The sequence below is a fragment of the Microbulbifer variabilis genome (assembly GCF_052467165.1).
Genome location: NZ_CP174301.1, coordinates 925,244 through 982,914, shown reverse-complemented (window position 1 = coordinate 982,914; position 57,671 = coordinate 925,244). Strand labels below are relative to the sequence as shown.

Sequence of the window (57,671 nt, the reverse complement as noted above, 5' to 3'; positions counted from 1 at the left end):
GCTACCTGAAACCCATAGCCACCAACTTTGAGGAAAGGGGAGTCATTTTTTATATTGGCGATAGCATTCATACGAGAAGGTCTCCCCATTTCCACCCCCTGAGTGATCTTTATTTCTGCACCGAACTTTACCAATCCATAACGCGAAAGATGCAGTGCCAATGGCCCCGCTGCAGAACCTGTAGCCGCATCCTCTGCAACACCATAGGCTGGAGAAAACATACGAAGTCGCCAGCTGTCTCCTATATCCGGGCTAAAACAGAGCGCTGCCATATTGTGGAAATCTGATAGTCTCCTCAGGTCAGGACTGATTTGGGCAAGCTCATCCTTATTATCCACCCCGACAAAGACGTGTCTGGGCCCCACATCATACATATCTACCGGCAATGTACTTCGCCTCACTCCAAGCGCCTCAAGTAATGCCTCTTGATAATCAAAGGATGAAATTACCGGGCAGGGCTGCTCCATTTGTATGTAAGCCGAGAAAGGATTTTCTTTAACGGGTTGCACTGCAAAGTTAAAAAGGCCTTTTTTGGTTTCGATCTTTAATTCCGTAAGATCAGTTGCTTTCGATAAAGCCAATGCGGTGCCCAACAGCGGGTGCCCCGCAAAATCCAGTTCATTGACAGGCGTAAAAATCCTGACATTGACATCGCCACCTTTGCTCGGGGTTCCAATAAATGTTGTTTCTGAAAGGTTAAGTTCAGCCGAAATTCTCTGCATACTATTGCTGTCCAGGTCATCGCAATCAAAGAAAACGGCTACGGGATTACCAGTAAATGGTTCTCTACCAAAGGCGTTTACAACAGTGTATCTATGCATTTTATTATTCCATTAATCGAATACTGAAAACTCTAACCAAATTAAGGAGCCTCTGAACAACTCCGTGATGCCTCTGGCTTGCAGAGTGGTTTAAAATTAAGGCGCGGCTTCGCAGGAATATCTAGACCTTTCAAGAAGTCGCAATGCGGGGTGTGAATCGCTCCGCAAGCCCCGAAGGGTGGGCCTTAAAGATCACGGTTACTGCGTTGCAGCTCCTGCAAAGGGCTAATGCCATTCTTTGATGCTATGCCTTATGAATTTCTATCCAGCTGGTTTGCTTTCAAAGCACACATCAAAGGCTATTCGATGATCAGGCGGTCTGTTAATAATTTCCGCTGAGATATTAGGTGGCATATCAGAGAGATTAGGTTTATCTCCACACCAGATCATTAAAGCACCCCAGCGGGGGGTGTCCTCTGAGACAAGCCAAAGCTTCGTTATCATATTAGGCACAAGCTCCCATTCCTTGAGAACTTCATCGGTTAAACAGCCCTTAAGCTCATCGGGCGCGGGATCATTATCATCAAGATCCCACCAGGCTAGTTCAATACGCATTCAACCCTCATTGATAAAACGGCATCCCTCAGAATTCTGAAGCCATCCATTGTCAATACTGATTCAGGATGGAATTGCATCGAGCAAAAGTTTGGCCCTTGTAACCCGTGAACCTGGTTTGACCCCGGATCACGATAAATACGTACTTTACCTACCGGACTTTCGATATAATCCGTGTCAGATATCGCAGTAAATGTGTTGTAAAAGCCGACTGTCTCTGTTTTTCCAAAGATAGAAATCTGCTTCTGCAGCCCCTGATTAGGCTGTTCAAGTGGCTTTATCGGTAAACCTAGAAGCGAGCATAAAATCTGGTGACCAAAACAGATAGAAACAAAAGGTTGATTATTTTCCCAAGCTTCAGTCATCACACGTCGACTGGCAACAACCCGTGGATCGTTGTGATTACATGGATCACCAGGACCTGGCCCTACAATAATAAGTTCGGAATCTGTAACTGAATTAATTAAGGTGTGGGGCACGACCTTAACCTTTAAACCTGCAGCGCGCAGTTGGTACTCCATCATTGAAGTGAATGCATCTTCATTATCAAGAATCGCAACTGTAAGTCTCTCATCCTGCTCCAAAGTAGGATCGTTCATACCTGAAGTCCCACTCAACCAAAAACTGGATAGGCGTTTATTTCTATTAAGTAGAGACTGGCCAATACACTCCTTCTTTGCCAGGGAATCCATTGCACTGACACCCATGGCAGCTTGAAGTGCAGCAGCTTTCGCCGCTGTTTCTTTAGTTTCCGAGTGAGGGTCAGAATCGCGTACCAAAGTAGCACCTACTCCTACTCTCATATCTCCACTCTTTAATATCTCAGCGGTACGGATAAGAATTGCCGAGTCTAGCAAAGTCCCACAATCATTATTTTCGATCATCGCTGCAAAACCACTGTAGTAGGAACGCCCACTGGTTTCATAGCGGGCTATCACCCTGGTAGCATTTTCAAGAGGACTGCCAGTTACCGTTGGTGCAAACATCGATCGCTTCAATATTTCAGAAAGTGGCAAATCCGTGGAACCTTCAATTCGGTAACCAACATGAGCTAATTGGGACATCTGAATAAGATAGGGACCCTTTGCAATGACTTCGGAAGAACATATATGAGTCATCATTTTCAGTTCTTCATCAAGAACCATTGATAACTCATCTTCCTCCTTGCCATTATTCAGAAATTCCAAAAGTCCTTCCTGGGTCGGACCCAAGGAAGGAAATCGGTAGGTACCACTGATAGGCGTCATGGAAAGCGATTTCGAATTAAGTTTTATATGCATTTCCGGGGAGGCGCCTACTAAAGTAAGATCGCCCATTCTGATAAAAAATAGCCAGTAAGCTCCCTTTTCCTGCTTTAACAAGTTGCGGAAAATCGTCAACCCAACGTGATCCTTGTAATCAGCTAGCTCTCCAGTAAAAGTACGCTTGATTACAAAATTTGCTCCTTCTCCCGTTCCAATTTCCTGTTCGATCACTGCCCTTACTATATTTTCATAACTTGCATCATCGGGTATAAAGTGAGCATCTCTGAGATTGACGGGGACATCCGGTAATTCAGACAGGCCTGTTTCGAGCGGTATTGTTCTATATTGATCAACGTCAAGTGCCCGAAAAGGCACTTGATCATCGATAACTGTAAAACCACGTTCTTCAATCTGACGATATGGGGTAACAACAAGTGTTCCCCAACGACATGTATTTTTCTGCTCTTCCTGAATGAGTTCCAGTTCAGCCAGATTTTCCAGTATGCGCTCGGTTCCCGTCAAAACCTCAAGTGTCGGTTGTTTATATCGCTCGGGTCGGTAAACCAATGCATAGGCATCATAATGACCATCAATAACATTTTGTAAAACATTCGATGCATTGGCGGCGCCATCAAAGGTCATTGGCATACTTCCTCTGTTGGCAATACTTTAGCGCAACATTCCGCCGCATAATTTAATGTTTGCAAATGGTCCTGCTTGGAAAAGTCAGCAATAGAATCCTGAACGAGAAAGACCTCTATATCTCTTGAATAAGCATCGACAGCACTAGCGAGAACCCCAATATGAGCGAAAACACCACAAATAATAATTTGATCACGGTGTGTATTATGGAAAATATCATCAAGGGAAGTGGCATGGAACGCGCTATAACGCCACTTGGCCAGCACCGAGTCTTCTTCCCTAGGTGCAATTTCCTCAGTAATAGCGGTATGCTCAGGACTATTGCTCATCCCCTTTCCCCAAATATCAAAAAGAAGCCCCCGCTGTTTCTCCGACATATCTCCGCATTGCGCCGTATAAACCACTGGTATGTTATGTTTTCTTGCGTACAAAACCAGCGTCTGACAATTTTCAATCAGTGCTCTACGTAGAGGGTTCGGAAACATCTTCAGAAAATATTGCTGCATGTCATGAACCAGCAAAATACTGCGACTATTTACTTTGCTCCAATTAACAATATTGTCTGCACTTAAATCCGACGCTTGAAGTGTGTAATTCTCGATTCTTGGAATGCTCATGCCCCGCCCCAAATTGCCGTAATCTCTTAATTATATATTTTCAAGAAGAAAATAATTCTGGCTTAGCTGCAAAATAAGCTGCTCGCCCTTGAAACAATCTAAATCAAGCCGGTATGCCTGCCCTAACAATCTGAGGTACCGCAATACCCAATGCCTCGAACTGCTTGCAGGGGTTCATAAATTCACGTTGAATTTTTATTTTACCGTTCTCAAATTCAAAGCTATGGATAAAATGATTTTCATAGAAACCTTCTGGATACCCTTCGAAACAGATACGGCCTTTGCCATCACACTCTACCCAAAAGAAATCCGGGTTCTGGCCATCAAATATTTTAATGTTGAACCAAAGCCAGTCAGGAAAGCACTTGAGAGACCATACAGCATGCTCCGCTAAAAGTTTTTTGCTGCGTATCATAATGGGCTCACCAGTATCGGTGGTCCAAAGACCTCCGCAGCCATCTTCAGTAAACAGTTCATGGCGCTTTAATCGATCTTGTCCCTGGGTATTCATATACTTTTCAACAATACGACGATTGTGTTGTCTTTGCTCATCTTGAGTCATGTAGTCATCTCCTATGAAGTAGAACAAATTTACGAAGGGAACACCGTTGATGCTCTATCAGTAAAAAGTAACGTTTTTTCCTACCAGTCGCTGGCAAGCTACTCCTTTATCGCTGCATAGCTTAATCATCTTGTCAGATTCAATAATTTGCTCTGAATTATCTTTATAATCCAGACCCATAAAATATTTGTACCAGGGTTCTAATCCCATGGCATAAAGAAAAACCTGCCGGGCGTTGAAGGTTTCAACCATATGATATGCCTGCTCAGCATTTGAGCCGTTTAAGCGGCGTGAATGACTGATATCTTTACTCACAGGCTTAGTGTTAAGCGCACCATAAATCCATGTATAAGGCGCCCCAACACATTCCATGCCAATAGCCAGAACATCAACATCCCCAACCAACTTATGAACATGGCGATACATTACTGGATCGCTATTAGTGGCATCGGCGCCAAATAAGAATTTCTTACCCATAAGCTCAATATACCAAACGGTTTTTGAACGTATATTAAGATCGCCGTGCTCTCCCAAAAAAGGTATCGCCTTTATTTTTCCATCAGGAACTTCAACTTCTTCAATGTCGCCCACCTCTATCACCTTAAAGCCTAGCTGTTGGGCGATTAGTTTCATGGAGGGGTCAATTATTGTTCCACCATTATTAACGGGTAGAATCAATTTATCTGTTTTATGGCGTAACTGTAGTAAAGTTTCCAGATTGAAATGATCGTGATGATTATGGGTAATACAGATATAGTTAATTGTCTCAGGTAGCTCAGAGTAACTGATAACATCATCGGCATAATGTTCACCTCTAACAGGAATTACCGGATCTATTAAAATATTGATCGAACGGGTTTCCAGCATAAATGAGGCATGACCGAGAAAAGTTAATTTTACTCCGACATCAGATATTGGCTTATGACGTCTTGTCGGCGGTTGCGAGGTAAACAATTCATTGTAATGTAGTCCGCCACGCACTTCGGTTCTTGAAAATATAGCTTCAACTACTTCCCGCACTATTCCTTCTGTACGTGATTTAACAATTAAGTCTACTTCTGGCGTGCAGAAATCGACCATCCATTGCATATGATTCTCATCGGCCAGACGGGGGGTAGAGAAACAGAATGGTCTTTCCCCCACCCTGGAAAGCAAACCAAAGTAAACGCTTTGTAGTGATTTTCGATAGTGATTTGAATGATAGAGTAAAGGTTCTATTAAACGATAACCTGGATTGTGGTTGATGTCCTGTACAATCTCAATGAACCCCCTAAGAGGCTCTGGAATTTTTTTATACAGGTATTCAATCGATTTTCCGTCACTATGGGCACGGGTTAATTTATCCAGTTCTTCAACCGCTTCAGAAAGTTCTAGTACATCGGTAAGTTGATTTTCCAGTTCAAGCAACAGTGATTTAATATCTTCCAACTGGTCAGCTCGGGCATTAAGAAATTCTCCACCCGTAAGAGCAGGCACCTGTGCTGCCATAATGTGAACTCTGGCATTTTCAACAAAAGAAGACATAATCCTTTTGTGCGTAATGGCCATGTAACGTGCGGCCTGAACCGGCGGAATTAAATAAGACCATGCAAACCAGTGATTAACTAAAGGTTCGAAATAGGCTTCTTCTTTCAGGTATATCAAGTCACTAGACATCCAACATCCCTATTTTGATCTAGTCAGATTTTTATTTATTGGGGGTTTCACATTCCAGTAAAAAACATCCCCACTTCATGCCACTTGAAATTGCGCTCAGCACAATCCGATCACCTGGGTGGATCTTTCCCTGCTTCCGCTTGATATCGAGAGAAATTAATTGCTCAGCGCTGCCCATATGGCCGATTTCCGCCACTAGATCTGCGTTGGTTTTATCCAATGGTATCCCTAGCCTTGATGCCAGACTCTCCATACTTTGCCGACCTTCTAATGTATGTAAGAGGGTAAATTCAGATTTTAAACTCCACCCCGCTTCAGCCATACAGGATTCAATCATTTGAAGAGTATTGTCAGCACGTAGTTTCAGAAAACCTTCGAGATCACTACCGGAAAAACGATAGAGATCCATTACCCTTTCACGACCGAGTTGGTCCTCGCGACTGTCATGATTGGGCAGTAGTACCGGATTTAGACCTCCACCCCGCTCGATTCGCATCATATCCACGAAGCGGGTTTCAGAGATATCACGACCTCCCCTATAGTAAAAACTACACCCTTTCGTCGGCGAATCAGATTTGCTCACAATGGCAGCCACAGCACCATCTGTGAGAATCGCATTCATTAATCCGAACCGGTCAAGGTGAGGCTCACTAACGCGTTGGGCATGCACAATCACACCCACTTGCCCCACTTCCAAACTGTCTATCAGGGCGCTAGCACTAATCCAGGCACTGATACTGGAGCCACAGCCTTCCACCAGGTTTAGGGTTTTTACTTGTAGGCCTCCCAACTCAGCACCAATCTGGCATGCGAAGTCGATACCAATGAAATCTGGTACATTGGATTGGCCACCAACTATAAAACCAATATCATCGACGCTATATCCTGACTCATCTAAAGCTTTGACGACAGCCTGAGCGCCGAACTCTCGGACACTGCCATTGTGCACCCAATATTTGTCATATCCGGCGTGTCGAATTGCCCTCAGATGCATTTCATTAGGATGGTCCAAATCCTCCAATCGATGAGGTTTAGCCAGGACATGGCCAAGTCCAATCATTCTCATTCCACGACCTCCACAGTAGTTTCTCCACAGATCGTTTGAATAGATTGAGTTTTGTCACGTTCTACATCAGTCGTTATCAAAACGCATTCCAGGGTATTACCTAACAGCCGAGCCACATCAACCTCAATATTGTCCCTGTCCTTCAAATTGATCGCGAGCTGAAGTGCCAGGAATGAGTTCCCACCCAGTTCAATAAAATTATCAGTTGGCCGAACGTCCGTTTCATTTAGGAGCTGCTCTACCTCGCGAATTAGCGCTTTTTGATCAGTACTCTTCCTGTTCATACATACTCCTCCTTAACGACATTCTGTCGGTTTTTCCTCTTTCGTTAATCGGCCATTGTTTATCATCAAACAATCTATATCGACTGGGCCTTAAGTAAGGCGGTAGCTTTGAGCAGGCCAGTCGTAGCTCCCGCGTTGATAGTTCAACATCTCTGCATCCCCTAACACAGGCCAATAACAGATCTCCTTGATTGCTGGTATTCTCGACCCAAACCACAGCCTCATCTACTTTCTCATGGGACTGTAAATACTCCTCAATTTCGTATGGCTCTACACGAAAACCGTTAATTTTTTGGTAACCACTGGATCGGCCGATAAAAACAAATCTGCCCTGTTCGTCGAGCCGGCATATATCCCCAGATTGATATCCATCGGTTAGAGGCTCTCCACCTTCATAGCCCGCAAATACTTGTGCACCACAAATTTTAAGCTCGCCGAATTCCAAATCCTGAACGTCAGCTCCATTAAGCTCCAAATTTTCGGCTTCCAGATCATTAGAATTCAGCAATTCAAATTTAATGCCGGGAAAAGGCTTGCCGATAGGTATCGACTCCAGAGCCAGGTCACCTTTGGTGACAACATGAGTTGCGCAAAACACCGTTGTCTCCGAAGGTCCGTAGGCGTTAATTAGCCTCACCTTCGCTTTGTCTAACTGGTTAAAGAAGGGTGAAAAAGTACTGGTTGAGAGCTTCTCTCCTGCAAATAGGATTTCCGTTAAAGGGTAGTCCTCCCAATTTACAGATCCTGCTTCACTGGAGAACAGGTAGCGGAATTCAGAGGGCGTCACCGACAATACATTTATTCCCGCTTTAGCCATCAACCTTTGTGTAGATCTGGCGTCACGCTTTTTATTTTCATCCAGAACTACCAGACACCCGCAATGCACCAAGCACCCAAAGGTTTCCCATATCGCGTAGTCAAAAGAGAGATCGTGAGTCCACAACCATTTAGCATACAGGTCAATTTTCAATGCTTTTTGGGAATTTTCCAAAAAGGAGGAGAGCTGGCCACGCATAATAGGTACAATTTTGGGTTCACCTGTTGTACCAGAGGTTCTCACGCAATAGACTTCATCACCGGCGATATCACTTCTTACCAGACCCCGGTTTGATTCGGGTAACTTCCAGAAGGTCCCAATTCCTCTTAATGAAAGGCCACCATTAAGTGGTAATTCAGTATCTGTCAGGATACCCACACAATTTGCTCTTTTAGCTTCCTGAATCTGTTCGGATTTATCGAAGCCCCGGGGTAATGACATAAAGGATACGCCCGCGATCAAACAGCCAAGCATCAACTCATATAGCGCTATGGATCGAGGTATATCCAAAGCCAGGCGCTCACCCGGTAAGATAGCCATCTCTGTTAATTGGGTAGCAATATTTTGTGCGGACTCACAGAGTTGGCGATATGATCTCACCTTATCGTTATGTATTACAGCAGGAGCCTCCGGGTTCTCCTCCAGGGCTTTATTTAATGCCTCAACTACAGGTTGTAGCCCAAAACCCAGCTTCATCACCGTTTCTCTATACGCTTCCATACTCTTTCTTCTGCTTAAACAGTTGTACTGTCACGGCTAGGCTCTACAGAACAGGACGACCTCTGACCTAAACAGTATTCCCAAGTACCCACTTAAATACGCGATATTCGTAGGACGGATTTTTAACTAAAGTTAATGAATAAACGGGTTAAAACATTCGCGTAAGCTCTTTAGGATCACGCTCAACTCTTGATAGACCAATGGCTTCTTCTGGTACAAATTTGGAAAATCCACCATGGCGGGCTCCCACATTAACGTCCCTCCAGATTCGTTCCAGAGGGCTACCTATATCCAGTCCCGAAGCTCCATATATCCAAAGCAGGTCTTGAACAATCGACAAACAACCACGCATGATCTGTGTCGCACGTCCACGAATAGCAAGCCGATCTTCAGTCGTTAATGTTATTTCTGGCTTTCGCGCAGCATGGTCAATGGTGTCAGCATTAAATTCCGCTGCCCGCTGGTAGATATCAAAACTGCTCCAAAGTCGCCCTATTTCAGACCTGATAGCCCCCGAATCGCTCATTGATGTATAGGTACTACCAAGAACAGGGTGTTTTCCGGCAGCGGCTGCAACATACTCCAAACCTGCTTCTGTCGCGCCGAGCATAGAACCCACCAGGCAATTCATCAGTACACCAGTGAAAAGACCTGCGTAGGATGCATGTTCTTCCCTGCCAGCTAATGCATTTAACCTACGATTCTCACCGGAGAGAATATGAGAATAGTTCTCCACATTACTATTGGGGATCTCAATATCCCTAGCCCGCACTGTGAGACTTTGCGTACCTCGCAAGCCAGCTGAGTTCCAACTTGCAGCTACATCCAGCTGCTCTGCGGGAACAGCGACCACTTGAATATCTTGGGTATCCGCACCTTCAACGGTCGCCAGACAGAAAAAATAACTGGCATAGGTAGATCCTGATGCGTATCGCCATTCACCATTTAGAAGCCATTGATTCGATGTGGGATTTTTTTTCAGCGACCCTGGTCGTCCAAGTACCATGGCCAGAATTTTATTCCGCTCCATGGAGTAGGGCTGTGCCTCTAGCGAATGAAAACAACCACGCATAGTCCACGCTGAATTGGATACACCGGCAATCCATGCTAGAGATGCATCGGTCTTCCCGAGAATTCGGCAAACACGAAGAACTTCACGTAATGACCCCGGGCCAGAATCTCTGTTTTCATCCAGGATTTTTACGATGTCAGAGGAACCAAGCACTTCTATCAAACCACTCGACAGCTCTTCCCGATCCCCCTCAGAAAAAGTACTAACTACTCTCTCAATTTCAATATCGTTGTCAGTACTTGACAGTGGTAAAGCATTCAATTTAATCGACATGCGCGGATCTCCAATCTCTAATTTTTTCCTGTGCCTCTTTTATGGCAAAATCAACAAACTCAGGCGATGTCGCCATACGTTTAGGCATCACTGACGAATCAAACATTTTCCAAAAGAAGGGCAGACTCGCTGCCGGATCATTAATGGTGTAACCACATGAGGATCGACTGACAAGATCTTGTTTATTATATTCGGACCGGGTTTCCTGGCGGCGGGCGTAAGTCGTCGCCCACCCGGTTTTATGGGGTCCGGGTTCAATACAACCCACTTGAATTCCAAAATCCTGTAGTTCAAGACGCAAGGTATCGGCTATAGCTTCAATAGCATATTTACTAATTTGATATGCACCTAGAAGAGGCCAGCAGGCCACACCACTCATACTCGAAACCAGTAATATTCGTGATGCTTCGCCCTCACGCATCATTGGTATTAGTGGCCGAATTACATTAAGCGTACCCTCAACATTCGTTTTAAACTGCTCCCTGATTTGCTCGCTGGACAAGTCCTCCAGTGTTCCAAATTGTGCGAAACCGGCAGCAGTGACTACCCGCGTTGGTTTTCCAACTTCCTTAACCGCTTCATGTAATTTTTCGCTTAGCGTGAATGAATCTCTGACATCTGCAATACACGGCACAAAGAGATCTTTGTATTCCTCCAACATTGCTATAGCAGCATTATCAGAGCGAGTAATACCAATAACCGGTTCACCACGATCCCTAATGATCGAATCTGTCCAGCAACGACCCAGCCCACTTGAACATCCACTTAGCACCCAAATATTCATGTATTTAGAACCTCCCTTTGTACTGAATCCTGCCTACTGCTTCGAGACAGATAGGCCGCAACTGATAAGCCCAGAGCAATCAATAGGAAGCACACCAACGTTGCTAATCCCGTGATACCCGGAGACTCCCGGAGATTGGTAGCAGTTATCTCGAGATCAATTCCTAATTTCAGCCGTACAATCCAGTCAAAAAGAATTGCCACTATAACTGCCCCCATAGCACTCAACGCCTGACGTATAGAGTTAAAAAATGCTGCGGCCCGCCCCAGAGCCTCAAAGCTAACCCTGCTAAGTGCCAAGTTGGCGAGCGGTGCAAAGGCCAGGCCGGTACCCGCCCCTCCGATCATCATGACCAGGAAAAGCGCTATAAAAGTGACTGTTCCTCCCGGCATAAGAACACCAATAAAACCCAGTAACCCATTGGCAAGAGCAAATAGCATCAAACCACTTCTAACTATTCCTTCAGGTTTTATACGATCGGATAGATGGCCAGCGTAGGGGCCCACCAGGGCGTTGGACAGGGCGATTGTCATCATTAGTACACTGATAGCCACTGGACCAAAGTTCATGCATATATCCAGGAGGAAAGCTAATGGTAAATAGAAGCTAGCGACCCCTAATCCCAGTAATCCCGAAATAAAACAGATCCTGAAAAAAGTACCGTCAAACCACAACTCAGGGGATAAAATGTAAGCACTTTTATTCTTCACTTCTTTGCGAATCAAAATAGCAATGACTGCAGCTCCGATTAATATCAAAGCTATACCTACTCCCCGTAATATCCCCGCGACACTGATATAGTGAATACCTATAATTACACCAGCCAGACAGAGCCCATAAACTGCACTGGCAAAGGTTTCCGTTAGTCGGATACCACTACCGGGATCACCGGGCAAACACCGCAGGGCGATAACTAAAGCGGCCAGCACAAAAGGAATATTAATCCACATTACCCAACGCCAATCCGCAGTCGTTAATAGTAATTGTGTAATCACCGGACCGGTAGCAGTGGCAATTCCTGCAACTGCACCCCAAATCCCTAACGCTGTCCCCCGTCCCCCTTTAGCAAAGAGGATAGAAATGTAGGCCATGCTTTGAGATGTCAAAAAGCCAGCGCCAATTCCCATCAATGCACGCCCAACAATAACCTCTACAAAGGTTTGTCCTGCCCCACTAATCGCAGCCCCCAAGCCCAAAACCAGAAGTGCACCTATTAATACAATTTTTCTATCTGTCGAATCTCCGAGCCGCCCCCCCAAAAGAAGAGATGCAGCATAAGTGATAAGATAAATATTATTGACCCAGGCAACCCTGGCTGGACTGACCGTGAATTCATCCATCAGAGTTGTGTACATCAATGGCACAGTGGTCATATCCATCATGACAATAAAAAAACCAAGGCATAGCCCAACAAAAGAAATGTGCTTATATTTCACTCTTCTTTTTCCTTGTTGGTGAATTTCTATACGGAAGCTTGAAGGGTTAAATGCCATGCGGGTAGTCTTGTCCTGCCATGACTATCCTTTTCAATCCTTAACCCTTTCTTTCTCTGGAAGTCTTCAATAGCGGCAGCATTCCCTTTGTATTCAACTCTGTCCACACACTTTATGCTCCAGCCACTGGCCTCAACACTAGCTGCAATCTCAGATAGTTCGTTAGCCAGGGGCTTGGGCATTCCTAGTCTCGAGGGTGCGAAAGTAATCAAATGAAAAACCGTTTCTTTTGTGGCCAGTCGGCGCATTTCCTCTAAATAGGCGATGCGCTTATCTGCAGGTATCGCATGATAAACTGCCGAATCCAAAATGAAGTTGAACCCCGACTGCAAACCCGTATTGCAAGCATCACGTACCTCAAACGATATGCCGGAATCAGGATATACTTCCCGGCATTTCTCAATCGCTGTAGAAGAAGTATCTATTGCTATCACTTGATAACCTCGATCAGCAGCTGCTTTTGCGTTTCGACCAAGACCACAGCCGATATCCAACAGGCGACCGGGATGAGCTCTATCAAGAATTTCGCAAACCGCGGGTTGCGGTACTCCGATTTCCCAGGGAACGCTCGTTATTTCTGCACTCCCGATTAATGATTTGCCTTCATACACACCATTGAAATCAGCATGATCATATTCGCTCATAAAATATCCTTAAATTCTATTTGGCCCGATATATTTTGAATAGAATATTTAATCTATATCGAAATATTCCTGTCCTGGCATTCATTTAACTTCAACCGAACCAACCTCGTATAGAACATCCAAACTTTAAGGCCAAATGGATATCAGCCCAACAGGTTAGCTCCAAATACCGGCTAGAGTTCAACTTGAGATAAATGGAAATATTTTTTACTGGCGCTGGATAAAAACGTCATTAACCTGGGAAATGATATCTATTGTCTCATCCCAACCAATACAGCCGTCGGTGACTGAAACACCGTATTTCATTATATCCTTTGGTAAATGAATGGCTTGCTTACCTTCATTAAGGTTACTTTCCAACATTAATCCGACAATTGAGCTATTACTGTGTTTTAGTTGTTGAATAAGGTTATCGACAACCACCCTCTGCTGCCTGAAATCGTAATTGGAATTTGCATGGCTGCAGTCAATTACCAAATTACTGGGCAGCCTTGCTTCGGATAGAGTGCGAGCTACCTCTTCGACTGCTCGTTTCTCGTAGTTGGGATTCTCCCCACCTCTTAAAACAATATGAGTATTCAGGTTTCCCAGGCTGTTGATCACTGAAATTCTTCCATCTGAGTCGATTCCAAGAAAACTGTGTTTTCCAGACGCAGACTTCATGGCATTCATGGCTACCTGAATATTTCCATCGGTATTATTCTTAAATCCAACCGGCATAGATAACCCACTAACCATTTCACGATGGGTCTGTGACTCAGTGGTTCTGGCACCGATGGCCGCCCAGCTTATTAAATCTCCCAGATACTGAGGTGTTACCGGGTCCAATACTTCCGTTGCTACGGGAATTTCAAGCTCCGCCAGGTTGATCAATAGTTTTCTGGCGGCGGTTAGACCAGCTTCCACATCAAAGGAGCTATCTAACTTAGGATCATTGATAAATCCTTTCCAGCCAACTGTCGTCCTTGGTTTTTCAAAATAGACCCGCATAACAATTAGTAGATTTTCACTGTAATTGTCACTCAGGGACTTGAGGCGACTCGCATATTCCTTGGCGGCATCGATATCATGAATTGAACAAGGCCCCACAATTACTAAAAATCGCGGGTCTTTCCCATGTAAAATCTCGGTTATTGATTGCCTGGAGCGCTGAATAAAATCAGCCACATCAACGCTAACAGGATAGGCGGACCAGAGTTTTCTCGGGCTTACGATGCGATTAGCTGAAACAAAATTCAGGTTATTGGTTTGACTTGGCACAAGAACATCGAGCATATCAACAATCCTTATTCAACAATAGAAACCAACTTTACAATCTATTAAATACCTTTAACCACTATGTGAAATTTAAAATACAAAGGAATCCCTACCAGAATGAAAATTCCAGATCAACAAAAAAGGAATCCTGTCAGTACAAAAAATTAAATCTTACATAATGTACTCTTGATTTAAATCAATTCACAACTAGAGTGTTTTCTGCACGAGAGTCACAGACAAGCGACTAGTTCTTCTTTATAAGAAAACTATCAGTTTTCACAATAAGAATATGCATTACACTCTTCCGTTTTATAAAAATAATTTTATATGGCCGACACTTAAAGCCATATTGACATTATTACTATATACCAACTCAGGCTTGGTAAATTGCAACACTTTAATATTTCACAGCATCCTGCAATGAATCGATAATAACCTTATTACTTTATAAAGAAACTATGCTCTAGCTAACTCAGATGAAATTATCATTCAAAATATACAGTTTCATTACAAAACACCGTCATATACTTTTTTTTCTGTGGAGAAATTTCACCCTTAACTATAAAAAGCAGGCACACATAACTCACTTAACGGTTATCATTTTGAGCAACTGCTTCACCTTTCTAGATATTCATAGAATTAAATCTTATAACGAAACATTGGTGCGAATTTCAAATTCCACCATGGCAAATACCTCCACCTGGCAAATAACGTCTTGATCTTTCAGCCATCCCCTTCACTGAGCACCCTCAGATGAACAACAAATATAGCATTCCCTCTACAGTTAAAATCTCAACTCTCGGCACTCATGCTTTATTTAATTGAATTTATTAACCGATCATCTGCAAGGTGATGGAAACTCTTTACACCTACAATTTTACATCTTTGGACTTCAGAATTTTTTCAAGCAAACATAGCAGTCAACTTAAAAACAGAGATTACAGAGGTGAAAAAAAAATAAAAGCCGCCAATGCAAAAATAAAACTTTCACGGCCAAAATAGATGACCATGTCACATTTTTTCTCATATAATTTTAAATTTCAAATTTGGTATAACCAATCAACATCGCATTAAAGTATTAAATGCTTGTTATTTTTTACAAAAAATCAAACTTAAGTTTACAAAGCCCTTACAGGAATCATATTTCTAAAATTTTCACGCGGCCAATTTTTAGTTGGAGTTTTATCCCTCATAGATCATTAGAGGTTGCCTTAAGCTTTACCTACTTAAAACGATGGTGTCACTTATTTTTAATTTGACCAAAAAATATCGATAGCAATACTTTTAAAGCGCTCTTGAAGTAATTTATTCATCGAACATTACAATGCATATTGTTTTACCAACCAGAGATATGAATTGATAAAAATCAATTTTTATCCCCACTTACCAAACAGCGGCGAGCTTTTATTTACCATCCGTGACAATTGGCTAGTGCAGAGATCTCTTATAAGAGTTTAAAAATAATAGAAAACTGTGATTGGTAAAAATAAATTTCATGAAGTGCAATGGCTCGTATAAGTAAAAATAGCTGCCAACTTATGCCTGACTTGGCAATAATTTTGGTCTTATGCCGAATTTTAATCGACCAACTTCACAGCGTGTAACAGTGATGCCTACAAAAAAAGACAGTATTTATTTCCACTGAAAAGGAAGGGAGTTGGGAACCTTTAGTCGTCCGGGTGAGTTCATCGGATAGTCGGGCTTTTCCAAACTTTCCGCCGATCGCTGTTTTCATTTCCCTGAGAACTGCCACAAATAGTTCATAGTCAGATAGATATAGCTCACTTAACAGCCGTCACACGGTCCTAGAGACTGTTGAAGCACAGAGGACACAGAGCTGAACCACTACGTCATTGGGCGTGGAAGCTATACTTTGAAATCTATTTGACAAGCTTCAAGAGACTTGTAAATTTGAATAGGTGACGGCGGCATCAATTCAATAAAAGCTTTTATAAACCAGCGGGTTACAGCCTCTAAATAATTTCAGTCACTTATTCAAAGATTATAGTGCTAGGAGTGTATACTCTTTACTGTTCCCAGACGCCATTAGACAACCTCCCCTGCAGCATGACCTGAAGCCCAAGCCCATTGGAAGTTAAAACCTCCCAACCATCCGGTCACATCAAGCACTTCCCCAATAAAGAAGAGCCCCGCCTGGGTTTTACATTCCATTGTGCGCGAAGAAATCTGTTCAGTATTCACCCCACCCAAGGTAACTTCGGCAGTGCGATACCCCTCGGTGCCCGCGGGTACCAGCTTCCAGATTTGCAGCTTGCTACCCATATCGCGAAGTTCACCGTCCCCAAATTGCTTCAAGGGGCGGCTGGAGAGGTTTTCTCGTTGCAGGAAATACTGCACCAGCTTTTTACTCCAGATCTCGGCCAATACGCTATGTAAATGGCTTTCCGGATTCTGTTGGCGACGCTGCTGTAGCCAGTCAGGCAGACTATGGTTAGGGGCAAGATTAATTACAACTTCCTTGCCTTCACTCCAGTGACTGGAAGCCTGTAAAACTGCTGGGCCGCTCACCCCCCGGTGAGTAAATAGCATTTGCTCTAGGAAACTGCCCTCGCCACAGGAGGCAGAGACTTCAAGAGCACTACCCGGCAGAGTGCTTTGCCGTTCCAGCTGGCGTTTGTGTTGGGTAAAAGGTACCAACGCTGGACGAGTGGGAACCAAGTCCAGGCCAAACTGCCTGGCAATTTCATAGCCAAACCCTGTAGCCCCCATAGTGGGAATCGAAAGACCACCTGTAGCCACTACCAAGGACTCACAGGTAACGGTGCCCAAACTGGTTTTCACCTGATAGCCCGCGGCTTGCGCCTTTATCGTGGATACAGAACAACGAGTGCGAATCTGTGCTTTGGCTGCACGACACTCAGCTAGCAGCAGGTCGACGATATCCTTGGACTTGTTATCGCAGAATAGCTGGCCGAGAGTTTTCTCGTGATAGGGAATCCCATATTTTTCAACCAGTGCAATAAATTCCCACTGGCTATAACGTGCCAAGGCGGATTTACAAAAGTGGGGATTACGACTGTAAAAATTTTCAGCGCTGGTATAGAGATTGGTGAAATTACAGCGACCACCACCGGACATCAGAATTTTTTTACCGACCTTATTCGCATGGTCCAGTACCAGCACACTGCGACCACGCTGCCCAGCTGTGGCAGCACACATTAATCCCGCTGCCCCGGCACCGATAATCAATACATCGACGCACTCAGGCAACTGGCTATTGGATATTTCAGACATGGAAAGATAGCTTATGCAGCTCAATCGCCCTTGGCGATCAGGTCCGGGGCAGGGTTACACCACGCTGCCCCTGGTATTTACCACCTCGATCTGCATAAGACACATCACAGACCTCATCAGATTCGAAAAACAGCATCTGTGCCACGCCTTCGTTGGCATAGATCTTCGCCGGCAGATTAGTAGTATTTGAGAACTCAAGGGTCACGTGCCCTTCCCACTCGGGTTCCAACGGAGTGACATTGACGATAATCCCACAGCGCGCGTAAGTGGATTTACCCAAGCAAATAGTCAGCACCGAGCGGGGAATACGGAAATACTCCACCGTACGTGCCAGGGCAAAGGAATTCGGCGGAATAATACAGTACTCACCTTCGACATCGACAAAGCTGTTCTCATCGAATGTCTTGGGATCCACGGTAGCAGAGTGCACATTGGTGAAGATCTTAAATTCACGGGCACAGCGCACATCATAACCATAACTAGAAGTGCCATAGGAGATGAGTCTGTCGCCATCATTGCCATGACGTACCTGGCCCGGCTCAAAAGGCTCAATCATGCCGTGCTGCTCAGCCATCCGGCGAATCCACTTATCGGACTTGATACTCACTCCGTCCCCCTAAAAAGAATAATCAGTACTCAACAAAAGAGGCGGAATCATAGCCGGTTTAGGCTGTGCAAAAAAGTGCCGATCAACCCCTCCCTCTCTTGTTGCCCTTAATCATTTACTGTATAAATTAACAGTAATACTGTACAAGCATACAGCTCTTTGCCAGCTTCAGGTTGGTAGGAGGGCCTGAATGGAGTGGCGGAATCCGTGAATAGCGCAGAAAACTTCTTTCAAAACAAGCAGTTAAAGCATCAGTCTGAGCGCCGAAATCTAGAGCAGATACTGGCGAGAACGGACATTTGGCAGGCAGCCAATGAGCAGCGGCGCCCTCTCAGCGGTATCCCCACTGGTTTCAGAAGCCTGGATGCCGTTCTCAGAGGCCACGGTTGGCCTCGCAATGCCACTACTGAACTTCTGCTCAATCAAACCGGTATTGGCGAAATGACCTTATTACTGCCAACTCTGGCCCAGCTGACTCAAGCAGGACAAATGGTAATACTGGTCAGTCCGCCTTTTATTCCCTACGCTCCGGCACTGGCTCAAAGTGGCATTCAACTGGAAAATTTATTGCTTATACACCCCCGGGGACATAAGGATACTCTCTGGGCGGTGGAGCAATCTCTACAATCCGGAAGCTGTGGTGCCTTATTGAGCTGGCAAGGGAATCATACTTTAGAGGATAAGGAACTGCGGCGTCTGCAACTGGCAGCTCGCAATGGGGAGTGCCTGCACTTTCATTTCCGCCCTATATCTGAATCCCAAAACCCCTCTCCCGCCAGCCTGCGCCTGCAGCTAGGCAGTGATGGGGAACAACTGGCTGTGAATTTATTAAAGCAACGGGGAGGCACTGGCGGCCAGTCTTTGCACTTGGCCCGAGGCGCCAATTTGATTCGTCGTGACAGGCCAATACATTGACCATCGCCCCGAGGTCCAGCTCATGCTTTGGCTTTGCATCCAATTTCCCAAGCTTCCTCTTGAAGCCCTCATCCGCGCCCAGGGTCGAGATACACAGCCAGGCGTTCTCGCCGTGGTCGAGAAGCAACTTGTTGTTCAGAGCAGTAAAACAGCCACTGATCTCGGTATTGAGCCAGGCCTCAGTATCGCTACCGCCTGCGCACTGAGCGCAGACCTTCAACTGTTAGAGCGGGATATACAGAGAGAGCAACTGCAACTCGAACGGCTGGCCCAGTGGGGCTACAGCTTTACCCCAGTCGTCTCCCCCAAGGCTGCCAACACTGTAGAAAACGGAAGCAGTGACCCAGCCTGCTTGAATCTTGAGCTCAGCGGATGCCTGAAAGCGAATGGTGGCCTCAGGGCCTTTCTGGATCAGTTACAGAATGAGCTGGGCCAAATGGGGATTAGCAGTGTTATGGGACTCGGACACAGCCCCAGTGCCGCACGGATGCTAAGCCAACTGAGAGAACATCGCCAGTGGCTGGCAGAAACTCGTGTAGCCCCCAGCCCACAACAGTGGAAACAATGGATTAGTTTTTCCCCGAGCAAGCTACTCGACTGCGACAATAAAACCATTACCAAACTATATGCCTGTGGTATTAAGCGAGTAAGCCAATTGCTTGCCATTCCCCTATCCGAAGTGGGCTCCCGTTTTGGTCGTCATTTTGTAGATTATTTGGCACGTTTAAATGGTAGCCGTCAGGACCCCGTACCCAACTTTAACCCTCCCGCCCGGTTCGATAGCGAATTATTTTTTCCCGATCCACTGGATAACAGTGAACAGTTGCTCTTCCCCGCCGGCCGCCTGATTAGAGAGCTATGCCAGCAGCTACAACGCCGCCAGCTTTATACCCAGCAATTACACTGGCAGCTGGATTATGGGCAGGGAAAAAACAAGGAACTCATCGTGGAAGTCTCACACCCACTGCTAGACCCACAGCGCTTAATAGCGCTTACCAAGCTGCAGTTTGAAAGAGTATCCCTGGAGTGCCCGGTACAAACACTGCGCTTGAGTAGCAAGCAACTACAGCCGTTAGTGGAAGAAGAGTTCGGAGAGGACTTCTTTGATGCAGGCAACCAAGGCGAGCGCAGCTCTCAACTTTTGGACAAACTCAAGGCCCGTCTTGGACACCAAGCGATCTCCGGTATTGCCCTGAAAGAGAGCTACCTTCCCGAGCAGGCCTGGCAGAGCGCCGATAGCTTGCTAATAAAAACCAGCTCAAAGAAAAAAACTCACCAATTGACACCAATAAAAGCACCGCGCCCCTCCTGGTTGCTTCCCCGCCCTACCAAATTACTCAGCCGCAATCAAAAACTATTTCATCATAGTGAATTACAGCTGCTACAGGGCCCTGAACGTATTGATGGCTACTGGTGGCAGCATGGCCGCCATGGACGAGACTACTATATAGCTAAAGACCAGGACGGCAGTCTTTGTTGGATATTCCAGGATCTGACAACTGAAGAGTGGTTTTTACACGGCATATTCTCTTAATTATTGACAATTCATATCTAACAAATTTTCAGAAAAGAAACTTAACCTTTTTAAAAAAAGAAGCTGAACATTCTTCAAGTTTAAATATCAAAGAGCATCAGCATGAGGTACGCAGAACTCTTTTGCCAAAGCAACTTTTCTTTTTTGCAGGGTGCATCACATCCCTGGGAATTGATACAGGAGGCTTACAATCTAGGTTATTCAGCACTAGCAATAACTGATGAGTGCTCCCTCTCCGGTATAGTTCGCGCTTATAAGGAACTTGAAAACATCAATCTTTCCCAAGAGAATTCAAAAGACAGAAAAAAACGGGAAACGCCCTTCAAACTTATTTGTGGAAGTTATTTTCGCCTTCAAGATGGCGGAAAGGCCGTTCTACTTGCCCCAAACAAAAGTGCCTATAGTGAACTCTGCCAACTTATCTCCACTTCTCGATTAAGAGCAGAGAAAGGCCAGTATAAAATTTTTCAGGAAGACTTACTTAAAATCTGCAGCGAGACTATTGCAATCTGGTTGCCAGAACCTGAAAAAGTCAGCATACCCGAGCCTATCAAGCAACACTTTGATGGCCGGCTATATATTGCTTACAGCAACCTTTTAAATGCAGATAGTAATAAACTGGCACAGGATCTTGCCCAGCTATCAAAGCAAGAGAACATTCCCCTTGTCGCCACCAATGCCATTTTGATGCACTGTCGCAGCAGAAAGCCCTTACAGGATGTACTCAATGCCAATTTTCACAACTGCACCCTGAATGAACTCGGATACCAACTCCAACAGAATGCTGAGCGCTACTTACGCAGTCTTGAAGATATTGAAAGGCTTTACCCTGAAGAGGCTATCTATAGAACTATAGCTATCGTAGAGCGGTGCAGCTTCTGTCTCAGTGAACTCCGCTATCAATACCCCTCTGAAGTTATCCCAAAAGATAAATCTCCAGCCAGCTATTTACGGGAACTGGTAAAGCTGGGCCGAAAATTTCGCTGGCCTAAAGGACCGGAAGAACGTATTGATATATTGATCGAAAAAGAGCTATCCATGATCGCCGAACTGGAGTATGAGCACTACTTCCTCACAATTTACGATATTGTCCAGTTCGCAAGAGATAAGAATATCCTCTATCAGGGGCGAGGATCTGCCGCTAATTCAGTTGTTTGCTACTGCCTTTTTATTACTGAAATTGACCCACATAAAATCGGCCTTTTGTTTGAACGTTTTATCTCTCGTGAGCGCAATGAGCCACCAGATATCGATGTAGACTTCGAACACGAAAGACGCGAGGAAGTCATCCAGTATATTTACCAAAAATACGGTCGAGACAGGGCCGGTCTTGCCGCCAGTAAGATTACTTACCGTTTTAAAAGTGCCCTTAGGGATATTGGTAAAGCGCTTGGTATAGGTTCTGCCACCATAGAACAACTTATTGCGGAGCGTGCCTGGTGGGACTCACTCGATGAATTCCCAAAACAGATGCAAAAGGTCGGCATAGACCCAAACAGCACCACTGGTAAAAACCTACCTCTGCTATTGCAGCAGATATATGGATTCCCGAGACACCTTTCCCAACACGTAGGAGGCTTCGTTATTACCGAGCAGCCACTTTATCAGCTGGTTCCTATTGAAAATGCTGCAATGGAAGACCGCACCCTGGTGCAGTGGGATAAAGAGGATATTGAAGACTTAAAATTGATGAAGGTAGATGTGCTCGCGTTGGGTATGCTGACCGCCCTGCGCAAATCCCTGAGCTATATTTCCCTCTATGGCCCCAAACTACGTTTGCAGGATATCCCGGCTGAAGATCCGCAAGTGTACGAAATGATATGCCGCGCAGATACCGTCGGGGTTTTTCAAATAGAATCCCGCGCGCAAATGAGTATGTTACCCAGGCTACAACCCTGCAGCTTCTATGAACTCACCATTGAAATCGCCATAGTTCGCCCAGGACCAATCCAGGGTGGCATGGTACACCCCTACCTGAAACGTAAGCAGGGTCTGGAAGCCGTCAGCTACCCCCATGAAAGCTTACGACCAGTATTAGAGCGCACCCTCGGCGTACCGATCTTCCAGGAACAGGTTATCCAGCTCTCCATGGTTGCTGCAGGCTTCAGCGGGGGCGAGGCAGATGAATTGCGCCGCGCTATGGCCAGCTGGGGAAAAAATGGAGATCTCTATAAATTTAAAGACAAGTTGGTTAAAGGTATGCTGGAGAATGGCTATAGGGCTGACTTTGCCGAACAGCTGTTTAACCAAATGAAAGGCTTCGGATCTTATGGCTTCCCCGAGTCACATTCCGCCAGCTTTGCCCTCTTGGCTTATTTTTCTGCCTGGATTAAGTTTCATCACCCAGCTGCTTTTTATTGCGGCCTGCTCAATAGCCAGCCTATGGGGTTTTATGCACCGGCACAGCTTGTTTACGATGCGCAAAGGCATGGAGTAAAGGTGCTGCCTATTGATGTACTTTACAGCTACTGGGATCATCACCTGGAACCTCGAGAGCAATCGAAATTTTTTCATAATAAACCAGACATTATTCACCCATCCCTTCGTTTGGGGATGCGCTTGATTAAGGGCCTGAAGAAAACCGCGGCAAAAGCTATTATCAAGCTTAGGGGAAAGCAAAGGCTGCACTCAATAATTCAGCTTAAACAATGTTACGAACTGGATAATGAACAAATCACCTTTTTGGCAAAAGCCAATGCTTTCCAAAGTTTTGCACAAAATCGTTTTCAAGATAGCTGGCTATCCCTGGGAGATGTACAAGATACTCACCGGGACAATTACCAGACACACTATATAGTAAAAGATGCCACCGATAGCGACTATACCAGCACAGGGCTGAGTTTAAATGAACATCCGATTGCCCAACTGCGTCGGAAGAAGCAATTTGAACACTGTATTCGCGCAAAAGATCTTACCCTTTGTAAAAACGAACAATATATCACTATCGTTGGTATGGTTACCTGCCGACAACGACCGGGAAGTGCCACAGGTATCATTTTTTTAACCTTAGAGGACGAGACAGGAAGCGCCAATATAATTATCCACAAACAGCAACAGGTACTGTATAAAAGAGAGGTTACGCGCGGGAATATTTTAGTGGTAAGCGGGAGGTTACAATTGGTCAAAGACCCTGACAACTTAAACTACCAAACCACTCATCTGATTGGCTATAGGCTTACCTGTCTCAGCTATAAATCCAGCCAGAAAACAAGAAACTTTCACTAAACCCCATTCTTGTGTACATGAGCATTCATGTCTGTATGATTATGTTCTGGGCAAGCACTCAACACTTAAATGAATAATTCACCAAGATTACATGCTGCCGATAAAATAAGACTAACTAAAGTTAGATCCTAGTAGTCCGACAAAATCAGTGGTGCTCCATTCCCCCAAAATCTTGGGCCGCGGACTTGATCCTGTTGTCCCGCCTGCTGAACAAGGTATTTTCCTGCAAGCTCTACAAACACAATTAAGCAAATAGCGCACAAGAATCGCAGAGCAACGCTGACCGACTGATTTACTCTCAGAACTTTATGGCCTTCTAGATTAGCCCCTCCTAAGAGCAGCCCCATAAACAAAAAGAACAGTACCTGAGGTGCAGGCATCACAAAAACCCCACTGAAAAGGGAATAAAAAGATGCCGCACACAAGGCATAAAGTAAGGCTGCCTGAATATCTTTTTTTGTACCATCGCCATCACCCTTAAGCTGCTGATAAGAAGTCCAACACACCCAAAGTATGGCAGCCACCGCCGAAAGCGTAGCAATAGCCCCCCATTCATATAAAAACTGCAGAATGCTATTATGGGGATGCCCAAAAAAATAAACAAAGTCACGGAATGTGTAAGCGCCCACCCCATTACCGAAAAAGATATTCAAAGTTGAAAGTTTGCTTAACAACTCCCACCAAATAGCTAGGCGTCCGGAGGTACTGGTACGGAAAATATGACCCACACTACCCAGCCATTCCAAAATCAGGAAGTACGCCATATAAGCAAAAGCGCATACAATCAAACCATATAGAATTTGACGGCGCCAAGGCTTGAGAAAAACAAACGACAGCAACCCAGTTACAATAATCGACAACAGCAACCCTCTGGCACCGCTAGCAAAGGCCAACAAAAAATTAGCAAATAAGAATAAATACGCCAGACTATAAAACTTTGTTCTTGAAGCAAATATCAGCAGAAGCGGAATAATAAAAATCTGCACCTGATTAAAAAAACGGATATTACCAAAAGAAGAAAATATCATTCCCGCACGCAATGACTCACTTACAAAAACTTCAAACCCAAAATCAAGTAGGCCTTTAAAGACTACCATTCCATGGATGAGCAAATAAATACCCAAAAGCCTTTGAGTTAGACCTGCCTTGGCGATATAAATGCCAACAAAAAAAACCGAGGGCAACATCAACCAGTGGAGCCCCTCTAAAATAGAATGGTATTTATTATCAGAAAAGACTGCGGAGCCAAATATAAAAAAGCAGGAAGCCAGCCAGGGCAGAACCAACCCTCTAAGATTGAGATTCTTGGTGACTCCAACCCTGTACTCTCTAAAAAAAAATAATAGAGTCACGACCCCTATCAATACTATCTGCACAAACCTCTTAAAATTGTAATAACCCGAACCGAGATCCAGTATCAACAGATGGAGAGGATTAATGGTTAGAAAAAACCATAATGAACAAATGGCAATACAAAACCAACCATATTTACTCTCACGATAGAAATCAGTTCCATGCAAGGTAGAACCTGAATCACGAGCAGGTAATATTTTATAAAGCTGTGCCATTATTATTTTTAATGCTATCTGCTATTGCAGAGTAGCCAAGAGCAATAAATTTAGCATTAATAGTAATTTTAAATAAAAATGGGCCACCAAAGTGGCCCATCTTCAATAAAGCAGTCAATCTTTACTGTGTATTAAGATGCATTGCGGCACTCAGAGGGAACGTATTTATGATTATCCGCTTTAACACCGCCGCAGGCCCAAGCTACATTACTAGAACCTGCAGTGGAACTGGGGGTAAGTGTTAAGGCAACACTGTTTGCGGCACTGCCCATAGTTATCGTGATTGCGCCTGATGCATCAACACACTCTAACTTTTCTACATTAGCTGTTCCGCCCGTGAAGGTACGCACACCCGAGCAAAGGTTACCGCCCGTTGTTACACCTCCAGCATTAGCTATATTCTCAGAAACTGTTGCTTTAGCGGCAGATGCCAAGCCGAGGCCTTCAGAAACACGTGCACGCACAGTGTAATCCTGGTAAGCCGGCAGTGCTACCGCCGCCAAAATACCAATGATCGCTACTACGATCATCAATTCAATCAGTGTAAAACCCTGTTGCTTTTTCATTGTAACCGTCTCCATACAGACTTTTAAATAAGGTGAATCCCGTGAGGAAGTCCCGGAACAAGATACAAGGACTGTGCCAAGTTTGGCAAGCTGTAAGGAGAATTAAGAGTTGTCAGTGAGTAACCCATCACTTCCCACTAGATAGTGCGTAGTGCTATAGCATTACCGCTGACAGCAGCTGCCCAGTTATGACAAAATTTGTCATCTTCTGTATGTGTATGTACTTATCAAGGCCTTGCATGATATTCATAGTGATGTTTGGCTCGCGCCCGGTAATTCGCTATATTTTACCTTCCTTCTTTTTATACGCCTGGGTTTACACAGGGCGGGCTATAAACAGGCCCATTCTCAATACTTGGCCCAAGGTAATTTTAGCGGCAGCGTAATCAATGACAACTTCCTCCCTTAGCGGCCTGGCCAAACGTCTGGTCGCAGATCAGGTTCTCGACGAATCGACGGCAACCTCTGCCATAAAAGCCGCGCGCAGGGAAAACCAGACCTTTGCCCAGCATGCCGTGGAGGCCAAGCTGGTCAAGAGCCGCGAGCTGGCCAATATCGCCTCCCAGGCCTTTGGTACCCCCTTGTTTGACCTGGGTGGCTATAACTTCGACCTGATCCCCAAGGATGTTGTCGATGAGAAATTAATCAGCAAGCACTTCGCACTGCCTCTATACAAACGCGGCAATCGCCTGTTTATCGCCGTGGCAGACCCCACCAACCTGGCCGGCCTGGATGAGATAAACTTCAATACCGGCCTAAGCACCGACGCGGTATTGGTTGAGGCGGATAAACTGGCCAAGGCCATTGAAAACTATCTGTCCGACAGCGGTGATATGGGTGCCGGCCTGGAGGGTATGGACGATGAAGAGCTGGATGCTCTGGATGTTGGTGGAGATGAGAAAAGCGAGGCCGATGATAACGACCCCGGCGGAGATGAGGCCCCTGTTGTGCGTTTTGTCAACAAGGTACTGCTCGACGCAATACGATCGGGTGCTTCAGATATCCATTTCGAACCCTATGAAAAATCCTACCGGGTCCGGTTCCGTACTGATGGCGTACTCCACGAGGTAGCCAAACCTCCTATCCAGCTCGCACCCCGCCTCTCAGCCCGCCTGAAAGTAATGTCCAAAATGGATATTTCCGAGCGGCGTATTCCACAGGATGGCCGTATCAAAATGAAGCTGTCCAAAACCAAGGCGATCGATTTCCGGGTTAACAGTTTGCCTACGCTTTGGGGAGAAAAAATCGTTCTGCGTATTCTGGACCCCTCTTCTGCCAAACTGGGAATTGATGCGCTCGGCTATGAAGATGAGCAAAAGCAAATCTATATGGACGCCCTGGCCCAGCCTCAGGGAATGATCTTAGTAACCGGCCCCACAGGTTCAGGGAAGACCGTGTCCCTTTATACTGGCCTTAACATCCTAAATACCGCAGAGCGCAATATATCCACGGCGGAAGATCCAGTGGAGATTAATCTGGAGGGCATCAACCAGGTCAATGTACACCCCAAGGTAGGGCTTAACTTTGCCGAGGCATTGCGATCTTTCCTAAGGCAAGACCCAGATATTGTTATGGTGGGGGAGATTCGGGACTTGGAAACCGCGGAAATTGCAATCAAGGCTGCGCAAACCGGTCATTTGGTGCTCTCCACGCTACATACCAACTCAGCTCCTGAAACCTTGACACGCCTCATGAACATGGGGGTTCCCACTTTTAACATCGCCACTTCTGTCAGTGTAATTATTGCACAGCGATTGGCACGACGTCTGTGTAATGAGTGCAAGAAACCGGTGACATTGCCATCAGAGGTCTTGGAGGCGGAAGGTTTCGCTACGGTTACAATTCCTAAAAGTGAGTGGGCGATTTTCCAGCCCGTTGGTTGCGAGCATTGCTCCAAGGGCTACAAAGGACGCGTTGGCGTGTATGAAGTGGTTCGCATCACCGATGGCATCTCCAGAATTATAATGGAGGGCGGCAATTCGATTCAGATTGCGGACCAGGCCCGCGAAGAGGGCTTTAATAATCTGAGGATATCGGCACTGCGCAAAGTTGTGATGGGGGTCACCAGCCTGGAAGAGGCAAACAGGGTGACCAAAGATTAGTCCTTTACGACTAGTGAAAACCTATTTGTCCTAAACAGCACAGCTCTGGAACCTGAATTTTATTTTGATCAAAATTAGTTCCAGTACCCGAGAATTAGCATCTATTTTCGAAAGAGACATTAGAGCAAGTTAATTAACATACACTACTTCAACTTTTCGGATCTTCGCCTAGTTGAAGCTCTACACTCACTCAAAATAGAGTTAAGAAGTACAAGAAATTTCAGGTTTTTCTGAGATAAGAGATAAAAAGCAGGAAAAGCAAATATGGCCAACGCTACAGCAGTTGCATACATCTACAAAGGAGTGGATAGTAAAGGGGCCAAGGTTCAAGGGGAAATAAATGGCACCAGCCCCGCACTGGTAAAAGCCCAATTACGCAAACAAGGTATTATAGCGAACCGGGTACAAAAAAAACCAAAGCCCCTGTTTGGCGCTGGCAAAAAGAAAGTAAAGCCTGCAGATATCGCTCTATTCACCCGGCAGATGGCCACTATGATGAAGGCCGGGGTTCCATTGGTGCAAAGCTTTGAAATCGTTGCCGATGGCCTGGATAACCAGGGGGTCAAAGAGCTTATTTTCAAACTCCGTGATGATGTGGCTTCGGGCACTGCATTTGCGGAGGCACTGCGTAAACACCCACTCTACTTTGACGATCTTTTTTGTAACTTGGTAGCCTCTGGTGAGCAATCCGGTGCACTGGAAACTATGCTGGATAGGATTGCTACTTACAAAGAGAAGACGGAATCGCTAAAAGCAAAGATCAAGAAGGCGATGACTTACCCCATTGCGGTAATGGTGGTAGCGATTGTAGTCACCTCAATTCTATTGATTAAAGTTGTACCTCAATTTGCAGAGACTTTTTCCAGCTTTGGGGCAGATCTTCCCGCCTTTACCCAGCTGGTAGTAGGCATGTCCGAATGGATGCAAGCCAATTGGTTTTTTGCGCTGCTCGCTGTAGTAATCAGCATCGGTGGCACTATCGAAGCCAAAAAGCGCAACAGAAAAGTGGCTGAGTTCTTCGACCGCCTAATATTGAAATTGCCCATTCTGGGAACAATCACCTATAACTCCATTTCGGCACGTTTTGCGCGTACCCTATCTACTACCTTTGCTGCCGGTGTCCCTCTTATTGATGCCTTAAAGTCTGTGGCTGGTGCTACGGGTAATAGCCTCTATGAGGAGGCAACGCTTAAGATCAGAGACTCTGTAGCTACTGGTATCCCCCTCAATGCGGCACTTCGCTCCTCTGGCCTATATCCGACCATGCTGGTACAAATGGCAGCCATTGGTGAGGAGTCCGGAGCTCTGGACGATATGCTGGGAAAGGCTGCCGACTATTACGAGGAGGCTGTCGACAATATGGTGGACAACCTTACAACTCTTATGGAACCAATGATCATGGCAGTTTTGGGTATTCTGGTTGGCGGCTTGATGATTGCCATGTATCTTCCTATCTTCCAGTTAGGTCAAGTAGTATAAGAAAGAATACGATGCTCGAAACGTTAGCTTCATACCCAGCGCTGCTCCTAAGCAGCGCTTTTATTTTGGGCCTACTTATAGGCAGTTTCCTCAATGTCGTTATTCTGCGCCTGCCAGTAATGATGGAGCGCGAATACAAGCGGGATTTTTACAGCTACTTTGACACAAAGCCTGACAAAGCCGAGCAAGAGGAGCTGAATAAACCGTTCAATCTGGTGTTGCCCCACTCCCATTGCCCCAAGTGCAAAACCGAAATCAAACCCTGGCAGAATGTACCGATAATCAGTTTCTTATTTCTACGCGGTAAATGCGGCTCCTGTGGCACAGCGATTTCCAGACGCTACCCCACGGTGGAACTGATCACAGGGATTCTCACCGCAGTAGTTGTGTGGCAACTGGGCTTTACCTGGCAGGCACTGGCTGGCTGTGTGTTTACCTGGGTTTTGATCGCTCTCACCGGCATAGACTTTGATAAACAGCTACTGCCTGACAACCTTACCCTGCCGTTACTCTGGGGGGGACTGTTCATCAACCTGTGGGGGGTATTTGCCCCCCTGCAAGACGCCGTGATCGGTGCAATTGCTGGCTACCTGTCACTGTGGCTTGTATTCCATATCTTTAAGCTGGTCACCGGCAAAGAGGGTATGGGAGCTGGGGATTTCAAGATACTCGCCGCTATCGGGGCATGGTTTGGCTGGCAGATATTACCATTGGTGGTAGTACTCTCTGCCGCAGTAGGCGCTATTGCAGGTATTGCTTGGAGCCTGGCCAAAGGGCGAGACCATAGACTACCAATCGCCTTTGGCCCCTATTTGGCTGGAGCGGGCTGGATTGCCATGTTATGGGGAGATCAGATCATCGGTTGGTATTTGAACTTTTCGGGGCTCGCAAACTGAAAACTCTTCTCAGTTAGCTCTAGCAGAGTAAGTGATTTAACATAAACCCGGCCCGGCATTGGCCGGGTTTCTTGTTTATAACCCCAGTTTTTTAGTTCAAGGAGGCAACATATTGTTCCAGGTAGGCTTAACTGGTGGTATTGGCAGTGGAAAATCTGCCGCCGCTGAGTGCTTTCGTGAGCTGGGCATCCATGTGGTAGATGCGGACTGGGCTGCCAGGGTAGTCGTACAGCCCGGCAAGCCGGCACTAGAGAAAATTGCCCAGCATTTCGGCGCTGGGATTTTACTTGAGAATGGCGAACTGAACCGAGCGCAGCTGCGCAGCCTGATTTTTGAGGATACTGAAGAGAGAGCCTGGCTGGAGGGCCTGCTACATCCTCTGATACGGGAGGAGATCCTCAGCTCCCTGGAACAAAGCCCAAGCCAGTATGCGATACTGGAATCGCCCCTTTTAATTGAATCCGGCCAGTACCAGCTGGTGGACAGGATTTGTGTGGTGGATCTGCCAGAGAACTTGCAGGTAGAAAGGGCCACTGCAAGGGATAACAATCACGAAGAGCAGATTCGCAAAATCATGGCGGCACAACTGGGCAGACAGGAACGACTGGATAAAGCCGATGATGTGCTGGACAATTCTGCCGGCCTGGCGGAGCTGCGCGGCCAAGTTGAATTACTGCATCAAAAGTACTTACAAATGGCGGCCACCACTAAACACAACTGAATTAGTAATACTCCAAGTTAATATGTCCAAAAGTAAAGAAACCCCAACCTTAAGCTGCCCCACCTGTAAAAAGCCTGTGGAGTGGAATGATAAGTTTCCATTTAAGCCTTTTTGCAGTGAACGCTGTAAGCTGATTGACTTGGGCGAATGGGCCAGCGAAGGGCATAAGATTCCAGGTGAATCTATTTATGATGACGTTCTAAGTGACGACCTGGACCCGACCAAGCAGCGCCGCAACTAAGTTTTGGGCCTAACTGGCCCGAGCTGATTTATTTGCTGACCTTTAAGAGAATGGCGCAGCGGTTTTAATCGCCTCAATAATCGCCTGGTTGGCATCGGGAAACTGAAAGTTATCCAACTCCTGAACGGCTACCCAGGCAGTCTCTTGCCCTTCCTGACCCATAGCCTCCCCGGTAAACGCCGTTACCTGCCAGGTATCCAGCAAGACTGTTTTTTCTGGATATTCGTGGCGAATTTCCACCAGAGGAACCAGTTCAGTTATCTCGATTGCCACTTCCTCACGCAGCTCGCGGGAGAGCGCCTGCTGCACACTCTCCCCTTCCTCCACCTTGCCACCGGGAAACTCCCAGCGCCCGCCCATATGCAAGTGGTCCGGGCGGCGGGCAATCAGGATTTTGCCATCATCACGAGATACAACCCCAACAGCAACATGAATAACACTGGTCACTACAACTTCCTCAGGTACGGTACTCGGCGTTGATGGTGACATACTCGTGGGAGAAGTCACAGGTCCAGACATGCTCACTACAGTTGCCACGGCCCAATTCTATTCGAATAGTAAATTCAGGCTTGGAAAATACCTGTTCACCCTGCTCTTCAAGATAATTTACTGAGCGCCCTCCGGCTTCCACCACCTGTACCTGATCCAGGTATATATTGACCTTGGTGGTATCCAGGCTTCCCGGGATTGCATTACCAATCGCCATCACCAGGCGCCCCCAATTGGGATCTGAGGCATAGAGCGCGGTTTTTACCAGGGGGGATTCGCCAACTTCAAAAGCAACACGCAATGCCTCTGCGCTACTCGCAGCACCCTCCACCTGTACAGTGACAAACTTGGTTGCACCTTCACCGTCTTTAACAACCGCCTTCGCCAGCTCTATATGCAGCTGGGTAATGGCCCCCATCAGCGCGGAATAAGCCCGATCTTCGCTGTTTTCAATCTGGCTGCCAGTCGCTCCTGTAGCAATAAGCACACAGGCATCATTAGTTGAGGTATCCCCATCCACACTGACCCTGTTAAAAGAAGCATTCACCGCTTCCTTAACCATCTTATCAAGCAGTGGCTGCGCAACATGCGCATCTGTAGCGACATAAGCCAACATAGTCGCCATATTTGGCTGGATCATGCCGGAGCCTTTGGCGATACCGACGACAGTAATCTCTTCGCCACCAATCTCCAGGGTTCGGCTCGCTGTTTTTGGGTGAGTGTCCGTGGTCATAATGGCCTTCGCAGCACCGTCCCATCCACTATCTGACAGCTGCTCGGCAGCACGGGGAATCGCATCCAGCAAACGCTGGAGCGGCAGATGTTCACCAATCACACCAGTACTGAATGGCAACACTTGCTCAGCACGCATATTGATCGCCCTGGCCACAGCCTCACAGCAGGCCTGGGCATCACTAAGCCCTCGACTCCCGGTGGCCGCATTGGCATTGCCCGCATTGATCAGCAAAGCGCGCACGTTTCCTTTGGAAATATGTTCCTTCGCCACAACCACAGGCGCTGCGCAGAAAGAGTTCTGGGTAAAAGTGGCTGAAACCGAGGCCTCTTTAGAGATTTCGATCAAAAGCAAATCGTCACGCTGCCAGTCCTTTATTCGGGCTGGAACACTGGCGAGGCGGACCCCTTTAACTGGGGGGAGTAATGGGCTAGACATAACAGTAAGACTTTTGCGCCAACTGGGAGCAAGCGCTCTCGGAGGCCAGTAGTGATTAAAAGAGCGTCATTATTAAAGCGTAACGAAGATTGGGCAAGATAAATTCAGGGCTTAATGCGGATTAAAAGTATCTAGCCGCAGAATATTTTGAAAAGAGATAAAAAAGACCCCACTCATGGCGGGGTCTTTGCGGGCTAAATGCCTCTATCTACGCGCTAAAACTCGTCCAAGACGTTAGCTTTGCGGAGAGGAAGCCAGCTTGCCGTGGCACTGCTTGTATTTCTTACCGGAACCACAGGGGCAAGGATCGTTACGGCCTACTTTTGGCCCGCGACGCTCAGGCACAGACGCTGCCTGTGGCTGTGGTTCGCTCTCGGGCAAGGCGGAAGCCGCGGCATGCTGCAAGTCCAGTTGTTGCTTGCGCTGCTCTTCCAGGCGCTGCTGCTCCAATTCATCCATTTGCTCGCGGGTCATCGGCTCTACATGGGCGAGGATTCGCACCACTTCGTGCTTGAGGTTTTCCAGCATGCTCTGGAACAGGTGGAAGGACTCACGCTTGAATTCCTGCTTGGGGTTCTTGTTGGCATACGCACGCAGACCGATGCCAGCCCTCAGGTGGTCCATGCTGGAGAGGTGCTCTTTCCACAGCTGGTCCAGCACCTGTAACATAATCTGACGCTCGACTGTCGGCATCAAATTTTCATCACCAGAGGATTCACTGATACGCGTGACCTTGGTTGCATAGGCTTCCTGGGCTGAAGCAATCACTTTCTCACGCAAGCTCTCCTCATGCAGAGTACGGTCTTCATCCAGCCACTGCTGTACCGGCAACTCGATACCCAGCTCCCCCGCCAGCTGTTTCTCCAGTGCAGGAATATCCCACTGCTCTTCAACACTCTGCGGGGGCACCGAGGCAGAAATGATTTCATTGACAACATCTTCACGAATCGCACCAATGGTGTCACTAATCTGGTCCGCCTCCAGCAACTCATTACGCTGACTGTAAATGACCTGGCGCTGGTCATTGGCCACATCATCGTATTCCAGCAACTGCTTGCGGATATCGAAGTTGCGACCTTCAACGCGACGCTGGGCCTTTTCGATAGCGTTGGAAACCATGCGATGCTCAATAGCCTCACCGCGCTCCATACCCAGCATCTGCATAAAGTTTTTCACCCGGTCAGAGGCGAAAATACGCATCAGATTATCTTCAAGAGACAGGTAGAAACGGGTTACACCCGGGTCACCTTGACGCCCGGCACGACCGCGCAACTGGTTATCGATACGACGGGATTCATGGCGCTCGGTACCGATAATATGTAAGCCACCGGCTTCGATTACCTGGTCATGACGCTTCTGCCAATTTTCTTTTACTGCAGCAATCTCATTCTCTGCCAGCTCACGGCCCTTCTCTTTAGCCTGTTCCGCAGCTTCGGCTTCCCAGTTCCCCCCCAGGACAATATCAGTACCACGACCGGCCATATTTGTGGCAATCGTAACTGTACCAGGGCGGCCAGCCTGGGCAATAATCTGCGCTTCGCGCTCATGGTATTTTGCGTTCAGGACCTGGTGCTGGATACCGGCCTTTTGCAGCATGCGGGACATTTCTTCAGAGGTTTCGATAGACGCTGTACCGACAAGGATCGGCGCCTGCTTTTCACGGCAGAACTTCACATCCTCAATGATCGCATCCATCTTCTCTTCTTTGCTCAGGTAGACCAAATCGTTGAGGTCTTCCCGCTGGATATCTTTGTTGGTAGGGATTACTACCACATCCAGACCGTAAATCTGCTGGAATTCGAAGGCTTCGGTATCGGCAGTACCGGTCATACCGGAAAGCTTTGGATAAAAGCGGAATAAATTCTGGAAAGTTGTAGAGGCCAGAGTTTGGCTCTCACTTTGGATCTGAACGTTTTCCTTCGCTTCCAACGCCTGGTGTAAACCTTCAGACAAACGACGGCCTGGCATGGTACGGCCAGTATGCTCATCAATCAGCACCACCTGGCCATTCTGCACGATGTAATCCACATCTTTATTAAACAGTACATGCGCACGCAGAGCCGCGTGAACATGATGCAGCAAACCCAGGTTACCGGGCGCATAGAGGGACTGATCTTCTTTCATCAGGCCACTGCGGGACAGTAACTCTTCGATCAGCAAATGGCCCTGTTCAGTCAACTCTACCTGGCGAGTCTTCTCGTCTACCGTGTAGTGACCTTCCCCCCCCTCTTCCGCACGCTCAAGCTGAGGAACCAGCTTGTTCATGGCCATATAAAGATGGGAGGAATCCTCCGCGGCACCGGAGATAATCAGCGGCGTACGCGCCTCGTCGATGAGGATCGAGTCTACCTCGTCGACAATCGCAAAGTTTTGCGGGCGCTGGGTGCGATCCTCTTTACGCAACACCATATTGTCACGCAGGTAATCGAATCCGAATTCATTATTGGTGCCGTAAGTAATGTCAGCCTGATATGCAGCTTTCTTATCATCCGGGTGCTGCTGGGAGACAATGACACCCACGCTCATGCCCAGGAATTCGAAGACAGGGCGCATCCAGTTGGCATCCCGGGATGCCAGGTAGTCGTTTACCGTAACAATATGCACACCCTTGCCTTCCAGTGCATTCAGGTAAGCTGGCAGGGTCGCTACCAGTGTCTTACCTTCACCGGTACGCATCTCTGCGATACGGCCTTCATGGAGAGTCATACCACCAATCATCTGCACATCAAAATGACGCATACTCAAGGTGCGACGGCCGGCCTCACGCACCGCAGCGAAAGCCTCCGGTAACAGCTGGTCCAGTGTTTCCCCATCCGCTATGCGCTTTTTAAATTCATCTGTTTTGGCGCGAAGGGCCGTGTCATCAAGCTTCTGGAAATCCTCTTCCAATGCATTGATCTTTTCCACGATCCGTCGCATACGCTTCAGCTCGCGGTCATTTTTTGAACCAAAGACCGATTTAATCAGTTTGCCAATCATTATCTAGAAACCACTTATCTTATGTGCGCTGTCGGCGCCAATTCTGGGCAGATTGTTGCACCGACACTCCTTTATGCGTGGGGTGCAAGTAAACAGGAAGGCGCAACCGCTGGCAACTCTTATGCCAAGCTGCCGGCAATTACGCGTAAAGGAAGAATAGTTGTTATCTGCCTGTGCGGCGGATGTAGCTGGCCGGGTCGACCGTGCGATTATTCTTAAAGATTTCGAAGTGAACATGTGGGCCGGTAGAGCGACCGCTAGAGCCCATCTGGGCAATAACCTGCCCTTTTTTTACCACATCACCGAGGCCAACCTTAAGCTCGCTATTATGGCCATAGCGGGTTGAATAACCATTGCCGTGATTTATTTCTACCAACTGGCCATAGCCATGGCGCTCATCTGCCCAAGTCACCACACCAGCAGCGACGGAAACCACATCGGAGCCCATCTTGCCAGCAAAATCAACACCCTTATGCCAAGTACGGCGCCCAGTGAATGGGTCGGTACGATACCCATAACGGGAAGACATCCAACCCTTGGTGATCGGACGTCCGGCAATAAACTGCTCGTCCTCAAGCTTCAGGTTGGCCATCAGGGACTCAAGGGTATTGAGCTGCATCTGGCGATCGTCAACCTGATGCGACAGATCACCAATGACATCGATAAATTCAGGGGGCTGATAGGGAAGTTCAGAAGCGCCAGCAATGCCCGGATCTTCAGGTCCACCTATAGCAGGCGCCGCGCTGAACTCGAACTCACCTTCATCGAGATTGGCGGCCGCAGTGAGTCGCTCACCGAGGGCATCCAGGCGGGTAAGGCGGGCCTGCAGCTCAGCCAGCTTCACCGTTAAGGCCACCAGCTGTTCACGTGCCTCCTGATCAGCCTCCGCAATCTCTTCCTGCTGCTTGCGCAGAGCGCGCTCCCAAGCTTTAGCAGTGCGCGCATCAAACAGGTCTGTTTTAGCCACAGGCAGGTTTGCACCGAGAAAAAAAGCACCTACCGGAAGGCCGAGCAGGCACAAGCTCAGTAGAGCTTTGCTCAGGCCACCGAAATTGAAACTGCGGGTTGCACCGCGCTCATTGACCAGGATTACTTTCATAGTAAGCGGAAGAAGTTCGACATATTCTAATTTTGATCACCACTGATATGAGACGTTATCTGTACGCTACACCTCATGCCAATCATCTGGCGACTTCAATTAACCCAAGGATACCAGAATTGCCAATAGCTTCTCTGTGAATCAGGCACGTAAAAAAGCCGGCAATGTCGTGCCGGCTTTTCGCGAGAGGATCATACTGCCAGTATTGGCTTTATGTAGGAGATAGGAGCCTCCTGCTCACCCTCAAAGGTCACCATTTCCCAGGCATCCTTCTGGGTCATCAGGTGGCGTAGGGACTTATTATTCAATGAGTGGCCAGATTTGAATGCCTTGAACTCACCAATCAGGCTGGTGCCCAACAGGTACAGATCACCAATAGCATCGAGAATTTTGTGTTTCACAAATTCGTCTTCGTATCGTAACCCACCCTCATTCAGAATACGGTACTGGTCGATCACAATAGCATTATCCACTGATCCACCCTGGACCAATCCTTTGGAACGCAGGTATTCAATTTCGTGCATAAAACCAAAAGTGCGTGCCCGGCTCACTTCTTTAACAAAAGAAGTGCTGGAAAAATCTACAGAAGACGTCAGGTTACGCCCCTGGAATACCGGGTGATCAAAGTCGATCGTAAAGGACACTTTGAAGCCGTCAAATGGCAGAAAGCTGGCAACTTTGTCGCCCTCTTCAACTGTAATTGGCTTCTTGATACGCAGGAATTTCTTCGGCGCGGACTGCTCCTGAATACCTGCGGACTGAATCAGAAATACAAACGGGCCTGCACTACCATCCATAATCGGCACTTCCTGGGCAGACAACTCAACAACCGCATTATCGATGCCGAGTCCAGCCATGGCCGAGAGAAGGTGCTCAACGGTAGCAATACGTACATCACCCTTTACCAGGGTAGTGGAAAGGAGGGTATCCCCAACATTCTCTGCACGGGCCTCTATTTCAACCACCGGGTCCAAGTCGGTTCTACGGAACACGATGCCGGTGTCTACGGGCGCTGGTTTAAGGGTTAGGACAACCTTTTTACCAGTGTGCAGACCTACGCCAGTGGCGCGAATAGCATTCTTAAGCGTGCGCTGTTTGATCATGAAACTATCTTTTCCCAGTCGGTGGTCTACGCCTAATGCGCAGCAAGCCGCCGATATTAGCATAATTGCGACGCCAATACCAATTATGAGGGGGTGGTCACTACAACATCCGCCACCTACCTTAAAGGATAGCTCAAGCAAAGATTGGAGCGCCACATCCTAGTCGCTAAGACAGCATTCTAAGATCTCAAACTCCATGAGCACTGTAAAAAATTGTTAATTATCTTATTTTTTTCGACCTGCCAGTCTAAAAGATTCCCAAGGAAGCCTTATTTAAAAAACTGCTTACACTAAAATCCGAGCAAACTCAGGGTGAGCCGCACCACAGAAGCGACACCCGATCCGGGAATCGGGCGGACATGAGCGGTGTACTGCCACTGTGGTGCCGACACTTAATCTGCCTGGCGGCGGAGGAAGGCTGGAATATCCAGGTACTCCATATCCGCATCAGCAGGATTCAGTGCAGGTGCTGGTCGCTTGGGACGCTCAACCTCTACACGGGGGCGAGGGTCAGTAGCTTCACGGGACACCAGACCAGCTGCGCCATGGCTCTCTCGCATATCGCGGGACTCACGAGGCTCACGCACCTCTCGCGCATCTGCGCGGCGAGCGTTGTCCACCACCTTAGCAGGGCGAACTGCCGGGGTACCCTCCCCCAAACCTGCTGCCACAACGGTTACTCGCATCTCGTCTCCGAGCTTGTCATCCACCGCGGTGCCGATCACAACAGTAGCTTCGTCGGAAGCGATTTCCTGAACAATCTCACCAACCTCTGAGTACTCACCCAGAGTCAGCTCCTGACAGCCGGCTTCTTCGCTGCCGGTAATAATATTCACCAGGATACCGCGGGCACCGGACAGGTTCACGTTATCCAGTAATGGGCTGCGCACAGCTTTTTCCGCTGCCTCTCGGGCACGGTTTTCACCGATAGCGGAACCGGAGCCCATCATCGCCATGCCCATCTCAGACATAACTGTGCGCACATCGGCAAAGTCCACGTTCATAATACCGGGGCGGATCATCAGATCAGCAATACCCTGTACCGCACCAAGTAAAACATTGTCAGCCTCTTTGTAGGCAGACTTCATAGTGATCTTACTGCCCAATACTTCCAGCAAGCGATCATTAGGGATGGTAATCAGTGAGTCGACTTTATCGCGCAGTTCAAGAATACCTTCCTCGGCAACTACAGTGCGCTTACGCCCTTCAATTTTAAAGGGGCGGGTAACAACTGCGACGGTGAGAATACCTAATTCTTTTGCAATTTCAGCAACAATTGGGGCACCACCAGTACCAGTACCACCGCCCATACCTGCGGTGATAAATACCATATCTGCACCTGTCAGAACCTCAGCGATGCGATCGCGATCTTCCAGTGCTGACTGACGGCCAATATCGGGATTGGCTCCAGCACCCAAGCCGCGGGTAATGGTGTTGCCAAGCTGCAGGATTGTTTGCGCCTGAATATCTTTCAGTGCTTGGGCGTCAGTGTTTGCGCAGATAAAGTCCACACCCTCCACGTCGTTGGCCATCATATGCTTAACAGCATTGCCGCCACCGCCGCCGACCCCTATTACCTTGATGACAGGTTTATCCTGTACGCTATCAACTAGCTCGAACATCGCTGTTCCCCTTTCTTGCTCATGTCGAATTTTACAGCCACGCCTAAAAAAAATCCCTTATGGGACGGCTAATTCTGGTTGCACGCTATTACAAATTACCGCGAAACCAGTGCTTTACTTTATCCCACCACGGATTATCGTTACGCGCAGGCTGCATTCTGCCCTCTGCAGCCTCTTCCTGCTGCATCGCATACATCAATAATCCAACTCCAGTGGAGTAAATTGGATTGCTCACAATATCAGTCAATCCAGAAATTCCCTGAGGTACTGCAAGCCTCACCGGCATATGAAAAATTTCCTCAGCCAGCTCAACTGCACCCTCCATTTTTGAAGAGCCTCCAGTCAAAACTACACCTGCTGCGCACAGGTCCTCAAAACCACTGCGACGTAATTCTGCTTGAACCAAAGTAAACAGTTCGTCGTAACGCGGTTCAACGACTTCAGCCAACGCCTGCCGAGACAAATCCCTGGGCGCTCTATCCCCAACGCTCGGCACCTTGATGGTCTCACCTTCCCGCGCAAGCTTTGCCAGGGCGCAGGCATATTTAATTTTCAGATCTTCTGCATGCGGTGTCGGAGTACGTAAGGCCATAGCAATATCATTGGTGACCTGATCTCCCGCAATGGGAATGACACCCGTATGGCGAATCGAGCCACCGGTAAAGACTGCAATATCAGTGGTGCCACCACCGATATCCACCATGCACACTCCCAGCTCTTTTTCATCTTCAGTCAGTACGGCATAACTGGAGGCCAATTGCTCCAAAATGACATCCTCAACCTCAAGGCCACAGCGACGGATACATTTCTCAATATTTTGAGCCGCATTAACAGCACCGCTGACAAGATGTACTTTCGCTTCCAGTCGCACGCCAGACATACCCAGCGGCTCCTTCACTCCTTCCTGGTTATCAATCAGGTACTCCTGAGGCAGTGTATGTAGAATTTTCTGGTCAGCAGGAATAGCCACTGCCCGAGCCGCATCAATTACCCTATCGAGATCCTGCTGGGTTACTTCCCGGTCTTTAATGGCAACAATACCGTGGGAATTGAGACTGCGAATATGGCTGCCGGCAATCCCGGCATAAACTGAGTGAATCTCGCAACCAGCCATTAACTCTGCTTCTTCTACTGCGCGTTGAATGGACTGCACCGTTGACTCAATATTGACTACTACACCCTTTTTCATTCCGGTGGAACGGTGGGAGCCTATACCGACAATATTTAGTTCACCATTCGCCGAGACCTCACCGACAATGGCGACTACTTTAGATGTGCCGATATCCAGTCCTACAATCATGCGCTGATCGGATACTTGTGTCATTTTTGTTCCAACCTCGCTCGGCTGCGTCCAGGGTCTGTTTATTCATTCCACCTGGATACAAGCCTCGCCTTTAAACTTTACTTTCAACAGCAGCTCTCGCTGCATCCCTGTTTACTTTTCTTCGTTCTTCCACTGAACCGCAACCGCGTTACCATAACGGGTATCCACCCCCGCTATCTTATGTAAATGCGGCGCGAGCAAGCCACGACTCAGGAAAAGGAAGCGGTTAACCCGCTCCAGTAACGCATCATGCCCGAGTTTTAATTCAATTCCCGACACTAACTCCAGGTGCCAGCCGCCAAGGTCATCAAATGACAAGCGTTTTACTTCCATATCCCGCGTAGTTAAAAGACCCGCGAGAGCCTGGTATTGAGACATAATTTGTCCAACCAGCTCTTCGTCCCCAGCAAGTTCAGGTAATGCACCGAGACGCATATGCGCTGGGCGCGGTAGTAAAGCTCCACTAGCTACCAGTAAGTGCGCTTTACCCCAAACTGCTAATGGCTGAGCCTCTGCCACCTCAACCACAACACCCTTAGGCCAATGACGGCTAATCGACACCGAAGTAATCCAGGGATTGGCCATTATCGCAGAGCGCATCGCCCGAATATCTGCGGAAAAAAAACCAGCCTGGAGATAGGGCAACAAAATTTCTTTTAATTGCTCCTCAGGCACCGCATTAAAAGTGCCTCGAACCTCAACCTGCTCCAGTGTATCCACTTCACTCAGCTGGATTGCTGGTAGGCGCTGCCATAACCACAATCCTCCACTGCCAAGCCCAATAACCAAGCCTGCCACCAGTAATAACAGCAACCAGGGACGCCAGTTAATTCTGCCTGTGCTGCCGTCGCCCCCCATGGGGCTAGCTCCGCGAATAGGCTTATCTTTCTTTCGCGTTAGCTTTTTTTTTGCAGACTTCACCGTACCTTAAGCCTCGGAAGTCTTCTCGCCCAGGCGCCACTGTGCCAACTTCTGGGACAAAGCTCCGACATTCCCGGCCCCCTGAGTCAAAACTATGTCTCCCGGCTCCAACAAATCCGCCAACACTGGTGGAACCTGATCGATGGTCTCAGCAAATATTGGATCAACTTGACCGCGATTGCGCAGGCTGCGTGCTAAGGTACGACCATCAGCACCTGGGATTGGCGATTCACCCGCGCTATATACATCCAACAAAATTAGTTTGTCCACCTCTGACAGAACCTGAACAAAGTCTTCGAAAAGATCCCGGGTCCGCGTATAGCGATGGGGCTGGTAGATCATTACCAGTCGCCGTTCAGGCCAACCATCACGCACAGTCTTGACCGTCGCAGCAACCTCTCGAGGGTGGTGGCCATAATCGTCCACCAGCATCACTTTTTCTGCGCTACCGTCGTCACTAACTGAGAAATTTCCGTAGATTTGGAAGCGACGCCCCACTCCCTGGAAACCATCCAGCCCTTTGCGGATAGCCTCATCACTGACACCCTCATCAGATGCAACGGCTATCGCTGCAGTAGCATTGAGTACATTATGGATACCTGGTGTATTGACTGATACCCGCAACAAGTCACCACCAGGGCGCTGGACAGTAAAGTGGCTTCTTAAGGGTTCCTGGTTTACCTCGACGATACGGAAGTCATTGCCCTCAGAAAAACCGTACGTGAGCACTGGGCGTGAAAACTTCGGTATCACTTCCTGCACGTTTGCATCGTCACCACAGACCACGGCAAGACCATAAAATGGCAGGTTGTGAACAAAATCGATAAAGATCTGCTTCACTTTTTCGAAGTCGCCGCCGTAAGTTTCCATATGATCCGCATCAATATTGGTAATTACGGTTACCATAGGCTGCAGGTGAATAAAGGAAGCATCGCTTTCATCCGCCTCAGCAATCAGGTATCGGCTTTCACCCAACGCCGCGTTAGCCCCAGCTGCATTGACCAAACCACCAATAACGAAGGTGGGGTCTTTTTTATCTGCGGCAAAAATCGCAGCAATCAAACTGGTTGTCGTAGTTTTGCCGTGAGTCCCAGCAACAGCAATCCCATAGCGATAGCGCATTAGCTCACCAAGCATCTCTGCCCGACGCACCACCGGAATACGCTTGTTATGGGCAGCAATCAATTCAGGGTTATCCCCATGTACTGCTGACGAATTCACTACAACGTCTACGCCCTGAATATTTGCCTCACTGTGCCCTATCTGCACTTCGACACCGAGTTTACGCAGCCTCTCTGTCACCGGTGACTCACGCAAATCAGAACCGGAAACCTCATAGCCCTGGTTCTGCAATACTTCTGCGATGCCGCTCATTCCAGCACCACCAACCCCAATAAAGTGGATACGGCGGATACGGCGCATCGCCGGAACAGCGTAACTTTTATCTGCGTTTGTACGCTCAGAAGACATTCTCTTAACCTTCGTCCACTTACTATTTAATTATCTGGCCAAAGCCAGTTCTTCACTGCAGGCAGTCACTACCTGCTCAGTCGCATCCGTTTTAGCTGCGCGCCGTGCGGCCTCAGCCATCTCCAGTAGTTTCTTTGGGCTCGAAAGAAGTTCCTGTAACAACATGGAAAGCGCCTGTACATCCATTGCGTTCTGTTGAACCACAATAGCCCCCCCCGCACTTTGCAACCACTCCCCATTACGTGTCTGGTGGTCATCAATAGCAAATGGGAAAGGAACCATAATTGCGCCTACTCCTGCGGCGGCAATTTCAGATACAGTTAAAGCACCTGCCCGGCAAATAATCAGATCCGCTGCGCTGTAAGCTTCAGCCATATCTGAAATAAAAGGTACAACCTCAGCTTCTATGCCTGCAGTGCGATACGCTTCCTGAGCCAAGTCCAAGTGGCGCTCGCCCGACTGATGTACTACTTGCGGCCGCAGAGAAATTGGTAATTGAGCTATCGCCCTGGGCACCAGCTCATTAATAGCCACTGCTCCCAGGCTGCCTCCCAGCACCAGCAAGCGCAAAGGTGACTCTGTACCTATACGCAACTGAGGCTCCGGTAAGGAGGCAATCTCACTGCGCACAGGGTTGCCGACCTGTACAGCACCGGGCAGGCCACTGGGAAAAGCTTCTAATACCCTGTTGGCAATTCGGGATAGTAAACGATTAGTAGTCCCCGCCACTGCGTTTTGCTCGTGGATAATCAGCGGAACCCCACAAACCCTTGAAGCCACACCACCAGGGCCTGTCGCGAACCCTCCAAAACCGAGCACCAAGTCTGGCTGTACTTTTTTAATCACTGCGCGCGCCTGAGAAACAGCGCGTATTATCTGTAATGGTGCCTTTAAGAGGGCCAGTTTACCTTTACCACGTACCCCCTCCACTCGAATAAAATGTAGCGGGATATCCGCCTCGGGAATTAAACGCGCTTCTATTCCGCGCTCGGTGCCTAACCATTCAACACTGGCACCTTGATCATGCAAGGCCTTAGCCACCGCCAAAGCGGGAAAGACATGCCCTCCGGTACCACCTGCCATTACCAAAAATTTCTTGCCGGGAAAAATCTTTTCGCTCTGGGACATTACACTGCCTCCCCATGGGTCATGGTGCCGCCGGAACGTGCCAGGCCGAACATTGGTAGCTGCCTGAAAAGACCGAGGGTTGCATTACCACCATCTGATTGCGCGTGCAATTCACTGCGAATTCTCAATGCCAATCCAAGTAGCGCACAGCAAATTATTAAACTGCTACCACCGGAACTGACGAAAGGTAAGGTCAGTCCCTTGGTTGGTAATAAACCCGAGGCCACCCCCATATTTACAAAAGCCTGTCCAGCCAACTGCACAGCCATACCAAAGGCCAATAGTGCTGCGAAGAATTTCTGCTGAGTCAAAGCCGTACGTACAAGACACAGTAGCGAGTAGGTCAATGCCACAAAAAGACCAACTACCACCAGGCCGCCAACCATGCCCCATTCCTCGGCAAGGATGGCGAAAATAAAGTCGGTGTGCGCCTCGGGAAGATAAAATAGTTTCTGCACACTATTACCAAGACCTACACCAAACCACTCTCCCCGACCAAAAGCGATTAACGACTGGGTCAACTGGTAGCCACTGGCAAACTGGTCGCCCCAAGGGTCTAAAAATGTCAGTAGTCGCTGCAAGCGGTAGGGACTCGTGAGAGCCATCAAGGCAAGTCCACAGGCCGCTGCCGCTACCAGCAGGAATGTGTGTGGCAACCGAGCCCCACCCAAAAAAACCATTGCAAGCACTGTACCGGAAAGCACTACCACAGAACCAAAGTCCGGCTGTAATAACAGCAATAGTGCAACAGTGCCTAAAATAACCACCGGAACCATAAAACTGCTCCAGTGATGCAACTGCTTGTTACGGCGAGTCAAAAAGCTCGCAAAAAATACCAGCATGCAAAACTTGGCCACTTCGGCAGGCTGGATGGTAATCCCGGCAAGAACCAACCAGCGACGACTACCATTTACTTCACGCCCAATACCCGGCACCAATACGACAATCAGTAACAGGCAGGAAAACAGTAAAAGCGGCCATGACAAGCGCGACCAAATAGCCAACGGAATCTGGCTCACAACCAGTGCCACCACAGCACCTATCGCCAGGAATGCCAAATGCCTCTTAAGGAAATACCAGGGATCCGCATAAATATCACTCGCAAACGCGATAGAAGCAGAAGCGACCATCACCACTCCGATACTGACCAGTGCCAGTACACTGAGCGGCAATAGGGCATCGAGGAAATCTCGCCTATTTGAAGGTGCCGGGAGTTCGTTCATCCAGCCCCCCCAGCTTCACAAAGTGCGAGAACCGAATTGCGGAAATCATCGCCTCGGGCTTCAAAATTACGATACATATCAAAACTGGCACAAGCCGGCGACAGCAATACGTAGTCACCATTATGCGCCAGCCTTCGAGCCTGAGCGACGGCATCCACCATAGATTCAGCCCGACAAATTTCACACTCGTCTGCAAAACTTTGAGCGACCTTATCGCCATCGGCACCAATAGAAACCATTGCACGCAGTGTATTTACACTGCTGCTCAATGCAGAAAAGTCAGCGCCCTTGCCATCGCCACCAGCAATCAATACTATTTTACGGCTTTCCGTTGCCAGGCCATCCAGCGCCGCCTGGGTTGCGCCCACATTCGTACCTTTGGAGTCATTGACATAAATAACCCCATCCAGGTCGGCCACCCGCTCACATCGATGTGGTAACCCTCGGAAGGTCTTCAGCACTCCAAGCATTGCCTGCATAGGCAATTCAACAGCATTACCCAGTGCGAGCGCTGCGAGAGCATTGGCAACATTGTGCTTGCCCACCATGGCCATTGCTTCTATCGGCAGCAGTCGCTCAGTACCCTGAACCAGCCAACCCTGCCCATCGACAATACGCACACCAAACTGATTAAGATCAGGCTGGTCCAGGCCAAAAGTCCACTCACGTCTCTCTCGTGACAAGGGCCCCTGAGTGAGGGGGTCAGCGCGATTGACAACAAATTGTTCAGCACCGCGATAAACCCGCTGCTTGGCCCGGTGGTACTCCACCATACTGGGGTAGCGGTCCATATGGTCCGCACTCATATTCAAAATCGTGGCGACAGTTGCCGCTAGCGAATAGGTCGTCTCCAATTGGAAACTGGAAAGCTCCAAAACGAACAATTGCGGCAAAGGCTTCTGAAGTAAATCCAATACCGGTACGCCAATATTTCCCCCCACACGCACATCGACACCTGCCGCCTCAGCCATCTTGCCAAGTAAGGTGGTTACCGTGCTTTTGCCATTGGAGCCGGTAATTGCCACTAGCTTTGCGGTAGACTTTTCACGTATAAGCGCTTGGGCAAATAACTCAATATCCCCAATCACGGGAATACCCTCGGCCACAGCTTGTTGCAACACAGGCTCAGCCAGGGCAACGCCTGGGCTGGCAATAATTAAGCTGGCTGCAAGCAGTGTGTCTGGACGTAACGCTCCGGTTTCCACCGGCACTTGCGGAAACTCTTTATAAAAAGCATCTAATCCCGACGGCTTTTCACGACTATCGACAACCACAGGTGTGTGACCGTGACGCAGCAGATAGCGCACCACCGATTTTCCGGTAGCGCCAAGACCAATTACCACTTTCTGTTGCGAAGAAGTCGCGATCAGGCTCATTTGTTTTTATCTAAGCTTGAGTGTTGCCAACCCGGCTAATACGAGGATCACAGTGATAATCCAAAACCGCACAATTACGCGTGGTTCCGGCCAACCTTTTAATTCAAAATGATGATGCAGCGGTGCCATGCGGAAAATACGCTTACCAGTCAGTTTGAATGACGCCACCTGCAGGATGACAGAAACTGTTTCCATTACAAAAACGCCACCCATAATGAACAGTACAATTTCATGCCGCGTAATTACCGCAATGATTCCCAGTGCCGCACCCAGTGCCAGCGCACCCACATCTCCCATAAATACCTGGGCGGGATAGGTGTTAAACCATAAAAAACCGAGCCCGGCGCCACACAGAGCTGCACAAAACACTGCCAACTCCCCAGCTCCGGCAATTGCGGGAATATGCAGATAATTGGCAAACTCAACGTGCCCAGATAAGTAAGCAATAATTCCCAGGGCTCCGCCTACCATTACCGTTGGCATAATGGCTAGACCATCCAGGCCATCGGTCAGGTTGACTGCGTTACTGGAGCCGACTACGACAAAGTAAGTCAGTACAATAAAGCTCACTGGCCCCAGGTTAATGGCAACATCCTTGAAAAAAGGCACAAAAAATTGAGTTTCCGCCGGGCTTGTTGCACTCATATAGAGATAAATCGCAGCGCCCAAGCCAGCAATGGATTGCCAGAAATATTTCCACCGGGCAATTAAGCCGCGCGGGTTCTTATGTACAACTTTTTTATAGTCATCGACAAAACCGACAGCACCAAATACAAAGGTAACCAACAGGGTTACCCATACATAGCGGTTACCCAAATCCGACCACAATAGTGCAGAGGAAAAAATAGAGGCAAGTATCAGTGTACCGCCCATAGTGGGTGTACCCGATTTACTTAAGTGGCTCTCAGGGCCATCGTCACGGATGGCTTGCCCAACCTGTAAATGATTGAGCCAGTTGATCATGCGCGGCCCAACAATCAGGGAAATTCCCAAGGCAGTAAGTGCTGCCAGAATTGCGCGCACAGTTAAATAATTGAACACCGCAAAGGTGCTCACATGTTGTTGTAATAATTCCGCCAGCCAAAGCAGCATTACATCTCCCCTCTGCTGTTGCCAAGCAGTGCCTGCGCTACCAGTTCCATTCGAGCGCTGCGAGAACCTTTCACCAGTACGGTAGTATTGTTGTCAAGCTCTTGAGTCACAGCCGCGATCAGCAGCTCTCTTTCCCGGTAATTGCGCAGAGACTCATGGCGCCCCTCGATAAAAGCCATACTGGCGGCAGTACCCAGCGGCCCAAAAGTAAATAGCGCATCAAGCCCCCGCTTGCGCGCTAGGGCACCGACACCACGGTGCATATCCTCGGCGTCAGGGCCCAATTCACCCATATCGCCCAATACCAAAATTTTCTTACCCGGCCGTTGCGCGAGCAGCTCTATAGCGGCCCCTACTGAACCCGGGTTTGCGTTGTAGCTATCATCAATCACCGTCGCTCCGGCGATGCCTGGCTGCTCCTGCAGACGCCCGGATACCCCGCTGATATTTGCCAGCCCCTGAACAATTTCCGCAGCCGGGATGCCTGCGGCAAAAGCGCAGCCGGCAGCAACAAGGGCATTGTGAACGTTATGCTCGCCCAGTAACTGCAACTTAACTGGGTGCGTAACACCCTCAATAACCAAGTCAAATGCGGCGCAGCCGGTTGCATCCAACTCAATATTCTCAGCGTACAGCGCACACTGATTGGAGAGACCTATCTCCAAAGTGCGCACACCTTCCGGCATGCGCTGCCGCCAGTAATCCGCATAGTTATCATCGGCATTGATAATTGCAGTACCACCAACTTCCAGACCTGAGTAAATCTGCCCTTTTGCCCTAGCAATGGCATCCACCGAACCAAAGCCTTCCACATGGGCAGGCATCACATTATTGACTGCGCTGACCAGAGGCTTGCCGATACCGCACAAATAACCGATGTCATCAGGCCCACTGGCCCCCATTTCCAGAATCAGTACATCGTGCTGATCAGAAAGGCCAAAGAGGGTCATTGGCAAGCCGAACTGATTGTTCAAATTCCCCCTGGTCACACAGGGAGTGTGGCGCTGGGAAAAAATAGCCGAGAGCATTTCCTTGACAGTGGTTTTGCCACAAGAGCCAGTGATAGCAATTACCGGTCCCGTAAACTGTTCGCGGCACATCAGGCCAATCTGTCCAAGGGCTACAGTAGTATCCTCCACCCTCCACTGCGGCAAGCTGCAACCGGGGACTTCGCGATCAACCACTAACCCCAATACCTGGCCATCCAACTCGCCTACAAAATCATGCGCATCGAAGTTCTCACCCACTAATGCCACGAACAAAGCTTGGGGATTGAGTTTCCGGGTATCAGTAAACACCTGCGAAAACTCCACGGAACCGTTAACCAGCTCACCGCCAAAACGGGCCTGTAAATCCTGCAGGGACAAAGACCTGATCACTGGGTTTCTCCCTCCATACCCTCAGCCTGCGCAGACTTGCCAGCGCGCAAACGCAGTGCTGCCGCAGCATGTTCTCGATCGCAGAAATGAATTTTTTCACTACCGATAATCTGGTAATCCTCGTGACCTTTGCCTGCAATAAGGACGATATCCCCCGGTTGTGCCGCTGCGACAGCTTGGGCGATAGCTTTGGCACGATCGATTTCCACTTCAATATTATTGGCGGCGCCTTCAAGAATATCGTCGATAATTTTTTGTGGTTCTTCACTGCGGGGGTTATCGCTGGTCACAATTGCACGATCGGCCATCTCTGAGGCAATGCGCCCCATGGATGCACGCTTGCCGCTATCCCGGTCGCCACCACAGCCAAACACGCAGAGTAAATTGCCTCGGCAGTATGGGCGGGCAGCAGCCAAGGCAGCGCGCAGAGCATCCGGGGTGTGGGCATAATCCACTAACACTCCCACTTCATCCGCCCCCTTTACCTGTACTCGCTCCATACGGCCAGGCACCGCTTTTATAGTGGGAAAAACGGCGAGAATTTCCTCAAACGGCATGCCTGCAGATGCCGCCGCTGCAACTACCGCGAGTGCATTGTAAATATTGAAATCCCCGATCAGGGGCGCGTTTAATTCACCACGCCCCCAGGGTGAATCGAGTTCAACAGAAAAGCCCTTTTCATGACGGCAAAGATCGGTCACATGCAGGTCACCAGCTTGCAGTCCGTAAGTCAGCACACGCAGGCCGCGCAATTTACAGCGCTCTGCCAGCTGGGCACCAAAAGGGTCATCCAAGTTGATAATGCCGCGTTTCAGCTTCGGTAGCCCGAACAGTTTTTCCTTGGCAGCACCATATGCAGCCATATTGCCGTGGTAATCCAAGTGGTCGCGGGAAAGGTTGGTGAAAATAGCCGTATCAAAAATCAGACCATGCACACGCCCCTGGGAAAGGGAGTGGGAGGAAACCTCCATTGCCGCAGCTCGTACTCCACGATCCCGAAAATTGGCAAAGTCTGCCTGCAGATACACAGGGTCTGGCGTTGTGAGCCCAGTTTCCTGTAACTCAATTTCTCCGTCATTCCAAATACCATTACCAATGGTGCCAATCACAGCGGCGTTGCCAAAATGATGGGCCAATAATTGAGAAGTCAGGTAGGCACAAGTAGTCTTACCATTAGTACCGGTCACCCCAACCAGATGCATTTCTCCACTGGGGTTTCCATGAAAACGCGAGGCAATCTCACCAACACGCTTGGCCAAACCCGGCACACTGACAATCTGAATGTCACCGCGGCTTTTACATTCCAGTGTATCGCCATCAGCTAGCACTGCTGCAGCGCCAGCCTCAATTGCAGAGTCAATATATTCTCGCCCATCAACGATAGAACCGCGCAGCGCCATAAATACATCGCCGGCTTTTACCTTGCGACTATCCAGGGCAACGCCACTAACGGCAATATCGGGGATACCCGCATAACCTGGCACTAATTCCTGTAGGGAAATAAATTGTTTTTCGCGCTGAGTCACGATTTTGAACCTCTCTCGCTTAACTGCGCGGCCAGCTGTCGTTCCGCGGGCTCCACTTGCTCTGGCGGTACCTGCAGCAGGCGCATAGCTCCAGCCATTACCGATCCGAATACCGGTGCCGCCACTTCACCACCGGAATACTTGTCATGGCTGAGATCATCAATAACTACAACCGCAGCCAGGCGGGGTTTGTCAGCAGGGATAAAGCCAGCAAATACCGAGCGGTAACGACTATCTTCATAACCTCTGCGGCCGACTTTGTGCACCGTGCCGGTCTTACCAGCAACACGATAACCGTCCACCTTGGCTCGACGCCCCGTACCACTAGCACCAATAACCGTCTCCAACATGGCGGTTACCTGCTGCGCCAGCGGCCCTTCAATCACCCGTTCGGGCTCAACATCGACTTTATCCCCAGATAACACTAGGGAGACTGGCCGCTTGAGCCCGGCATTGGCCAGCACGCTATAGGCCTGAGCCAACTGCACAGCATTTACTGTTAAACCGTAGCCGAAGGCAAAATTGGCCCGCTCGATTGGGTGCCAGCGACTACGGCTTGGCAGAATGCCCGGTGTCTCTCCAGGAAACCCACTGCCAACTGCCTCTCCCAGGCCCAGGCGGTAAAAGAGTTCCCGTAGCGAATTTGGTTCCAGATCCAAGGCAATTTTTGTGATACCAACCTGGCTCGACTTGGTGATAATGCGAGTGAGATCCAACTTGCCATAATTAACCGGGTCAACAAGGGTTTTGCCTGGCACACGTATATAGCCAGGACTGGTATCAATCTGGGTGTGAGGTTTGTAGCGCCCGGTTTCCAGAGCAGCTAACACAGTCAAGGGTTTTACCGTGGAACCGGGCTCAAACTGGTCGATTAGGGCGCGATTACGCATGGCTGAGGCCTTCACGCCTTTGCGGTTGTTGGGATTAAATGAGGGCTGGTTGGCCATCGCCAACACATCGCCACTATGGGTGTCGAGAATCACCATAAAACCCGAGGCAGCACCATTTTCAGCAACAGCTCGCTTTAACTCACGATAAGCCAGGTATTGCAGGCGCATATCGATGGACAGGCGCAAATCCTGGCCTGGCTGTGCTTCTCTCTGAATGGCCAGCTCCTGGACAGTGCGGCCTTTTAGATCCTTTACTACTTGCTGTGCACCAGGTTGGCCAGAAAGCCACTTATCGTAGGCCAGCTCCAGACCCTCCTGGCCACGATCATCAATATTGGTAAAACCCAAAAGTTGGGCAACCACCTCCCCAGCAGGGTAAAAGCGTCTGTATTCTTTCTTGCTATAAACCCCAGAAAGCCCGAGATCCAGTACCTTGCCGGCCTGTTCAGGGGTCAAGTGACGGCGCAAATACATAAACTCTTTATTGCGGTACTTTTCCAAGCGCGTGGCAAATTTAGATGGCTTTAACTCAAGGGCCCGGGCTAACTCATCAAGCTTTTTAATACCACTTTCTTTCAAAAGCTTGGGGTTTGCCCACAAACTATGCACCGGTGTGCTGACCGCTAGTAGTTCGCCGTTGCGGTCGACAATGGAGCCCCTATAAGCAGCGATTTCCTCCGTGCGAATAGTCCGCGCACGCCCCTGGTCCTGTAGAAACTGATAACCGCGTTCTGCAGCGGGCACAACCTGCAAGCGCGCCAGATGTAGCACCAAAGCCACTGCAAGCAGGCATAACAGAGCTGCCACCAGCACAAAACGCCAGCGGGCAATTCCCGGTTGAACTTGCTTTTTCTTGATTGCGCCCATATTTTTCCAGTTGGCGTTATTTTTTCACTTTGAAATCAAATTCCTTCAGGGCTCTCTTGAACAACCCGCCTAAAACCCTTTACGCTCAAAATTCTTATGCTTATTTTGGTGCCACTCTTCAAAGCACAAAGACATACAAACCACGGGGCCTAATCTATTAAGGCTTGTAGTTCTTAATATCAATCCACCGTTACCAGCACCTGATCAGATGGAGCTGGCACATGCATTTTTAATTCTTCGCGAGCTACCTTTTCCACGCGGCTGTAGGCAGACCAGGCTCCTCGCTCCAACAGCAAACGCTCCTGCTCATAGCGCAATTCATCCTGAGCTTTTTGTGCTCTACCCAATTCAGCGGTCAGTTCTCTGCTGCGCTGGGTTGAATAAACTACAGACAGGGCTGAAGCCATCGCGGCCAACCACAAACACCCGAGCCCGATCAAAAGTTTGCCCCGCATTGCTATCAGTTCCCTGACAGCTTTTCCGCAACCCGCATTACCGCACTGCGCGAGCGCAGATTCTCATCCACCTCAACTTCATTGGCTTTCACTGCCTTACCCAGAGAGCGCAGAGACCTGGCGATCTGACTATCCATTACCGGCAGCCCCCGGGGCAGTTGCGGGCCACGCTCCTTCTCGCGAATAAAGCGCTTGACCATGCGATCCTCCAGCGAATGGAAGCTGATAATGACCAACCGCCCTCCCGGAGCCAGCAGCTGCAGGGATTTATCCAACGCGCTCTGCAAATCATCCAACTCGCCATTAACATGGATACGAATTGCCTGAAAAACCCGGGTGGCGGGATGCTTGCCTTTCTCCCAGGCGGGATTGGCCGCTTTGACTACTTCCGCTAAATCTAAAGTTCGCTCAAAGAGCTTTTCCACCCGGCGGCGCACGATAGCGGCAGCCATACGGCGAGCGAAACGCTCCTCCCCATACTCTTTGAAGACCCTGGCCATTTCAGCCTCATCTTCGGTATTCACCCATTGGGCTGCGCTGAGACCACGACTGGTATCCATGCGCATATCCAGTGGCCCATCCTGCATAAAACTAAAACCGCGTTCAGCTTGATCCAGCTGCGGGGATGAGACGCCCAAATCCAATAAAATGCCGTTGACCCGCCCCGACTGCTCAGCCGCCGCACTGTCCATATCGGCAAAAGAGCCGTGCCAGATCGAAAAACGTGAATCAGACTGAAAGCGCTGATGGGCGTATTCAATCGCCTGTGGATCCTTATCAACGGCCAACAAACGTCCCTTGGGACCTAGCTGTTTCAAGATTGCGGCACTGTGGCCACCACGGCCAAAAGTCCCATCGATATAAAAGCCGTCTGGATCAGTAATCAGGGCGTCCACGGCCTCGCGCAGTAACACACTGCGATGCAATTCTTGAGACACCCCGTGTACTCCTTATAAAGAGAGGGATGCCATTTCCTCTGGCATTCCCTCCTCATCTTCACTGTCATCGAGCCAGGACATCCAGCGTTCCTCGCTCCAAAGTTCTAATTTTTTTCCCTGCCCTACCAGCATCAGCTTCTTTTCCAGCCCGGCGTATTCACGCAAGGTAGGTGGGATCAATACCCGGCCATTACCATCCACCTGCAATTCGCAGGCATAGCCAATTAAAAGACGCTGGGCGCGGCGCGCCACTTTATTAAAACTGGGTAGGGACTCTATCTTTGGTAAAATCTGCTGCCACTGGGGCGCAGGGTAAACCAGCAAGCAGCGCTCCTCTGTATGCGCAGTAATCACCAAACAACCGGCGCAGTCATCCAGCAGCCGGTCGCGGACCCGCGCTGGTATCGCCAGACGCCCCTTGGCATCCATATTGATTGCATGGCTACCCAAATACACTTTGAGATTTTCACTCGCTATCAATTACGCCTATCGCAGCGAACTGCACCTTTGCAGGTTGCTAGCGGGAAAACCCAAACTTTATTCGCGCAATGTAAACACCCACTTACTGGCTGCGAATAAACCACAAAGTTCCACGATTTTCCACTTTTTCCCACCTTTGACACTATAAAACTGGGTATCGCAAAGTCAAGGAAATCGACCCCAAAGTCCCCATAAACCCCAGTAAACTCGCGGCTTACAGAATAGATTTGGCGAGTGGCGCCAATATCATCTTCACATATCAACAAATTAGTGCGAGTACTCACTCACAAAATGATCGATTATTTTAAACTAACAATTCAAGTCGTGTGACACACGCCACATAGTCGCACTGCAGCCTCGCCACATGAATTAAGCGTCAAAAACAGGGTTCCGGATTTATAGAAAAGAGAAAACCCGGCACTTGCCGGGCTTCGGGAATGGATGAGCTGGCCTATAAGCCGGGTTCTGTCGAGGACAATCATTCATCTGGGATGCCTGTCACCAGACACCTCAAGCGACCTACCCGCCCTCAGTGCGGGTCACACCTATAGAGGGCCTATTTGGTCTTGCTCCGAACGGGGTTTACCATGCCGCGGACTGTTACCAGCCGCGCGGTGCGCTCTTACCGCACCCTTTCACCCTTACCTGTGCTTCCGAAGAAGCCATCGGCGGTCTACTCTCTGCTGCACTTTCCGTAGGCTCACACCCCCCAGGCGTTACCTGGCGTTCCACCCTATGGAGCCCGGACTTTCCTCCATCACACAAGGTGACAGCGATTGCCCGGCCAGCTCGCGGCGAAGAGTAATGAGGCGACAGCGGGATTGCAACAGGCAAAGCTTAATTACAAAGAAAAGCCCGCGCCTTATTTCTGCTGCAAGCTCCAATTGTAAAGCTCTTTCTTGTTAACGCCGGTAATTTCCCCAGCGATAGCCGCAGCCTTCTTGGGCGGCAACTCCGCAAGGAGTAGCGACATCACTCTCTGCGCCTCCGCATCCAGCTCATTGACTAGGCGACGCTCGGCTCCGCGTACCAGCAGGACAATTTCGCCACGCCGCTGATTAGCATCCGAGCGCACCCAGCTGACCAGCTCACCGAGCGGCATAAGGCGGAAAGTCTCGAATGCCTTGCTAAGCTCACGAGCAATTACTGCTTCACGCCCAGCACCAAACACTTTTGCCATTGCTTCAAGGGTATCCGCAACTCGATGTGGCGCCTCGTAAAAAACCAGCGTGCGGGTAGCACCAGCTAACTCTTGCAAAGCCCGCTCCCGGGCTCCGGCCTTGGCCGGCAGAAACCCCTCAAAACTGAAGCGATCACTAGGCAAGCCTGCAGCACTCAAAGCAGCTACAAAGGCGCAGGGCCCAGGTATCGGCACTACACGGATTCCCCGCTCACGCGCCTCTCGCACCAAACGATAACCTGGATCTGAAATAAGAGGGGTACCCGCATCAGAAATCAGCGCCACCGTCTGCCCCTGCTCAAGCCGCTGCAAAATCTGGCCAGTGCGCTTGTCATCAGAGTGGTCATGATACGCCATCAAGGGCGTTTCAATATCGAAATGGGAAAAGAGTCTCTGACTGTGACGTGTGTCCTCCGCCGCAACCAGGTCGGCACATTGTAGAACTTCAACAGCTCGCGGTACCATATCGGCCAAATTACCAATAGGCGTAGCGACAATATAAAGCATCGCCTGATCCGGCCCCATAGTTGTTCACTCCAAATATAAATATTGCGGGAGAAGAATATGTCCGCCTCTTCCCGGCGCACGTCTACTGTGATCACCAGCATGGCTGCGGCAGCACTGGCACTGGCTTTAACCGCCTGCCAAACTCCAGCCTCCCGACCGGGGGCTTACCAGCCCACCTACCCGGCCAGCCACAAAGCCAGCCGCAGCGATGCCGTTCGCCTACTGCGTAGCGCCGAGACCTTGCCGGCTCCCGCGCGGGACCAGCAGCGCCTTCGGGCGGCCGCCATTCTATACGAGCTGGGAGAGAAAGAGTCAGCCAAAGAAGCTGTTGTGAAAATTATTCCCGAACAGCTGGATAACACCCTGTATGCCAGCTATGCACAGGTGTATGGCAGTTTACTTGCCGATGGCGATGACTTCTTCGAAGCCCTGGACTTAGCTACATCTCCACGCCTTGAGGGTGCTTGGGCGCAATTGCCACAGTCGACTGCGCTACCCTTACGCAACTTGCGCGCAGACCTTTGGGGCCTCCTTGGTAATCTCGACAGCGCCATTAGTGAGCGACGTGAGATTTCTTACCTTGTGAAGTCTGATGATGCGATCGTTGAGAACAACAATGGCTTATGGCAACTACTTACCCAGCTACCTTCCAGTGAATTAAAGAATCGCGCCAATAAAAGCAGCGACACCCAGATGCGCGGCTGGTATCAGCTGGCGCTACTGGGTCGAGATACTCAGACTGATATCAGCTCACAACTTACCGCCCTTAGCCGCTGGCGTGAGCGCTGGCCAGCGCATAGCGCCAACACACATCCACCACAAGCATTACAGCTGCT

The 57,671-nt window shown here is 48.7% G+C and carries 47 protein-coding genes and 1 other RNA gene (2 of these 48 running past the window's edge); 9 read left to right on the top strand and 39 right to left on the bottom strand.

Annotation, left to right across the window (positions count from 1 at the left end; translation table 11 throughout):
• The 16 genes from ACJJIP_RS04270 to dcd form a co-directional block, all read right to left on the bottom strand.
• A protein-coding gene (locus tag ACJJIP_RS04270) for a PhzF family protein (RefSeq protein ID WP_444946284.1) crosses the window boundary here: on the bottom strand, positions 1-821 show its 5' portion. Its footprint begins 22 nt before the window's first position; 821 of the gene's 843 nt are visible here — the first part of the coding sequence; it begins with the start codon at positions 819-821; its stop codon lies beyond the left edge, outside the window.
• 261 nt (positions 822-1,082) lie between these two features.
• On the bottom strand, positions 1,083-1,376 hold the full coding sequence (locus tag ACJJIP_RS04265; protein ID WP_020412660.1) for a hypothetical protein: 294 nt from the start codon (positions 1,374-1,376) through the stop codon (positions 1,083-1,085).
• On the bottom strand, positions 1,361-3,262 hold the full coding sequence (locus ACJJIP_RS04260; protein ID WP_444946283.1) for an anthranilate synthase family protein: 1,902 nt from the start codon (positions 3,260-3,262) through the stop codon (positions 1,361-1,363). Before ACJJIP_RS04260 ends, ACJJIP_RS04265 begins: the two co-directional genes overlap by 16 nt.
• Positions 3,259-3,879 carry an isochorismatase family protein gene (locus ACJJIP_RS04255; protein WP_353376056.1) on the bottom strand — a complete coding sequence of 207 codons (621 nt, stop codon included), beginning with the start codon at positions 3,877-3,879 and terminating at the stop codon, positions 3,259-3,261. The genes ACJJIP_RS04260 and ACJJIP_RS04255 overlap by 4 nt, the downstream gene beginning before the upstream one ends.
• Positions 3,880-3,982: 103 nt before the next feature.
• Complete coding sequence (locus ACJJIP_RS04250) at positions 3,983-4,441, bottom strand: PhzA/PhzB family protein (RefSeq protein ID WP_020412657.1); 459 nt, start codon at positions 4,439-4,441, stop codon at positions 3,983-3,985.
• Between the two features lie 57 nt (positions 4,442-4,498).
• Positions 4,499-6,097 carry an MBL fold metallo-hydrolase gene (locus tag ACJJIP_RS04245; RefSeq protein WP_444946282.1) on the bottom strand — a complete coding sequence of 533 codons (1,599 nt, stop codon included), beginning with the start codon at positions 6,095-6,097 and terminating at the stop codon, positions 4,499-4,501.
• Positions 6,098-6,128: 31 nt separating this feature from the next.
• Positions 6,129-7,163, bottom strand: coding sequence for a 3-oxoacyl-[acyl-carrier-protein] synthase III C-terminal domain-containing protein (locus ACJJIP_RS04240; RefSeq protein ID WP_444946281.1), 1,035 nt, complete (start codon positions 7,161-7,163; stop codon positions 6,129-6,131).
• Positions 7,160-7,447 (bottom strand): phosphopantetheine-binding protein, encoded by a 288-nt coding sequence (locus ACJJIP_RS04235; RefSeq protein WP_353376052.1) that lies wholly within the window; start codon positions 7,445-7,447, stop codon positions 7,160-7,162. Before ACJJIP_RS04235 ends, ACJJIP_RS04240 begins: the two co-directional genes overlap by 4 nt.
• On the bottom strand, positions 7,428-8,984 hold the full coding sequence (locus ACJJIP_RS04230) for an AMP-binding protein (protein ID WP_444946280.1): 1,557 nt from the start codon (positions 8,982-8,984) through the stop codon (positions 7,428-7,430). The genes ACJJIP_RS04235 and ACJJIP_RS04230 overlap by 20 nt, the downstream gene beginning before the upstream one ends.
• Positions 8,985-9,132: 148 nt before the next feature.
• The gene (locus tag ACJJIP_RS04225) at positions 9,133-10,329 is read right to left on the bottom strand and encodes an acyl-CoA dehydrogenase family protein (RefSeq protein ID WP_444946279.1); all 1,197 of its coding nucleotides are present in this window, start codon (positions 10,327-10,329) and stop codon (positions 9,133-9,135) included.
• Positions 10,319-11,113: an SDR family NAD(P)-dependent oxidoreductase gene (locus ACJJIP_RS04220; RefSeq protein ID WP_444946278.1), complete on the bottom strand. Its 795-nt coding sequence runs from the start codon at positions 11,111-11,113 to the stop codon at positions 10,319-10,321. The genes ACJJIP_RS04225 and ACJJIP_RS04220 overlap by 11 nt, the downstream gene beginning before the upstream one ends.
• Entirely contained in the window at positions 11,110-12,549 is a 1,440-nt protein-coding gene (locus ACJJIP_RS04215) for an MFS transporter (protein ID WP_444946277.1), read from the bottom strand. The genes ACJJIP_RS04220 and ACJJIP_RS04215 overlap by 4 nt, the downstream gene beginning before the upstream one ends.
• 26 nt (positions 12,550-12,575) lie before the next feature.
• Positions 12,576-13,250 carry a class I SAM-dependent methyltransferase gene (locus tag ACJJIP_RS04210; RefSeq protein WP_020412649.1) on the bottom strand — a complete coding sequence of 225 codons (675 nt, stop codon included), beginning with the start codon at positions 13,248-13,250 and terminating at the stop codon, positions 12,576-12,578.
• Between the two features lie 207 nt (positions 13,251-13,457).
• On the bottom strand, positions 13,458-14,525 hold the full coding sequence (locus ACJJIP_RS04205) for a 3-deoxy-7-phosphoheptulonate synthase (protein ID WP_020412648.1): 1,068 nt from the start codon (positions 14,523-14,525) through the stop codon (positions 13,458-13,460).
• Between the two features lie 2,028 nt (positions 14,526-16,553).
• A complete protein-coding gene (locus ACJJIP_RS04200) occupies positions 16,554-17,762 on the bottom strand; it encodes a BaiN/RdsA family NAD(P)/FAD-dependent oxidoreductase (RefSeq protein WP_020412647.1) in 1,209 nt (402 codons plus the stop codon).
• A gap of 37 nt (positions 17,763-17,799) precedes the next feature.
• Positions 17,800-18,369: a dCTP deaminase gene (gene dcd / locus ACJJIP_RS04195; RefSeq protein WP_020412646.1), complete on the bottom strand. Its 570-nt coding sequence runs from the start codon at positions 18,367-18,369 to the stop codon at positions 17,800-17,802.
• A gap of 195 nt (positions 18,370-18,564) precedes the next feature.
• Here dcd and imuA point away from each other — a divergent pair, with 195 nt between their 5' ends.
• The 3 genes from imuA to ACJJIP_RS04180 all read left to right on the top strand — a co-directional run bounded on the left by imuA (position 18,565) and on the right by ACJJIP_RS04180 (position 24,043).
• A complete protein-coding gene (imuA, locus tag ACJJIP_RS04190) occupies positions 18,565-19,284 on the top strand; it encodes a translesion DNA synthesis-associated protein ImuA (RefSeq protein WP_353376046.1) in 720 nt (239 codons plus the stop codon).
• 22 nt (positions 19,285-19,306) lie between these two features.
• Entirely contained in the window at positions 19,307-20,818 is a 1,512-nt protein-coding gene (locus ACJJIP_RS04185) for a Y-family DNA polymerase (protein WP_353376045.1), read from the top strand.
• 102 nt (positions 20,819-20,920) lie between these two features.
• Entirely contained in the window at positions 20,921-24,043 is a 3,123-nt protein-coding gene (locus tag ACJJIP_RS04180; RefSeq protein ID WP_444946276.1) for an error-prone DNA polymerase, read from the top strand.
• 128 nt (positions 24,044-24,171) lie between these two features.
• Here the strand turns inward: ACJJIP_RS04180 and ACJJIP_RS04175 are convergent, their stop codons facing one another.
• Together ACJJIP_RS04175 and ACJJIP_RS04170 are read right to left on the bottom strand one after the other, a co-directional pair.
• Positions 24,172-25,611: an O-antigen ligase family protein gene (locus tag ACJJIP_RS04175; RefSeq protein ID WP_444946275.1), complete on the bottom strand. Its 1,440-nt coding sequence runs from the start codon at positions 25,609-25,611 to the stop codon at positions 24,172-24,174.
• A 131-nt stretch (positions 25,612-25,742) separates the two neighbouring features.
• Positions 25,743-26,177: a pilin gene (locus ACJJIP_RS04170; RefSeq protein WP_444946274.1), complete on the bottom strand. Its 435-nt coding sequence runs from the start codon at positions 26,175-26,177 to the stop codon at positions 25,743-25,745.
• A 389-nt stretch (positions 26,178-26,566) separates the two neighbouring features.
• On the opposite strand from ACJJIP_RS04170, the gene pilB reads away from it, so the two are divergent.
• The 5 genes from pilB (at position 26,567) to yacG (ending at position 31,616) form a co-directional block, all read left to right on the top strand.
• Positions 26,567-28,279, top strand: coding sequence for a type IV-A pilus assembly ATPase PilB (gene pilB, locus ACJJIP_RS04165; protein WP_020412639.1), 1,713 nt, complete (start codon positions 26,567-26,569; stop codon positions 28,277-28,279).
• A gap of 264 nt (positions 28,280-28,543) precedes the next feature.
• Complete coding sequence (locus ACJJIP_RS04160) at positions 28,544-29,758, top strand: type II secretion system F family protein (protein ID WP_020412638.1); 1,215 nt, start codon at positions 28,544-28,546, stop codon at positions 29,756-29,758.
• 11 nt (positions 29,759-29,769) lie between these two features.
• Positions 29,770-30,654 (top strand): prepilin peptidase, encoded by an 885-nt coding sequence (locus ACJJIP_RS04155; protein ID WP_444946273.1) that lies wholly within the window; start codon positions 29,770-29,772, stop codon positions 30,652-30,654.
• 112 nt (positions 30,655-30,766) lie between these two features.
• Positions 30,767-31,375, top strand: coding sequence for a dephospho-CoA kinase (gene coaE / locus ACJJIP_RS04150; RefSeq protein ID WP_444946272.1), 609 nt, complete (start codon positions 30,767-30,769; stop codon positions 31,373-31,375).
• Between the two features lie 22 nt (positions 31,376-31,397).
• A complete protein-coding gene (gene yacG, locus ACJJIP_RS04145) occupies positions 31,398-31,616 on the top strand; it encodes a DNA gyrase inhibitor YacG (protein WP_020412635.1) in 219 nt (72 codons plus the stop codon).
• A gap of 42 nt (positions 31,617-31,658) precedes the next feature.
• Here the strand turns inward: yacG and mutT are convergent, their stop codons facing one another.
• From mutT to rsmI, 21 genes are all read right to left on the bottom strand, one after another.
• A complete protein-coding gene (gene mutT, locus ACJJIP_RS04140; RefSeq protein WP_353376037.1) occupies positions 31,659-32,063 on the bottom strand; it encodes an 8-oxo-dGTP diphosphatase MutT in 405 nt (134 codons plus the stop codon).
• A 10-nt stretch (positions 32,064-32,073) separates the two neighbouring features.
• Entirely contained in the window at positions 32,074-33,276 is a 1,203-nt protein-coding gene (gene argJ / locus ACJJIP_RS04135) for a bifunctional glutamate N-acetyltransferase/amino-acid acetyltransferase ArgJ (protein WP_444946271.1), read from the bottom strand.
• Between the two features lie 234 nt (positions 33,277-33,510).
• Positions 33,511-36,255 (bottom strand): preprotein translocase subunit SecA, encoded by a 2,745-nt coding sequence (gene secA / locus ACJJIP_RS04130; protein ID WP_444946270.1) that lies wholly within the window; start codon positions 36,253-36,255, stop codon positions 33,511-33,513.
• A gap of 163 nt (positions 36,256-36,418) precedes the next feature.
• Positions 36,419-37,354, bottom strand: coding sequence for a M23 family metallopeptidase (locus ACJJIP_RS04125; RefSeq protein ID WP_020412631.1), 936 nt, complete (start codon positions 37,352-37,354; stop codon positions 36,419-36,421).
• A 191-nt stretch (positions 37,355-37,545) separates the two neighbouring features.
• Positions 37,546-38,457 carry a UDP-3-O-acyl-N-acetylglucosamine deacetylase gene (gene lpxC, locus ACJJIP_RS04120; RefSeq protein WP_020412630.1) on the bottom strand — a complete coding sequence of 304 codons (912 nt, stop codon included), beginning with the start codon at positions 38,455-38,457 and terminating at the stop codon, positions 37,546-37,548.
• Positions 38,458-38,849: 392 nt separating this feature from the next.
• Entirely contained in the window at positions 38,850-40,079 is a 1,230-nt protein-coding gene (gene ftsZ / locus ACJJIP_RS04115; RefSeq protein ID WP_020412629.1) for a cell division protein FtsZ, read from the bottom strand.
• Positions 40,080-40,167: 88 nt separating this feature from the next.
• Entirely contained in the window at positions 40,168-41,403 is a 1,236-nt protein-coding gene (gene ftsA, locus ACJJIP_RS04110; protein ID WP_020412628.1) for a cell division protein FtsA, read from the bottom strand.
• Positions 41,404-41,514: 111 nt separating this feature from the next.
• Entirely contained in the window at positions 41,515-42,324 is an 810-nt protein-coding gene (locus tag ACJJIP_RS04105) for a cell division protein FtsQ/DivIB (RefSeq protein WP_444946269.1), read from the bottom strand.
• 6 nt (positions 42,325-42,330) lie between these two features.
• A complete protein-coding gene (gene murC, locus ACJJIP_RS04100; protein ID WP_020412626.1) occupies positions 42,331-43,794 on the bottom strand; it encodes a UDP-N-acetylmuramate--L-alanine ligase in 1,464 nt (487 codons plus the stop codon).
• A gap of 30 nt (positions 43,795-43,824) precedes the next feature.
• A complete protein-coding gene (gene murG, locus ACJJIP_RS04095) occupies positions 43,825-44,922 on the bottom strand; it encodes an undecaprenyldiphospho-muramoylpentapeptide beta-N-acetylglucosaminyltransferase (protein ID WP_444901092.1) in 1,098 nt (365 codons plus the stop codon).
• Positions 44,922-46,145, bottom strand: coding sequence for a putative lipid II flippase FtsW (gene ftsW, locus ACJJIP_RS04090; RefSeq protein WP_444946268.1), 1,224 nt, complete (start codon positions 46,143-46,145; stop codon positions 44,922-44,924). The genes murG and ftsW overlap by 1 nt, the downstream gene beginning before the upstream one ends.
• Positions 46,142-47,521: a UDP-N-acetylmuramoyl-L-alanine--D-glutamate ligase gene (gene murD / locus ACJJIP_RS04085; RefSeq protein ID WP_020412623.1), complete on the bottom strand. Its 1,380-nt coding sequence runs from the start codon at positions 47,519-47,521 to the stop codon at positions 46,142-46,144. Before murD ends, ftsW begins: the two co-directional genes overlap by 4 nt.
• Positions 47,522-47,527: 6 nt before the next feature.
• A complete protein-coding gene (gene mraY / locus ACJJIP_RS04080; protein WP_444946267.1) occupies positions 47,528-48,613 on the bottom strand; it encodes a phospho-N-acetylmuramoyl-pentapeptide-transferase in 1,086 nt (361 codons plus the stop codon).
• Positions 48,613-49,992: a UDP-N-acetylmuramoyl-tripeptide--D-alanyl-D-alanine ligase gene (locus ACJJIP_RS04075; RefSeq protein WP_353376033.1), complete on the bottom strand. Its 1,380-nt coding sequence runs from the start codon at positions 49,990-49,992 to the stop codon at positions 48,613-48,615. Before ACJJIP_RS04075 ends, mraY begins: the two co-directional genes overlap by 1 nt.
• Complete coding sequence (locus tag ACJJIP_RS04070; RefSeq protein ID WP_020412620.1) at positions 49,989-51,518, bottom strand: UDP-N-acetylmuramoyl-L-alanyl-D-glutamate--2,6-diaminopimelate ligase; 1,530 nt, start codon at positions 51,516-51,518, stop codon at positions 49,989-49,991. Before ACJJIP_RS04070 ends, ACJJIP_RS04075 begins: the two co-directional genes overlap by 4 nt.
• On the bottom strand, positions 51,515-53,275 hold the full coding sequence (locus tag ACJJIP_RS04065) for a peptidoglycan D,D-transpeptidase FtsI family protein (protein WP_282952652.1): 1,761 nt from the start codon (positions 53,273-53,275) through the stop codon (positions 51,515-51,517). Before ACJJIP_RS04065 ends, ACJJIP_RS04070 begins: the two co-directional genes overlap by 4 nt.
• Positions 53,276-53,454: 179 nt before the next feature.
• Positions 53,455-53,730, bottom strand: a complete 276-nt coding sequence (ftsL, locus tag ACJJIP_RS04060; protein ID WP_020412618.1) for a cell division protein FtsL — start codon at positions 53,728-53,730, stop codon at positions 53,455-53,457.
• A 5-nt stretch (positions 53,731-53,735) separates the two neighbouring features.
• Entirely contained in the window at positions 53,736-54,668 is a 933-nt protein-coding gene (gene rsmH / locus ACJJIP_RS04055; protein ID WP_020412617.1) for a 16S rRNA (cytosine(1402)-N(4))-methyltransferase RsmH, read from the bottom strand.
• Between the two features lie 12 nt (positions 54,669-54,680).
• The gene (gene mraZ / locus ACJJIP_RS04050; RefSeq protein ID WP_282953554.1) at positions 54,681-55,124 is read right to left on the bottom strand and encodes a division/cell wall cluster transcriptional repressor MraZ; all 444 of its coding nucleotides are present in this window, start codon (positions 55,122-55,124) and stop codon (positions 54,681-54,683) included.
• Between the two features lie 462 nt (positions 55,125-55,586).
• Positions 55,587-55,940: RNase P RNA component class A (rnpB, locus tag ACJJIP_RS04045), an RNA gene on the bottom strand.
• 70 nt (positions 55,941-56,010) lie between these two features.
• Entirely contained in the window at positions 56,011-56,853 is an 843-nt protein-coding gene (gene rsmI / locus ACJJIP_RS04040; protein ID WP_020412615.1) for a 16S rRNA (cytidine(1402)-2'-O)-methyltransferase, read from the bottom strand.
• Between the two features lie 39 nt (positions 56,854-56,892).
• Here rsmI and ACJJIP_RS04035 point away from each other — a divergent pair, with 39 nt between their 5' ends.
• Positions 56,893-57,671, top strand: partial view of a penicillin-binding protein activator gene (locus tag ACJJIP_RS04035; protein WP_444946266.1) — the 5' portion only. The gene runs 1,135 nt beyond the window's last position; the window shows 779 of its 1,914 coding nt (coding positions 1-779); the start codon lies at positions 56,893-56,895; its stop codon lies off the right edge, out of view.

Coding starts and splice junctions, on each gene's coding strand:
- ACJJIP_RS04265 (WP_020412660.1), bottom strand. CDS start 1,376: ATGCGTATTGAACTAGCCTGGTGGGATCTTGATGATAATGATCCCGCG.
- ACJJIP_RS04260 (WP_444946283.1), bottom strand. CDS start 3,262: ATGACCTTTGATGGCGCCGCCAATGCATCGAATGTTTTACAAAATGTT.
- ACJJIP_RS04255 (WP_353376056.1), bottom strand. CDS start 3,879: ATGAGCATTCCAAGAATCGAGAATTACACACTTCAAGCGTCGGATTTA.
- ACJJIP_RS04250 (WP_020412657.1), bottom strand. CDS start 4,441: ATGACTCAAGATGAGCAAAGACAACACAATCGTCGTATTGTTGAAAAG.
- ACJJIP_RS04245 (WP_444946282.1), bottom strand. CDS start 6,097: ATGTCTAGTGACTTGATATACCTGAAAGAAGAAGCCTATTTCGAACCT.
- ACJJIP_RS04240 (WP_444946281.1), bottom strand. CDS start 7,163: ATGAGAATGATTGGACTTGGCCATGTCCTGGCTAAACCTCATCGATTG.
- ACJJIP_RS04235 (WP_353376052.1), bottom strand. CDS start 7,447: ATGAACAGGAAGAGTACTGATCAAAAAGCGCTAATTCGCGAGGTAGAG.
- ACJJIP_RS04230 (WP_444946280.1), bottom strand. CDS start 8,984: ATGGAAGCGTATAGAGAAACGGTGATGAAGCTGGGTTTTGGGCTACAA.
- ACJJIP_RS04225 (WP_444946279.1), bottom strand. CDS start 10,329: ATGTCGATTAAATTGAATGCTTTACCACTGTCAAGTACTGACAACGAT.
- ACJJIP_RS04220 (WP_444946278.1), bottom strand. CDS start 11,113: ATGAATATTTGGGTGCTAAGTGGATGTTCAAGTGGGCTGGGTCGTTGC.
- ACJJIP_RS04210 (WP_020412649.1), bottom strand. CDS start 13,250: ATGAGCGAATATGATCATGCTGATTTCAATGGTGTGTATGAAGGCAAA.
- ACJJIP_RS04205 (WP_020412648.1), bottom strand. CDS start 14,525: ATGCTCGATGTTCTTGTGCCAAGTCAAACCAATAACCTGAATTTTGTT.
- ACJJIP_RS04200 (WP_020412647.1), bottom strand. CDS start 17,762: ATGTCTGAAATATCCAATAGCCAGTTGCCTGAGTGCGTCGATGTATTG.
- ACJJIP_RS04185 (WP_353376045.1), top strand. CDS start 19,307: ATGCTTTGGCTTTGCATCCAATTTCCCAAGCTTCCTCTTGAAGCCCTC.
- ACJJIP_RS04180 (WP_444946276.1), top strand. CDS start 20,921: ATGAGGTACGCAGAACTCTTTTGCCAAAGCAACTTTTCTTTTTTGCAG.
- ACJJIP_RS04175 (WP_444946275.1), bottom strand. CDS start 25,611: ATGGCACAGCTTTATAAAATATTACCTGCTCGTGATTCAGGTTCTACC.
- ACJJIP_RS04170 (WP_444946274.1), bottom strand. CDS start 26,177: ATGAAAAAGCAACAGGGTTTTACACTGATTGAATTGATGATCGTAGTA.
- pilB (WP_020412639.1), top strand. CDS start 26,567: ATGACAACTTCCTCCCTTAGCGGCCTGGCCAAACGTCTGGTCGCAGAT.
- ACJJIP_RS04160 (WP_020412638.1), top strand. CDS start 28,544: ATGGCCAACGCTACAGCAGTTGCATACATCTACAAAGGAGTGGATAGT.
- ACJJIP_RS04155 (WP_444946273.1), top strand. CDS start 29,770: ATGCTCGAAACGTTAGCTTCATACCCAGCGCTGCTCCTAAGCAGCGCT.
- yacG (WP_020412635.1), top strand. CDS start 31,398: ATGTCCAAAAGTAAAGAAACCCCAACCTTAAGCTGCCCCACCTGTAAA.
- argJ (WP_444946271.1), bottom strand. CDS start 33,276: ATGTCTAGCCCATTACTCCCCCCAGTTAAAGGGGTCCGCCTCGCCAGT.
- secA (WP_444946270.1), bottom strand. CDS start 36,255: ATGATTGGCAAACTGATTAAATCGGTCTTTGGTTCAAAAAATGACCGC.
- ACJJIP_RS04125 (WP_020412631.1), bottom strand. CDS start 37,354: ATGAAAGTAATCCTGGTCAATGAGCGCGGTGCAACCCGCAGTTTCAAT.
- lpxC (WP_020412630.1), bottom strand. CDS start 38,457: ATGATCAAACAGCGCACGCTTAAGAATGCTATTCGCGCCACTGGCGTA.
- ftsZ (WP_020412629.1), bottom strand. CDS start 40,079: ATGTTCGAGCTAGTTGATAGCGTACAGGATAAACCTGTCATCAAGGTA.
- ftsA (WP_020412628.1), bottom strand. CDS start 41,403: ATGACACAAGTATCCGATCAGCGCATGATTGTAGGACTGGATATCGGC.
- murC (WP_020412626.1), bottom strand. CDS start 43,794: ATGTCTTCTGAGCGTACAAACGCAGATAAAAGTTACGCTGTTCCGGCG.
- murG (WP_444901092.1), bottom strand. CDS start 44,922: ATGTCCCAGAGCGAAAAGATTTTTCCCGGCAAGAAATTTTTGGTAATG.
- ftsW (WP_444946268.1), bottom strand. CDS start 46,145: ATGAACGAACTCCCGGCACCTTCAAATAGGCGAGATTTCCTCGATGCC.
- murD (WP_020412623.1), bottom strand. CDS start 47,521: ATGAGCCTGATCGCGACTTCTTCGCAACAGAAAGTGGTAATTGGTCTT.
- mraY (WP_444946267.1), bottom strand. CDS start 48,613: ATGCTGCTTTGGCTGGCGGAATTATTACAACAACATGTGAGCACCTTT.
- ACJJIP_RS04065 (WP_282952652.1), bottom strand. CDS start 53,275: ATGGGCGCAATCAAGAAAAAGCAAGTTCAACCGGGAATTGCCCGCTGG.
- ftsL (WP_020412618.1), bottom strand. CDS start 53,730: ATGCGGGGCAAACTTTTGATCGGGCTCGGGTGTTTGTGGTTGGCCGCG.
- rsmI (WP_020412615.1), bottom strand. CDS start 56,853: ATGGGGCCGGATCAGGCGATGCTTTATATTGTCGCTACGCCTATTGGT.